Source organism: Undibacterium sp. KW1, from assembly GCF_009937955.1.
In the GTDB taxonomy this organism is placed as follows: domain Bacteria; phylum Pseudomonadota; class Gammaproteobacteria; order Burkholderiales; family Burkholderiaceae_D; genus Undibacterium.
Genome location: NZ_AP018439.1, coordinates 980,418 through 1,036,505 on the forward strand (window position 1 = coordinate 980,418; position 56,088 = coordinate 1,036,505).

The 56,088-nt window shown below is 51.7% G+C and carries 57 protein-coding genes and 3 pseudogenes (2 of these 60 running past the window's edge); 41 read left to right on the top strand and 19 right to left on the bottom strand.

The features are described 5' to 3' along the window. Both recN and UNDKW_RS04395 read right to left on the bottom strand, forming a co-directional pair. Positions 1-948: the 5' portion of a DNA repair protein RecN gene (gene recN / locus UNDKW_RS04390; RefSeq protein ID WP_162057730.1), read on the bottom strand. 699 nt of this gene lie to the left of the window's left edge; only the first 948 of its 1,647 coding nucleotides appear in the window; the start codon lies at positions 946-948; its stop codon lies beyond the left edge, outside the window. 121 nt (positions 949-1,069) lie between these two features. Continuing rightward, positions 1,070-1,963, bottom strand: a complete 894-nt coding sequence (locus tag UNDKW_RS04395; RefSeq protein WP_162057731.1) for an NAD kinase — start codon at positions 1,961-1,963, stop codon at positions 1,070-1,072. A 75-nt stretch (positions 1,964-2,038) separates the two neighbouring features. Here UNDKW_RS04395 and UNDKW_RS04400 point away from each other — a divergent pair, with 75 nt between their 5' ends. Genes UNDKW_RS04400 through UNDKW_RS04410 form a run of 3 tightly spaced genes read left to right on the top strand, consistent with a single transcriptional unit; the run spans position 2,039 to position 4,242 of the window. Beyond that, positions 2,039-2,725, top strand: coding sequence for an HAD family hydrolase (locus UNDKW_RS04400; protein ID WP_162057732.1), 687 nt, complete (start codon positions 2,039-2,041; stop codon positions 2,723-2,725). A gap of 44 nt (positions 2,726-2,769) precedes the next feature. Beyond that, positions 2,770-3,801, top strand: a complete 1,032-nt coding sequence (gene hrcA / locus UNDKW_RS04405; protein WP_162057733.1) for a heat-inducible transcriptional repressor HrcA — start codon at positions 2,770-2,772, stop codon at positions 3,799-3,801. 57 nt (positions 3,802-3,858) lie between these two features. Beyond that, positions 3,859-4,242, top strand: a complete 384-nt coding sequence (locus tag UNDKW_RS04410) for a response regulator transcription factor (protein ID WP_162057734.1) — start codon at positions 3,859-3,861, stop codon at positions 4,240-4,242. Positions 4,243-4,309: 67 nt separating this feature from the next. Here the strand turns inward: UNDKW_RS04410 and fur are convergent, their stop codons facing one another. Beyond that, positions 4,310-4,738 (bottom strand): ferric iron uptake transcriptional regulator, encoded by a 429-nt coding sequence (fur, locus tag UNDKW_RS04415; protein WP_162057735.1) that lies wholly within the window; start codon positions 4,736-4,738, stop codon positions 4,310-4,312. 75 nt (positions 4,739-4,813) lie between these two features. Between fur and UNDKW_RS04420 the strand changes: the two genes are divergently transcribed. The 16 genes from UNDKW_RS04420 (at position 4,814) to UNDKW_RS04495 (ending at position 21,709) form a co-directional block, all read left to right on the top strand. Then, entirely contained in the window at positions 4,814-5,380 is a 567-nt protein-coding gene (locus tag UNDKW_RS04420) for an outer membrane protein assembly factor BamE (protein ID WP_162057736.1), read from the top strand. 6 nt (positions 5,381-5,386) lie between these two features. Continuing rightward, positions 5,387-6,193 carry a 4-hydroxy-tetrahydrodipicolinate reductase gene (dapB, locus tag UNDKW_RS04425; RefSeq protein ID WP_162057737.1) on the top strand — a complete coding sequence of 269 codons (807 nt, stop codon included), beginning with the start codon at positions 5,387-5,389 and terminating at the stop codon, positions 6,191-6,193. Between the two features lie 30 nt (positions 6,194-6,223). After that, positions 6,224-6,880: a MotA/TolQ/ExbB proton channel family protein gene (locus UNDKW_RS04430; RefSeq protein ID WP_162057738.1), complete on the top strand. Its 657-nt coding sequence runs from the start codon at positions 6,224-6,226 to the stop codon at positions 6,878-6,880. A 50-nt stretch (positions 6,881-6,930) separates the two neighbouring features. Next, a complete protein-coding gene (locus UNDKW_RS04435; protein ID WP_162057739.1) occupies positions 6,931-7,374 on the top strand; it encodes a biopolymer transporter ExbD in 444 nt (147 codons plus the stop codon). Between the two features lie 148 nt (positions 7,375-7,522). Next, positions 7,523-10,150, top strand: coding sequence for a leucine--tRNA ligase (gene leuS, locus UNDKW_RS04440; protein WP_162057740.1), 2,628 nt, complete (start codon positions 7,523-7,525; stop codon positions 10,148-10,150). A 36-nt stretch (positions 10,151-10,186) separates the two neighbouring features. Beyond that, entirely contained in the window at positions 10,187-10,696 is a 510-nt protein-coding gene (gene lptE, locus UNDKW_RS04445; protein WP_162057741.1) for an LPS assembly lipoprotein LptE, read from the top strand. 1 nt (position 10,697) lies between these two features. Next, positions 10,698-11,717 (top strand): DNA polymerase III subunit delta, encoded by a 1,020-nt coding sequence (holA, locus tag UNDKW_RS04450; RefSeq protein ID WP_162057742.1) that lies wholly within the window; start codon positions 10,698-10,700, stop codon positions 11,715-11,717. A gap of 129 nt (positions 11,718-11,846) precedes the next feature. Beyond that, complete coding sequence (locus UNDKW_RS04455; RefSeq protein ID WP_162061758.1) at positions 11,847-13,112, top strand: glutamate-5-semialdehyde dehydrogenase; 1,266 nt, start codon at positions 11,847-11,849, stop codon at positions 13,110-13,112. Between the two features lie 29 nt (positions 13,113-13,141). Beyond that, positions 13,142-13,564, top strand: coding sequence for a CopD family protein (locus UNDKW_RS04460; protein WP_162057743.1), 423 nt, complete (start codon positions 13,142-13,144; stop codon positions 13,562-13,564). Positions 13,565-13,671: 107 nt separating this feature from the next. Continuing rightward, complete coding sequence (locus tag UNDKW_RS04465; RefSeq protein ID WP_232063234.1) at positions 13,672-14,886, top strand: class I SAM-dependent RNA methyltransferase; 1,215 nt, start codon at positions 13,672-13,674, stop codon at positions 14,884-14,886. A 111-nt stretch (positions 14,887-14,997) separates the two neighbouring features. After that, positions 14,998-16,479 carry an NAD-dependent succinate-semialdehyde dehydrogenase gene (locus UNDKW_RS04470; protein WP_162057744.1) on the top strand — a complete coding sequence of 494 codons (1,482 nt, stop codon included), beginning with the start codon at positions 14,998-15,000 and terminating at the stop codon, positions 16,477-16,479. A 97-nt stretch (positions 16,480-16,576) separates the two neighbouring features. Next, complete coding sequence (locus UNDKW_RS04475) at positions 16,577-17,812, top strand: multidrug effflux MFS transporter (protein WP_162057745.1); 1,236 nt, start codon at positions 16,577-16,579, stop codon at positions 17,810-17,812. A 393-nt stretch (positions 17,813-18,205) separates the two neighbouring features. Next, positions 18,206-19,264, top strand: a complete 1,059-nt coding sequence (locus UNDKW_RS04480; RefSeq protein ID WP_162057746.1) for a porin — start codon at positions 18,206-18,208, stop codon at positions 19,262-19,264. Between the two features lie 217 nt (positions 19,265-19,481). Then, positions 19,482-19,925, top strand: a complete 444-nt coding sequence (locus tag UNDKW_RS04485) for a hypothetical protein (protein WP_197893093.1) — start codon at positions 19,482-19,484, stop codon at positions 19,923-19,925. 42 nt (positions 19,926-19,967) lie between these two features. Further along, positions 19,968-20,933, top strand: coding sequence for a homoserine kinase (locus UNDKW_RS04490; protein WP_162057747.1), 966 nt, complete (start codon positions 19,968-19,970; stop codon positions 20,931-20,933). Beyond that, a complete protein-coding gene (locus UNDKW_RS04495; RefSeq protein ID WP_162057748.1) occupies positions 20,930-21,709 on the top strand; it encodes a BPSS1780 family membrane protein in 780 nt (259 codons plus the stop codon). The genes UNDKW_RS04490 and UNDKW_RS04495 overlap by 4 nt, the downstream gene beginning before the upstream one ends. Here the strand turns inward: UNDKW_RS04495 and UNDKW_RS04500 are convergent. Next, on the bottom strand, positions 21,694-22,149 hold the full coding sequence (locus tag UNDKW_RS04500) for an OsmC family protein (protein WP_162057749.1): 456 nt from the start codon (positions 22,147-22,149) through the stop codon (positions 21,694-21,696). The genes UNDKW_RS04495 and UNDKW_RS04500 overlap by 16 nt on opposite strands. Positions 22,150-22,592: 443 nt before the next feature. On the opposite strand from UNDKW_RS04500, the gene rplM reads away from it, so the two are divergent. From rplM to UNDKW_RS04555, 11 genes are all read left to right on the top strand, one after another. Continuing rightward, positions 22,593-23,021, top strand: coding sequence for a 50S ribosomal protein L13 (rplM, locus tag UNDKW_RS04505; RefSeq protein ID WP_110255178.1), 429 nt, complete (start codon positions 22,593-22,595; stop codon positions 23,019-23,021). A 9-nt stretch (positions 23,022-23,030) separates the two neighbouring features. Further along, a complete protein-coding gene (gene rpsI / locus UNDKW_RS04510; protein ID WP_162039944.1) occupies positions 23,031-23,423 on the top strand; it encodes a 30S ribosomal protein S9 in 393 nt (130 codons plus the stop codon). A gap of 168 nt (positions 23,424-23,591) precedes the next feature. After that, positions 23,592-24,629 carry an N-acetyl-gamma-glutamyl-phosphate reductase gene (gene argC, locus UNDKW_RS04515; protein WP_162057750.1) on the top strand — a complete coding sequence of 346 codons (1,038 nt, stop codon included), beginning with the start codon at positions 23,592-23,594 and terminating at the stop codon, positions 24,627-24,629. Positions 24,630-24,639: 10 nt separating this feature from the next. Continuing rightward, on the top strand, positions 24,640-25,365 hold the full coding sequence (locus UNDKW_RS04520; RefSeq protein WP_162039946.1) for a DUF6776 family protein: 726 nt from the start codon (positions 24,640-24,642) through the stop codon (positions 25,363-25,365). Positions 25,366-25,466: 101 nt separating this feature from the next. Beyond that, complete coding sequence (locus UNDKW_RS04525) at positions 25,467-25,856, top strand: polymer-forming cytoskeletal protein (RefSeq protein ID WP_162057751.1); 390 nt, start codon at positions 25,467-25,469, stop codon at positions 25,854-25,856. Positions 25,857-25,904: 48 nt separating this feature from the next. Beyond that, on the top strand, positions 25,905-26,255 hold the full coding sequence (gene erpA / locus UNDKW_RS04530) for an iron-sulfur cluster insertion protein ErpA (RefSeq protein WP_110255173.1): 351 nt from the start codon (positions 25,905-25,907) through the stop codon (positions 26,253-26,255). Positions 26,256-26,415: 160 nt separating this feature from the next. Further along, positions 26,416-26,904, top strand: coding sequence for an ankyrin repeat domain-containing protein (locus UNDKW_RS04535; protein WP_162057752.1), 489 nt, complete (start codon positions 26,416-26,418; stop codon positions 26,902-26,904). Between the two features lie 192 nt (positions 26,905-27,096). Then, positions 27,097-28,575 carry an FAD-linked oxidase C-terminal domain-containing protein gene (locus tag UNDKW_RS04540; protein ID WP_162057753.1) on the top strand — a complete coding sequence of 493 codons (1,479 nt, stop codon included), beginning with the start codon at positions 27,097-27,099 and terminating at the stop codon, positions 28,573-28,575. A gap of 31 nt (positions 28,576-28,606) precedes the next feature. Then, positions 28,607-29,671 carry a glycolate oxidase subunit GlcE gene (gene glcE / locus UNDKW_RS04545; RefSeq protein WP_162057754.1) on the top strand — a complete coding sequence of 355 codons (1,065 nt, stop codon included), beginning with the start codon at positions 28,607-28,609 and terminating at the stop codon, positions 29,669-29,671. A gap of 3 nt (positions 29,672-29,674) precedes the next feature. Next, the gene (glcF, locus tag UNDKW_RS04550) at positions 29,675-30,973 is read left to right on the top strand and encodes a glycolate oxidase subunit GlcF (protein ID WP_162057755.1); all 1,299 of its coding nucleotides are present in this window, start codon (positions 29,675-29,677) and stop codon (positions 30,971-30,973) included. A gap of 3 nt (positions 30,974-30,976) precedes the next feature. After that, entirely contained in the window at positions 30,977-31,267 is a 291-nt protein-coding gene (locus UNDKW_RS04555; protein WP_162057756.1) for a DUF2867 domain-containing protein, read from the top strand. A 14-nt stretch (positions 31,268-31,281) separates the two neighbouring features. On the opposite strand, the pseudogene UNDKW_RS04560 reads toward UNDKW_RS04555, so the two are convergent. Continuing rightward, positions 31,282-32,415, bottom strand: a pseudogene (locus tag UNDKW_RS04560) (IS4 family transposase). A gap of 175 nt (positions 32,416-32,590) precedes the next feature. Here UNDKW_RS04560 and UNDKW_RS04565 point away from each other — a divergent pair. After that, positions 32,591-32,848 (top strand): DUF2867 domain-containing protein, encoded by a 258-nt coding sequence (locus UNDKW_RS04565; RefSeq protein WP_162057757.1) that lies wholly within the window; start codon positions 32,591-32,593, stop codon positions 32,846-32,848. Between the two features lie 28 nt (positions 32,849-32,876). Here the strand turns inward: UNDKW_RS04565 and UNDKW_RS04570 are convergent, their stop codons facing one another. From UNDKW_RS04570 to UNDKW_RS04580, 3 genes are read right to left on the bottom strand one after another with little or no spacing between them, the layout of a single operon-like run. Next, positions 32,877-33,359, bottom strand: a complete 483-nt coding sequence (locus UNDKW_RS04570; RefSeq protein ID WP_162057758.1) for a glutathione peroxidase — start codon at positions 33,357-33,359, stop codon at positions 32,877-32,879. Next, the gene (locus UNDKW_RS04575; RefSeq protein WP_162057759.1) at positions 33,356-34,492 is read right to left on the bottom strand and encodes a PilT/PilU family type 4a pilus ATPase; all 1,137 of its coding nucleotides are present in this window, start codon (positions 34,490-34,492) and stop codon (positions 33,356-33,358) included. The genes UNDKW_RS04570 and UNDKW_RS04575 overlap by 4 nt, the downstream gene beginning before the upstream one ends. A 19-nt stretch (positions 34,493-34,511) precedes the next feature. Further along, positions 34,512-35,555: a type IV pilus twitching motility protein PilT gene (locus tag UNDKW_RS04580; RefSeq protein WP_162057760.1), complete on the bottom strand. Its 1,044-nt coding sequence runs from the start codon at positions 35,553-35,555 to the stop codon at positions 34,512-34,514. A 134-nt stretch (positions 35,556-35,689) separates the two neighbouring features. On the opposite strand from UNDKW_RS04580, the gene UNDKW_RS04585 reads away from it, so the two are divergent. Both UNDKW_RS04585 and proC read left to right on the top strand, forming a co-directional pair. Continuing rightward, positions 35,690-36,394 carry a YggS family pyridoxal phosphate-dependent enzyme gene (locus tag UNDKW_RS04585; RefSeq protein ID WP_162057761.1) on the top strand — a complete coding sequence of 235 codons (705 nt, stop codon included), beginning with the start codon at positions 35,690-35,692 and terminating at the stop codon, positions 36,392-36,394. After that, positions 36,384-37,208 carry a pyrroline-5-carboxylate reductase gene (gene proC, locus UNDKW_RS04590; RefSeq protein ID WP_232063235.1) on the top strand — a complete coding sequence of 275 codons (825 nt, stop codon included), beginning with the start codon at positions 36,384-36,386 and terminating at the stop codon, positions 37,206-37,208. The genes UNDKW_RS04585 and proC overlap by 11 nt, the downstream gene beginning before the upstream one ends. Positions 37,209-37,228: 20 nt before the next feature. Here proC and UNDKW_RS04595 read toward each other — a convergent pair whose 3' ends face one another. The 4 genes from UNDKW_RS04595 to ubiA form a co-directional block, all read right to left on the bottom strand. After that, entirely contained in the window at positions 37,229-37,564 is a 336-nt protein-coding gene (locus UNDKW_RS04595) for a YqjK family protein (protein ID WP_162057762.1), read from the bottom strand. Between the two features lie 3 nt (positions 37,565-37,567). Beyond that, positions 37,568-37,957, bottom strand: a complete 390-nt coding sequence (locus UNDKW_RS04600) for a phage holin family protein (RefSeq protein WP_162039957.1) — start codon at positions 37,955-37,957, stop codon at positions 37,568-37,570. Positions 37,958-37,972: 15 nt separating this feature from the next. Next, positions 37,973-38,284, bottom strand: a complete 312-nt coding sequence (locus tag UNDKW_RS04605) for a YqjD family protein (RefSeq protein WP_162039958.1) — start codon at positions 38,282-38,284, stop codon at positions 37,973-37,975. 130 nt (positions 38,285-38,414) lie between these two features. Next, positions 38,415-39,269 (bottom strand): 4-hydroxybenzoate octaprenyltransferase, encoded by an 855-nt coding sequence (gene ubiA / locus UNDKW_RS04610; protein WP_370529123.1) that lies wholly within the window; start codon positions 39,267-39,269, stop codon positions 38,415-38,417. Positions 39,270-39,476: 207 nt separating this feature from the next. On the opposite strand from ubiA, the pseudogene ugpB reads away from it, so the two are divergent. From ugpB to UNDKW_RS04630, 4 genes and pseudogenes are all read left to right on the top strand, one after another. Then, positions 39,477-40,789, top strand: a pseudogene (gene ugpB, locus UNDKW_RS04615) (sn-glycerol-3-phosphate ABC transporter substrate-binding protein UgpB). 249 nt (positions 40,790-41,038) lie between these two features. Beyond that, the gene (ugpA, locus tag UNDKW_RS04620) at positions 41,039-41,920 is read left to right on the top strand and encodes a sn-glycerol-3-phosphate ABC transporter permease UgpA (RefSeq protein WP_162057764.1); all 882 of its coding nucleotides are present in this window, start codon (positions 41,039-41,041) and stop codon (positions 41,918-41,920) included. 2 nt (positions 41,921-41,922) lie between these two features. Further along, positions 41,923-42,774, top strand: a complete 852-nt coding sequence (gene ugpE / locus UNDKW_RS04625; protein ID WP_162039960.1) for a sn-glycerol-3-phosphate ABC transporter permease UgpE — start codon at positions 41,923-41,925, stop codon at positions 42,772-42,774. Positions 42,775-42,787: 13 nt separating this feature from the next. Next, a complete protein-coding gene (locus tag UNDKW_RS04630; protein ID WP_162057765.1) occupies positions 42,788-43,864 on the top strand; it encodes a sn-glycerol-3-phosphate import ATP-binding protein UgpC in 1,077 nt (358 codons plus the stop codon). 45 nt (positions 43,865-43,909) lie between these two features. On the opposite strand, the gene UNDKW_RS04635 is transcribed toward UNDKW_RS04630, so the two are convergent. Next, the gene (locus tag UNDKW_RS04635; protein ID WP_162039962.1) at positions 43,910-44,128 is read right to left on the bottom strand and encodes a hypothetical protein; all 219 of its coding nucleotides are present in this window, start codon (positions 44,126-44,128) and stop codon (positions 43,910-43,912) included. Between the two features lie 241 nt (positions 44,129-44,369). Here UNDKW_RS04635 and UNDKW_RS04640 point away from each other — a divergent pair, with 241 nt between their 5' ends. Next, positions 44,370-45,167 (top strand): helix-turn-helix transcriptional regulator, encoded by a 798-nt coding sequence (locus UNDKW_RS04640; protein ID WP_162057767.1) that lies wholly within the window; start codon positions 44,370-44,372, stop codon positions 45,165-45,167. Here the strand turns inward: UNDKW_RS04640 and UNDKW_RS04645 are convergent. The 6 genes and pseudogenes from UNDKW_RS04645 to recG all read right to left on the bottom strand — a co-directional run bounded on the left by UNDKW_RS04645 (position 45,140) and on the right by recG (position 53,069). After that, complete coding sequence (locus tag UNDKW_RS04645; protein ID WP_162057768.1) at positions 45,140-47,395, bottom strand: patatin-like phospholipase family protein; 2,256 nt, start codon at positions 47,393-47,395, stop codon at positions 45,140-45,142. The genes UNDKW_RS04640 and UNDKW_RS04645 overlap by 28 nt on opposite strands. Positions 47,396-47,574: 179 nt before the next feature. Continuing rightward, the gene (gene rimJ, locus UNDKW_RS04650; RefSeq protein WP_162057769.1) at positions 47,575-48,120 is read right to left on the bottom strand and encodes a ribosomal protein S5-alanine N-acetyltransferase; all 546 of its coding nucleotides are present in this window, start codon (positions 48,118-48,120) and stop codon (positions 47,575-47,577) included. Between the two features lie 16 nt (positions 48,121-48,136). Further along, positions 48,137-49,081 carry a hydrogen peroxide-inducible genes activator gene (locus tag UNDKW_RS04655; RefSeq protein WP_162039967.1) on the bottom strand — a complete coding sequence of 315 codons (945 nt, stop codon included), beginning with the start codon at positions 49,079-49,081 and terminating at the stop codon, positions 48,137-48,139. Positions 49,082-49,386: 305 nt separating this feature from the next. Continuing rightward, positions 49,387-50,297, bottom strand: a pseudogene (locus UNDKW_RS04660) (SDR family NAD(P)-dependent oxidoreductase). 114 nt (positions 50,298-50,411) lie between these two features. Then, positions 50,412-50,906 carry a GNAT family N-acetyltransferase gene (locus tag UNDKW_RS04665; RefSeq protein WP_162057770.1) on the bottom strand — a complete coding sequence of 165 codons (495 nt, stop codon included), beginning with the start codon at positions 50,904-50,906 and terminating at the stop codon, positions 50,412-50,414. 6 nt (positions 50,907-50,912) lie between these two features. After that, on the bottom strand, positions 50,913-53,069 hold the full coding sequence (gene recG / locus UNDKW_RS04670; protein WP_370529084.1) for an ATP-dependent DNA helicase RecG: 2,157 nt from the start codon (positions 53,067-53,069) through the stop codon (positions 50,913-50,915). Between the two features lie 194 nt (positions 53,070-53,263). Here recG and queA point away from each other — a divergent pair, with 194 nt between their 5' ends. The 3 genes from queA to UNDKW_RS04685 form a co-directional block, all read left to right on the top strand. Further along, positions 53,264-54,313 (top strand): tRNA preQ1(34) S-adenosylmethionine ribosyltransferase-isomerase QueA, encoded by a 1,050-nt coding sequence (gene queA, locus UNDKW_RS04675; RefSeq protein ID WP_162057771.1) that lies wholly within the window; start codon positions 53,264-53,266, stop codon positions 54,311-54,313. Next, a complete protein-coding gene (tgt, locus tag UNDKW_RS04680) occupies positions 54,306-55,439 on the top strand; it encodes a tRNA guanosine(34) transglycosylase Tgt (RefSeq protein WP_162057772.1) in 1,134 nt (377 codons plus the stop codon). Before queA ends, tgt begins: the two co-directional genes overlap by 8 nt. 136 nt (positions 55,440-55,575) lie before the next feature. Then, a protein-coding gene (locus tag UNDKW_RS04685) for an FAD-dependent oxidoreductase (protein ID WP_162057773.1) crosses the window boundary here: on the top strand, positions 55,576-56,088 show its beginning. It continues 1,011 nt past the right edge of the window; the window shows 513 of its 1,524 coding nt (coding positions 1-513); it begins with the start codon at positions 55,576-55,578; the stop codon falls past the right edge of the window.

Here is a 56,088-nt window from a genome sequence, read left to right on the forward strand (position 1 = left end):
GGCAACGTGAAAGCGTCTTGCTGTAGTGTGTATCGCTTCCACGCGGTTTTCGACTTCGCGCAGACGGGCCGGGTCGAGTTCTGTGCGGCTCAGGTAGTCGTTGATTGCGTAGGTGGTTTCCTGCAAATTGATGCAGGCAGATTCCAGCGCATCGGTGACGGGCTTGAGTGCGGCATCATAATCGAGCAGTTTCAAGAGTTTTTGCTGAATGGCACTCAACTGTGACAGGACCGGATGTTCGGATTCCGATATCAATGCTGCTGCTTCCTGCGCACCTTCGAGCAGGCTGGCGGCGTGAGCCAGGCGGCTGTGCTCCTGGCTGATGCTTTCCCATTCACCGGGTTTGATCTGCAATTTATCGAGTTCGCCGACCTGCCATTCCAGACGCTCGCGTTCTTGCAAGACACTCTTGGCATTTGTTTCAAATTCTTCGCGTTGCTTGCTGATATTGCGCCAGGCACGGTAGCGCAAACCAACTTCTGCAACTTGCTCTTGCAAGCCACCTTGCATGTCCAGCAAGTCGCGCTGTGCTTCGGTTTTCAACAATGATTGGTGCGCATGCTGCCCGTGGATATCCACCAGCATGTCGCCTATCTCGCGCAATTGCCCTGCAGTGGCGGTGATGCCATTGATCCAGGCCTTGGAACGGCCTGCATTATCGATGGTACGACGCAAGATCAGCGGCTGATCCTGGTCAAAGAATTCATGTTCTTTGAGCCAGGCGGCGAGTGTTTCATTGACGGCAAATTCTGCGCTGATATCAGTCTTGCTGGCAGACTCGCGCACCATGCTGGCGTCACCCCGGCCACCCAGGGCCAGTGTCAGGGCATCAATCAGAATGGACTTACCCGCACCGGTTTCACCGGTCAGTACACTGAAGCCTGAAGAAAATTCCAGCTCCAGCGTATCAACAATGACAAAATCTCGTATGGCAAGCGTGCGCAACATAATGGGCAGACATGAAGGAATTTGTTAAGAAAATGGTGCCGGAAAGTACCAGCCAGCATAGCGAAATCGCTATTCTAGCAACAGCCTGTGACTTCTGTGTTCGTAAGAGTGGGCGAAAAAATTAATTCAGCGCACCCTCTACCGATGGATATTCATTCCAGTGCAGTTTCTCACGCAAGGTGTTGTAATAATTCCAGCCAGGAGGATGCAGGAAGGTCACCGTATGGGCAGAACGGTTGACGATAATCCTGTCCTGATGCTGCAGGCTGGCAAAATTTTGCATATCAAAATTCAGGCTGATATCGCGGCCAGCCACGATGGTGATGACGATTTCGCTACTGTCTGGCAAGACAATGGGCCGGTTCGACAACGCATGCGGCGCAATCGGAACCATTGCAATGCCTGACAGGCTTGGGTGTAGCAGCGGGCCACCGGCAGAAAGGGCATAGGCAGTGGAGCCAGTCGGCGTCGAGACGATGAGACCGTCCGAGCGCTGGTTGTACATGAAGTGTCCATCTACCTCTACCCGCAATTCCACCATGCCTGAGCCTGCACCGCGCGAGACCACGATATCATTGAAAGCCACGCCACTGAAAATCTGGTTGCCATCGCGGGTCACGATGGCCTGCAACAGGCTGCGGCGCTCAGACACATATTTGCCATCCAGCATTTCGGTGATGACAGGGATCATACGGCCAAGCGCAATATCGGTGATGAAACCCAGCCTGCCCTGGTTGATGCCAATCAGAGGAATATTGTAGGGTGCCAGTTGCCGTGCTATGCCCAGCATGGTGCCATCGCCACCCACTACGATGGCGACATCGGCCAGCTTGCCTATCTCAGGCACAGGCATGCTGCTGAATTCGCTCAACTGCAGGTATTGCGCTGTTTCTGCCTCGATGACGACGCGGTGTCCCGCACTCGCGAGAAAATTGGCCAGTTCTTTAATCGAGTCAGCAATGCCTGTCGCATTCGATTTTCCAACAAGTGCAATGGTTTTGGCCTGTATTGTCATAAACAAAGGTAGGGTGACATGATGCCTGAGATTAGAACATAATTAGGGCATCTATGAATGGAATGAGTGCTCTTTATGGCAATTAAAGCAGTTTTGCTGGACCTCGATGATACTTTGTGGCCGGTTGCACCGGTTATTCGTCATGCTGAATCAGTCTTGCAGCAATGGTTGCATGAACATGCACCCGTGGTTGCGCAAAATTACAATGTAGAAAAATTGCGTGAACGCAGGAATGTGCTGGTAGCCAGCGACCAGCGTTTTCAATATGATTTATGGGCCTTGCGCCATACCTTGCTGAAACAGGTGTTTGATGAACATGGGGTCGCTGCCGAAAAAGCCGATCAGGCCATGGCCGTTTTTGCCGACGCCCGTAACAAAGTCGATTTGTACAGCGATGTCAAGCCCGCCTTGCAGGCTTTGCAAGAAAAACTGCTCCTGGGCACTGTCTCGAATGGTTTTGCCGATTTGCAGGCGATAGGCCTGGCGCATCATTTCAAGGTGTCTATCGCGGCCTATCGTTTTGGCTGTGCCAAACCTGATTCAAGGATATTTCTGGCCGCTTGCCAGGAGTTGGGGCTGAAACCTGGAGAAGTATTATATGTAGGCGATGATTTATTGCTGGATGTGCAAGGTGCGCAACAGGCAGGATTAAAAGGCGGCTGGATGAACCGTCAGGGTTTAAAAATTGAAGATGAGCGCCATCTGCATATCAAGCCGGATGCAGAATTTGCCAATCTGCATGACCTGACTCTATGGCTATGAATTTTTCTATGTTCATGTCAGTCATGAACGCATAAAATGAAACCATGCAACTAGATATCCGCGCACAAACTTTATTAAAAGCCCTGGTCGAGCGTTATATCGCTGATGGCCAGCCTGTAGGTTCCCGCGCCTTGTCCAAAATATCCGGCCTGGAATTATCCCCGGCGACGATACGTAACGTCATGGCTGACCTGGAAGAAATGGGCTTTGTAGCGAGCCCGCATACTTCTGCTGGTCGTATCCCTACCCCCAGAGGCTACCGCGTTTTTGTCGATAAATTGCTTACTGTGCAAGACATCAATGCTACGGGCATGGATACACGCCTGCAATCCAGCTTGCAATCGAATATGAACGCGCAGTCGCCGCAAAAGCTGATTACCAATGCGGCACAAATCTTGTCGTCTCTGTCACAATTTGCCGGTGTCGTCATGACACCACGTACAGAGTCGATTTTTCAGCAGGTTGAATTTTTGCGTTTGTCTGAAAAACGCATCTTGCTTGTGGTCGTCACACCGGGTGGAGAAGTCCATAACCGCCTTTTGTTGACGGATGTCGATTACACACCGACACAATTGGTGCAGGCCGCCAATTACTTGAACCAGAATTTTGGCGGTTTGAGTTTTACCGATGCGCGTTCCCGCATCAATAATGAGTTGCGGCAACTGCAGAATGATATGACCAGGCTTATGCAGGCCGCTGTTGAAGCAGGTAGTAGTGCCATGGATGAAGATAATGACGAAGTTGTTATCTCTGGTGAGCGCAATCTGCTGAATGTGCAAGACCTGTCATCAAATATGGGTTCATTGCGCAAATTGTTTGACATGTTTGAACAAAAAAACAGTCTCATGCAGCTACTGGATGTATCCAGCAAGGCAACAGGTGTGCAGATTTTTATCGGTGGCGATTCGCAACTGGTACCTATGGAGGAAATGAGCATAGTCACTGCCCCTTATGAGGTGAATGGCAAGATAGTTGGAACCCTAGGCGTAATTGGGCCTACACGTATGGCGTATGAGAGAGTGATACCGATCGTGGACATCACGTCAAAATTATTATCTAATGCCTTAAGTCAATAAGACTGGGTATGAACTGGCGAAGCAGGGTGGCACACATTCATCCGGAGCAGGGTTGCTATGGAAAAGAAAAACGCAAAGATTTTGTTAATTGATGACAATGACGTAACCCGCGAGGTGCTCAGGGTCATCCTGAGGAGCGAGGGGTATCATGTTGTTGGAGAAGCAACTGACGGCGGCAGTGGTTTGGAACTTGCTTTGAAGTTGAAGCCAGATTTGATCTTGCTGGATATCGTCATGCCCAAGATCAGTGGCACTGAAATTTTGCCACGTATCAGGGAACTGCTGCCAGAGACAAGGGTGCTCATGGTGACAGCCAATAAGGATCAGGATACGATTACCGAGGTGGTTAAAACTGGCATACACGGCTATATCCTCAAGCCATTCAATGCACAGAAGATCATAGACACAGTGGAAGCAGTGGTAGCAAAGATCAATAGGTAGGCGGTATGGCGCACGGTGCAGGTAGGCCCGTGCGCTTGCAAGGGGGATTTGGGACTATTTCCCTGGGTTAAGCCTTATGTTCACAATCGGTTTTGGTGCAATTGCCATAAATCGCCAGTGCATGTTCAGCAATCTTGAAGCCACGTTCAAGAGCAATAGTATGCTGGCGTTTTTCAATTTCCTCATCATAGAATTCTTCTACCCGCCCACAGTCCAGGCACACCAGGTGATCATGATGGGAACCTTCATTCAATTCAAAAATGGCTTTGCCAGTCTCGAAATGATTGCGACTTAACAGTCCGGCCTGTTCAAACTGGGTCAGGACGCGATATACAGTTGCCAGACCGACATCCATATTTTCATTGAGCAGGATCTTATACACATCTTCTGCTGTCAGATGACGAACCGGGCTGTTCTGGAAGATCTCCAGGATTTTCAGTCGGGGCAGGGTGGCTTTCAGACCGCTGGCTTTGAGGTTGGAGGTGCTGTTTGTCATGTTTTCGATCAAAAAATTGCTATCTGCTTTATGATATCGGGTTTTAGGGCTTGTTGCTCAATTAAGAGGTTATCTATGCAACTGTTGTTTTCAGGTTTAACGCGGAATAAGATGAGCCGTGTAGCGGGTCTGGTAGTGCTGGCTTCTTTGACAGCATGTTCATCACCTATTCCCCTGCTGTCTTCGGCTGACAGGACTTCAGTATATGCAACATCCGGCACTCCAAGTGATGCAAATGGTGCGCAAGTGGTGGAACCGACCGGTTTTGGCAAGGTACTGGCCTTTATTTCGCCTTACCGCGTTCCCATACAGCAAGGTAACTTCGTTTCCCAGGAAATGGTGGCACAGTTAAAAGAAGGTATGACACGTGAGCAGGTGCGTTTTATCCTTGGTACAGCCTTGCTGACCGATATGTTCCATGAAGACCGCTGGGATTACCCTTTCCGCCTGACCAAGCCAAATGGAGAACGTATCACCAGCCGCGTGTCGGTGTTTTTCAAGGATGGTACGGTAGCAAAATTTGAAGGCGGCAATTTGCCGACTGAAAAAGAATACCTGGCACGTATTACAGAATCCGCTTTGGGCCTGAACCGCGTTCAATCGGTGATAGAAACTGATGCGCCGAAGAAAAAAGAGAAATAAGCTGTTATGACTGCACTTAAAATTGCCGTGGCCGGGGCTTCTGGCCGTATGGGAAAAATGCTGGTCGAAGCAATCAGTAATGCCGGTGATATGGTCCTGGTTGGCGCGCTGGACGTGCCTGCCTCACCAGCCCTGGGTACGGATGCTGCGGCCAGTCTGGGCAAGCCTTGCGGCGTGAACATTACTGCTGACCTGGAAGCTGGCCTCGCAAATGCCGACTACCTGATCGATTTTACCCGCCCTGAAGGTACGCTCAAGCATCTTGAATATTGCGCTGCTCATGGCATCAAGATGATTATCGGCACCACGGGCTTTGATGATGCTGGCAAGGCAGCGATTGCCGCTGCCGCAGAGAAAACCGCCATCATGTTTGCACCGAACATGAGTGTAGGCGTGAATGTCACCATGAAGTTGCTGGAAATGGCAGCCAAGAGCTTTGCTGAAGGTTATGACATCGAAATCGTCGAAGCCCATCACCGCTTCAAGGTGGATGCTCCTTCAGGCACAGCCCTCAAAATGGGCGAAGTCATCGCCGATGCACTGGGCCGTGACCTCAATGAAGTGGGCGTGTTTGCCCGCGAAGGCGTGACAGGTGAGCGCGACCCGTCTTCCATCGGTTTTGCCACTATTCGTGGTGGCGACATCGTTGGTGATCATACGGTCTTGTTCGCTGGCATAGGTGAGCGCGTGGAAATCAGCCACAAGTCTTCCAGCCGTGTGACTTATGCCCATGGCAGCCTGCGTGCAGCACGTTTCCTGCAAGGCAAATCTACAGGCTTGTACGATATGTACGATGTCCTGGGTTTTCGTTAATCAGTCTGTAATAGCACGTGTGACTTCTACATGAATTCTGCAATCGCACATTATTGGGAACAGGCTGACGCACTGGGTCATCTGGTTGGCTGGTTATTGTTGTTGATGTCGGTACTGAGCTGGACATTGATACTGATGAAGGGCTGGAGTTTCTGGCGTATCCGTAAAGCAGCCCCAGGCTTGCGCGCCTTCTGGCGTGCGCCCAGCCTGGCCGATGCCTTGTCGTCGCTGCGCCAAACTGATCAGTCCAAAATATTCATCACCCTGGCAGATGCTGCGCATGCCGCCAGTGACACGGCGCAACGCAGCGCCACCTTGTCTGCCAATGCCGGTCTTGGCGAAATACTGACGCGCAGCCTGCGCCAGGAATTGCAAGGCCTGACCGTCAGGCTTGAAACTGGTTTGAGCTTTCTCGCCTCGGTCGGCGCAACTGCTCCTTTTGTTGGCTTGCTGGGCACAGTCTGGGGTATTTATCGCGCCTTGACGGCCATTTCATCCAACGGCGTGGTGCAAATCGACCAGTTGGCAGGGCCAGTAGGCGAAGCCCTGATCATGACAGCGTTGGGTTTGCTGGTAGCGATACCTGCCGTACTGGCTTATAACGCCTTCAACCGGATTAACCGTATTACCCTGGCTGAACTGGATGGTTTTGCATTTGACTTGCATGCCCACATGAACAAGTCTTGAACGGGGTAAGTTAAAGTAAAGCATCAATAAAGCATCAATAAAATCATAAGATGACATTTGGTCAATTTCATACGCCGCGTGAACCCTCATCCCGTCCCCTGACTTCCATGGCGGACATCAATGTCACGCCCATGGTCGATGTGATGCTGGTTTTGCTGGTCATCTTTATCATCGCCGCCCCTTTCATGACGCATGCCATCAAGCTGGATTTGCCGCAGGCGCAATCAGCGCCGGTGGCCGAGCAGGCTGAGTCTGTACGTATTGCCTTTGATGCTGACGGCATCCTTTACTGGGATAAACAAGTCCTGGCCATGGCTGACCTGGAATCCAGACTGGCACTGCTGGCGAAAAAAAACAAGCAGACAGAAATCCAGTTGCGGGCCGATAAGGCTACCCGCTATGAAATTATCGCCCAGGTCATGGCGGCAGCCCAGACGCAAGGGCTGGTCAGGATTTCTTTCGTGACCGACAGCAAACAAGCCAAAAAACCGTAATTGTCACGGTTCAGTCATTACAAAACCGCGCTACACTCTGTAAAACGGCTCCAGGAGCCTTTGCCCATCAGGCTTTCCTCAATAATGTGCCTGAACCAGTTATAATCAAAGGTTCTGAGTCATTTTCGCATCTACTTCTGCTTACGCCATGCAAGAAAAATACACGCCCTCTGACGTCGAACAATCGGCGCAATCCCATTGGAAAAAGATCGATGCCTATAAGGCAGTAGAAAACAATCCACGTTTCCCTAAAGGCAAGTACTACGCTTGCTCCATGCTGCCTTATCCATCGGGCAAGCTGCACATGGGCCACGTGCGCAATTACACGATCAATGACATGCTGGCACGCCAGTTGCGCATGAAGGGCTATAACGTTCTCATGCCTATGGGTTGGGATGCCTTTGGCCTGCCAGCAGAAAATGCGGCGATAGCGTATAAGAAGTCGCCAGCAGAATGGACTTACGCGAATATCGAAGACATGAAGTCACAAATGCAGCCCCTGGGCCTGGCATTTGACTGGACGCGTGAAGTCGCGACTTGCGACCCGGATTACTATCGCTGGAACCAGTGGCTGTTCCTGAAGATGCTGGAAAAAGGCGTCGCCTACAAAAAAACCCAGGTTGTGAACTGGGACCCTATCGATCAAACCGTGCTGGCGAATGAGCAGGTTATCGATGGCCGTGGCTGGCGCTCTGGCGCCCTGGTAGAAAAACGCGAAATCCCTGGCTACTACTTCGGTATCACCCAGTACGCAGACGAACTGCTGAACAGCATCGATGATCTTGATGGCTGGCCTGAGCAGGTGCGTACCATGCAGCGTAACTGGATAGGCAAGAGCGAAGGCGTGCGCTTTGCTTTCCCACACCAGATTGCTGACGAAACCGGCGCACTGGTACAAGACGGCAAGCTGTATGTATTTACTACCCGCGCTGACACCATCATGGGCGTGACTTTCTGTGCAGTAGCGGCAGAGCATCCTATCGCCACGCTGGCAGCAAAGAACAATGCCGCACTGGCTGCCTTCATCGAAGTATGTAAAGCTGGTGGCACCACTGAAGCCGAAATGGCGACCAAGGAAAAAGAGGGCATGCCTACTGGCCTCTTCGTTACTCATCCTCTGACTGGTGAGCAGGTCGAAGTCTGGGTTGGTAATTATGTCTTGATGACGTATGGTGATGGCGCTGTCATGGGCGTGCCTGCGCATGATGAACGCGATTTCGCTTTCGCGAAAAAATACAATATCGCTATCAAGCAAGTCGTGGCGATTGAAGGTGAAAGCTTCACGACAGACGCCTGGGCAGAATCCTATGGCGACAAGCAGCGCGGCGTTACTGTCAATTCTGGCAAATATGATGGCCTGAGCTTCAAGGCTACTGTCGATGCAGTGGCTGCCGACCTGATTGCCAAAGAACTCGGCGAAAAGAAAACCACCTGGCGCTTGCGTGACTGGGGTATTTCTCGTCAGCGTTATTGGGGCACGCCTATCCCTATCATCCACTGCGACAGTTGTGGTGATGTGCCTGTGCCTTACGAAGATTTGCCAGTGGTATTGCCTACCGACTGCATCCCTGATGGTTCTGGCAATCCATTGAAACACCGTGAAGATTTCCTGAATGTGCCTTGCCCTAAATGCGGCAGCCCTGCACACCGTGAAACCGACACCATGGACACCTTCGTTGATTCCAGCTGGTACTTCATGCGTTATACCTGCCCGGATGCGACTACCATGGTCGACGAGCGCAATGATTACTGGATGGCGATGGACCAGTACATAGGCGGTGTCGAACATGCAGTTTTGCATTTGCTGTACGCACGTTTCTGGACCAAGGCCATGCGTGACCTGGGTCTGATCAAGATAGACGAGCCTTTCAAGAACCTGTTCACCCAGGGCATGTTGCTCAATGAATCCTTCTACCGTGAAGATGAGAGTGGCAAGAAGATCTGGTTCTATCCGAATGAAATCGAAGTCCAGCATGATGACAAGGGACGCCCCATTTCTGCTTCGCTGAAGAGCGATGGACAGCCTGTGCAAATGGGCGGCATAGAAAAAATGTCCAAGTCCAAGAACAATGTGGTGGAACCGAAAGACATTATCGAGCAGTTCGGTGCTGATACGGCACGCCTGTTCACCATGTTTGCTGGTCCTCCAGATCAAAGTGCTGCCTGGAGTAACAGTGGTGTAGAAGGTGCATCACGTTACCTGCGTCGTCTGTGGGCTTCTGCATTGAAACTGTCCGGCACGATTGCTGCCGGTACTGTGGCACCAGCTGCTTATGCAAATGATGTTAAAGCCCTGCGCCGCGAAGTACATCTGACGCTGAAGCAGATTGATGCAGATTACGATAGACTGCAATACAACACCGTTGTTTCTGGTGCGATGAAATTGCTCAATACCATAGAGTCCTTCAAGTCAGAAGCCGAAGGCAGCGCTTCAGCTTTGCGCGAAGCCTTCAGCATCTTGCTGCGTGGCCTGTATCCGGTATGCCCGCATATTACCCACGTACTGTGGCAAGAACTGGGTCTGGCGACAGAACTCGGTGAAATCATTGATGCACCGTGGCCACTGGTCGATGAGGCTGCATTGGTGCAGGATGAAATCGAGCTCATGGTGCAAGTCAACGGCAAACTGCGTGGCAGCATCAAGGTCGCCAAGGATGCCGACAAAACCACCATAGAAGCAACTGCTCTGGCCAATGAAAGCGTACAGAAGTTCATGGAAGGTGCGGCCAAGAAAATCATCATCGTGCCTGGCAAGTTAGTGAATATCGTCGCCTGATTGTTTAACAGATATACCAGTAACAGGGAAAACCGCATGCAAGCAAACTATGTAAAGCGTCTGCAATGGCTGGCAGTCATCATGTCCATCATGTTGTTGTCGGCCTGCGGTTTCGCCCTGCGCGGCCCGGTTGCCTTGCCGTTTAAAAGTATTTATATCGGCATGCCAGAAAGCTCGGCCCTGGGTGGTGAATTGCGCCGCCATATCCGTGCCAATGGCCAGACCCAGATCATGTCTGAGGCCAAGGACGCGCAAGTGGTACTCGAAGTATTGAGTGAAACCCGCGAAAAACAAATCCTGTCACTGAACAGCCAGGGTCGCGTGCGTGAATATAATTTGATTTATAACTTCCGTTTCCGTGTCCGCAATAATGTAGGCAAGGAATATCTGGAACCAGTAGATCTGCAGTTGAAGCGCAATATCACCTTTAATGAATCACAGGTACTGGCGAAAGAGGCAGAAGAAGTCTTGCTGTACCGTGATATGCAAAGTGACCTGGTGCAGCAAATCATGCGCAGGCTGGCTGTTGTAAAGATGGACGACTGATATGCAATTACGCTTCGATGCCCTTGATGGCCATCTGGCGAAAACACTGGCGCCACTGTATGTGATCACCAGTGATGAGCATTTGCTGGCGCTGGAAGCCGCAGACAAGATACGTCGTGCCGCAAAATCGCAAGGTTTTTACGAGCGCGAAATCCTGACGGTGGAACGCAGTTTCAAATGGGGTGCCTTGCTGGCCGCGAATCAGTCGCAATCCCTGTTTGGTGATAAAAAACTCATCGATTTGCGCATTCCTACCGGCAAGCCCGGCAAGGATGGTGGCCAGGCTCTGCAGGATTGTGTAGCGAATCTGTCGCCCGATAACCTGACCCTGATCACCTTGCCCAAGCTGGACTGGGCCACGCAAAAAGCCGCTTGGGTAGGCAGCTTGCAGCAAGCCGCGGTGTATATCGATATCCCGCTGGTAGAGCGCAATCAATTGCCAGGCTGGATCAGCATGCGTCTGTCCTTGCAACAGCAAAGTGCAGACCGGCAAAGCCTGGATTTCATTGCCGACAGGGTAGAGGGCAACTTGCTGGCAGCCCATCAGGAAATTCAGAAACTGGCCTTGCTTCATCCAGCTGGCAAACTGAGTTTTGAACAAATCCATGATGCCGTGCTCAATGTGGCGCGCTATGATGTCTTCAAGCTCAACGAAGCCATGCTGGCCGGTGATGTCGCCAGACTAGTGCGCATGTTGAATGGTTTGAAAGGTGAGGGCGAAGCCCTGCCGCTGGTTTTGTGGGCCATGGCAGAAGAGATACGTACCTTGCTGAAACTAAAGTCGGGCATGGCACAGGGCAGGCCCTTGTCAGCCTTGCTGAAAGAATACCGCATCTGGGGCCCACGGGAAAAACTCATGGACCCCGCCTTGCGCCGCGTCAGCCTGGCAAATTTGCGGGCTGCACTGCAAGAGGCATCGCAAGTCGATAAGATGGTAAAAGGTTTACGAGCGAAGGCATTTGCAGGTGACCCCTGGGATGCCTTGTTGCAATTGGGTTTGAGAGTGGCCAGGACAGCATAAAAGCTGCTCATCAGATAATCTGGCCTGCACCCGATTAAGCGGTTTATCAAACCGGAAATTGAATTCCCTCACCACCTTGCTGGTGGCTGATCAACGACTATGAGGACCAGACGTTCTCTGAATGACGATATGGATATCAAGCACTACATGAACGACCTCGGCATCCGTGCCCGCGCAGCATCGCGCGCCATGGCCAAAGCCGATACCGCCGCCAAGAACAAGGCCCTGTCCCTGATCGCTGCTGCCATCAGGCGTGAAGCTGCTGCCTTGCGCGCTGCCAATGAACTTGACCTGGCGGCAGCAAAGGCAGCAGGCATGGAAGCCGCCATGCTTGACAGGCTGACCCTGTCTGACAAGGCGATTGCCACCATGGCAGAGGGCCTGGAGCAGATCGTCAGCCTGGCTGACCCCATAGGTGAAATCTCGAACATGAAATACCGCCCCACCGGCATACAGGTAGGGCAAATGCGCGTGCCGCTGGGCGTCATCGGCATCATTTACGAAGCACGCCCGAATGTGACGGTGGATGCCGCCGGCCTGTGCATCAAGAGTGGCAATGCCACCATTTTGCGTGGTGGCTCAGAAGCTATCCATTGCAACCAGGCGCTGGCTAAACTGGTCAAGGAAGGCCTGGCCGGTGCTGGTTTGCCTGCCGATGCTGTACAGATCGTCGAGACCACAGACCGCGCCGCTGTTGGTGAACTGATTACCATGCCGCAGTATGTCGATGTCATCGTCCCGCGTGGCGGCAAGGGCTTGATCGCACGCTTGATGCAAGAAGCCACCGTGCCCATGATCAAACATCTTGATGGCATCTGCCATGTGTATATCGATGACAAGGCTGACCTCAAAAAAGCCGTGGATGTCGCATTCAATGCCAAGTGCCACCGCTATGGTACCTGCAACACCATGGAAACCTTGCTGGTCGCGCAAGGTATTGCAGCCCAGGTCTTGCCAGCACTGGCTGAACTGTATGCAGGCAAGCAGGTGGAATTGCGTTGCGATGAAGCCGCCGCTGCAATACTGGCAGGCTACCCGCATCTGGCCAAAGCAACAGAAGAAGACTGGAGCACTGAATACCTGGCGCCTGTCCTGGCCATCAAAGTAGTGGCTGATCTGGATGAAGCCATCACGCACATCAATGATTATTCATCCAAACATACAGAATCCATCATCACAGAAGACTATAGCCACGCCCTGTGTTTCTTGCGCGAAGTTGATTCAGCCTCGGTGATGGTGAATGCTTCCACGCGTTTTGCTGACGGTTTTGAGTATGGCCTGGGTGCTGAGATAGGTATCTCGAATGACAAGCTGCATGCCCGTGGCCCGGTAGGACTGGAAGGTCTGACCTCCATGAAGTATGTAGTCTTTGGTCACGGCGAAATACGTCAGTAGCAATGAAACACCAATAAAGAAAGTAAGCCATGCTCTGGGTAAAAGCTTTTCACATCCTGTTCGTCACGTCCTGGTTCGCAGGCCTGTTTTATATGCCCCGTATCCTTGTCAACCTGGCGATGGAAAATCATCCGCCGACGACAGAGCGTCTGTTGCTGATGGCGCGCAAGCTGTACCGTTTCATGACGATATTGGCGGTACTGGCACTGATCTTCGGCCTGTGGTTGTGGCTAGGCTATGGCATATGGAAGGGCCCGGGTAATGGCTGGCTGCATGCCAAGCTGACTTTGGTGATCTTGCTGATAGGTTATCACCACGCCTGTGGCAGTTTGCTGAAAAAGTTTGAGAAGGGCGTTAACAAGCGCAGCCATGTCTGGTTCCGCTGGTTTAATGAAGTGCCGGTGATTTTGTTGCTGGCGATATTGATTTTGGTAGTCGTCAAACCTTTTTAGGTTTGACGAGGTTTCCAAGTACGGTTGACCTGGAGTGCAGAACTCCAGGCCAACAATTGGCGGTGAATATTCACCATCGTTTTTTTTAACGGATAAAGGGTACTCCTATGACGCGTTATTCTTATTTTTGCCCATGCCCACGTGGCCTGGAAATAGCCCTGGCTGAAGAGCTCGGAGAAATTGCAGCCCTGGATAAAACCATGACTGTCCATAATCAGGTGCCGGGCGGTGTGCATTGCTCAGGCAGCCTGCATGATGGCTGGCGTATCAACCTGCATTCACGCATAGCCTCGCGCGTGTTGATGCGTATGGCGCATTCTGGCTATACCAATGAAAATGATATTTACGACCTGGTGCTGGCCCAGCCCTGGGAAGACTGGTTTGGCTATCACCATACCATCCGTGTTGATGTCACGGCAGTCAAATCACCGTTGAAGAGCCTGGACTTTGCCACGCTCAAAATCAAGGATGCGATCTGCGACCGTTTCCGCGACCAATTCACCCAGCGCCCCTCAGTCAATACCAAGAACCCTGACATGCGCATCGTCGGTTTCATGGATGCACGCAATTTTACGGTGTATCTGGATATCTCTGGCGAACCTTTGTTCAAGCGCGGCTGGCGTCTGGAAACCGGTGACGCGCCCTTGCGTGAAAACCTGGCAGCAGGCTTGCTGCGCACCGCAGGCTGGAAGCCGGGCACACCTTTGTTTGATCCCATGTGCGGTTCTGGCACCATCCTCATCGAAGCTGCACAAATCCTGGCGGGCATACCACCAGGCCTGAAGCGTGAATTCGCTTTCGAGAAAATGCATCAGTTCGATGCCGATGCTTGGGCACAGATCAAGGCCAGCGCCAAGCCACATCCTTTGCCGGCTGAGCCAACGATTTTCGGTAGCGACATTTCTGGCGACATGATAGTCATGACACGCAATAACCTGAACAAGGCGGGCATACGTTTTGACGTGCCGCTGAAACAGATAGAAGCGCAGGAAATCAAGGCACCAACGACAGAGCCAGGCATCTTGCTGACCAACCCGCCTTACGGTGAACGTATCGGTGTGCGCGGTGACAGCACGATGGAAGAAGATGATATGGCCAAGGATTTCTTCAGTGCCTTCAGTACCACACTCAAACAGCGCTTTGCTGGCTGGAGTGTGTTCCTGTTCACTGCGGATCTGGGTTTGCCCAAGATGTTGCGTTTGAAAGAATCGCGCAAGACCCCATTCTTCAATGGCGCACTGGAATGCCGTTTGTTCCGCTTTGACATGGTGGCAGGTTTTAACCGCAGGGAAGAAGCCAAACCCAAAGATATAGCTGAATAATTTTCATGCTATGGCAATAAGCTACTGAAAAAGCGGCCAGGTCTCAGCAGACCTGGCCGTTTTGCTTTAGGCTTGAGGCTTCACTTCAAGATTCTGCAAGGAGATGTAGTCATGGCACTGGAATCAACCGCCAAACAACTGAATTTGAAAGACCCGTCCTTATTACGCAACCAGGCCTACATCAATGGCGAGTGGGTCACAGGCACAGCCAGTTTTGAAGTGAATAATCCTTCCACGCTGGCAATACTGGGTACAGTCCCTAATCTGGACGCCAGCCATACCGAGGCGGCCATCAAGGCCGCGCAAGTGGCCTTCCCGCTCTGGGCCGCAAAAACCGGCAAAGAACGCGCGACGCTCATGCGCAAATGGTTTGACCTTATGATAGAGAATGCCGACGATCTGGCCGCCATCATGACGGCAGAGCAGGGCAAGCCGCTGGCAGAAGCCAAGGGTGAAGTCATCTACGGTGCCAGTTTCATAGAATGGTTTGCTGAAGAAGCCAAACGCGTGTCTGGCGATGTCATGGCCTCAACCTGGAGCGACAAGCGCATGGTGGTCTTGAAGCAACCTATTGGCGTCTGCGCCTCGATCACACCATGGAACTTTCCTATCGCCATGATCACGCGCAAGGTGGCGCCTGCGGTAGCCGCTGGTTGCTCTATCGTTATCAAACCTGCCGAGCAGACGCCTTTGTCTGCCCTGGCCATGGCAGAGCTGGCGCACAGGGCGGGCATACCGGCAGGTATCATCAATATCGTCACGGCTGACTCTGAGCAATCCATCGCTGTCGGCAAGGTCTTGTGCGACAGCCCGGTTGTACGGCACTTGTCTTTCACGGGTTCAACGCCGGTGGGCCGTATCCTCATGCGGCAATCTGCCCAGACAGTCAAAAAGCTGGCGCTGGAACTGGGCGGCCATGCTCCGTTCATCGTGTTTGAAGATGCTGACCTGGATGCTGCGGTGGAAGGGGCCTTGCAGTCGAAATTCCGCAACTCAGGCCAGACCTGTGTCTGTACCAACCGTTTTTATGCGCACGAATCGATTTACGATGCCTTTGTTGAAAAACTCTCAGCCGGTGCTAAAAAGATCAAGGTGGGCGATGGTTTTGCCACTGGTATCAACCAGGGGCCGATGATCGATGCGCAGGCAGTCGCCAAGGTAGAAGAGCATGTGGCCGATGCCCTCAAGCAAGGTGCAAGCTTACAGGCTGGCGGCAAATTGCTGGAAGCTGGCAAACTTTTTTATGAACCAACCGTGCTGTCGAATGTCACATCTGGCATGTTGATCATGAATGAAGAAACCTTTGGCCCGGTGGCCGCAGTCGTCAAGTTCAAGACTGAAGAAGAAGCCATTGCCGCAGCGAATAACACTGACTTTGGCCTGGCTTCGTATTTTTATTCTCGCGACATAGGCCGTGTCTGGCGGGTTGCTGAAAAACTGGAATATGGCATGGTGGGTATCAACACCGGCCTGATCTCAAATGAAGTAGCACCGTTTGGCGGCGTCAAACAATCCGGCCTGGGGCGTGAAGGCTCCAAATACGGCATGGATGAATACCTGGAAATGAAATACCTTTGCATGGGTGGCATCTGAACTTCAGCCTTGTAATCGCTGCAGGCTCTTAGCCCCCAATTTGTAGTCCCATGCCTGATAGCTGTCCTGGCTATCAGGCGCAACACTGAATTTGCCCATGTCCTCTGCAACCAAGATCAGTAATGCTGGCCTGGCGACCTTACTGGCTGCCCTGGCCATGCTTGGTCCGTTCTCGATTGATACTTATCTCCCTGCCTTCCCCAATATCCAGCAGACCCTGCATGCGAGTGCACTGGAAGTGCAGCAGACCCTGACAGCTTATATGCTGTCCTTTGCCGTCATGACCTTATGGCATGGCGCTTTGTCGGACGCATTTGGCAGGCGTAATGTGATTTTGGTGGCGCTGGCGGTGTTTGCCGTTGCCAGCTTTGGTTGTGCTTCTGTGCACAGCATTCATTACCTGTGGGGCTTCCGTATCCTGCAAGGCGTGTCTGCCGGGGCTGGCATGGTGGTGGGGCGTGCCATTATCCGTGACTTGTATGCTGGCGCACCGGCTGAACGTCTGTTGTCTTTGGTTACCATGATTTTCTCTATCGCGCCGGCGATTGCGCCCATATTGGGGGGCTGGATAGTCAGCTTTATTGGCTGGCGGGCAATTTTTCTGTTGTTGTTTGGCTATACAGTGGTTCTGTGGTGGGCTTGCTATAAGCGTTTGCCAGAATCCCTGCCTATGGATAAGCGCCAGCCCTTCAGTGCTGAATTTTTATGGGTCAGTTATAAAAAAGTATTTAAGTCACCGTTGTTTCACTTGAAGGCTGGCACTATTGCTTTTAATTTTGCCGGCCTGTTCCTGTATGTTTCCGCTGCCCCGGCTTTTGTCACTCAGCATTTGCATCTGGGGCCAGATCAGTTTGGCTGGCAATTTGTGCCTTCAGTCGGTGGTATCTTTTTAGGTGCCCTTGCCGCCAATCGCCTGGCGGGCAAAATGACAGTCTGGAAACAGGTCAGCATAGGCTTTTGCTTTTTGATAGGCGCATCCTTGTTCAATGTCATCTTTCATTATTTTTCTCCACCTATTCTCCTGTGGTCGGTGACTCCACTGTTTTTCTATACCTTTGGTATGTCACTGGTGGCTCCTGGGGCGACTCTGCTGGTACTGGACTTGTTCCCGAATATACGTGGCATCGTTGCTTCCTGCCAGTCGGCCACGGTAACACTATTGGGTGCAGTGATTGCCGGTATTGTTGCGCCAGCTCTTGATCATTCTGTTCTGACGCTGGCATTAGGTCAATTTGCGTGTGCCGGCATAGGTGCCATCATGTGGTTCACGGGCCGGGCTTATTGGCGTGCCATGACAGCGCAACAACAAAATGCCTGGGAAACTATTGACTGATTGATTTGCGAATAGTCAAACAAAATTTAGATACTTTTTAAGAAGTAAATAAATTTTGAGTCAGTTACTTGAAATGCATTTTGCTGCCCCTATATAATTGATGCTTTGCAACAATGGTACAAAATCAAGCGTGTCAGCAGCTTTTCTGGATTTTGTGTACTATTCGTTCCGCATATGCAAATAAGATATCCATCGTGTCTTTATTTTGCGAACTTAATTAAAGTGTAGCTTTCTAAACACATTGAATTCATCAAGTTGTCACTTTTCACAGGTATCGTGCCGCTTGTCATTGGATCTCTTGCTGATTCAAGGCTGTAAAACACCTGTGCTTCTGTTTTTACCGTACTTGATGATGTTGGTAAAAACTTAACATTCATTTTTGGATACATGATAATGAAAAAATCAATCTTCGCACTCGCTCTGATGAGTGCTTTCTCTGGCGCGGCTTTCGCACAATCTACAGTGACTATCTACGGTGTTGTAGACGTTGGCTTCCAAAGCCTGGACAACGGTACTCCAGCTGGTCGCTTCAACAAGATCCAAAGTGGTCAAGAAGCAGGTTCCCGTATCGGCTTCAAAGGCGTTGAAGATCTGGGCGGCGGTTTGAAAGCAAACTTCGTTCTGGAGCAAGGCGTTCAGGTTGATACAGGCGAATCCGATCAAGGCCGTACTTTTGGTCGTCGTTCTACAGTTGGTCTGTCTGGCGATTTCGGTGCAGTTGATTTTGGCCGTGATAAGTCTCCAACTCTGAAATACTTCGACAACTTCGATCCGTTCGGTTCCGCTCTGATCAACAATGGTAATGGCGTTCGCGCACTGTACTTCGTTGGTGGCTCTGCAACTGTTGCTGGCGTTAATGCTAACTCCACAGGCCGCGTAAGCAATTCCGTTTTCTACTACACACCAGGTAACCTGAGTGGTTTCTCTGCTGCTGCACAATACGGTTTCGGCGAAGCTGCTGGTGATAACTCTGCAGGCCGTTCCCTGGGCTTGACCCTGGGTTACAAAGTTGACGCTCTGGAAGTTGGCTTCAACTACCTGAAAGACAATGCACAAGACGCAAAACTGTTCACAAACGCCAAAAAAGGTGTTTCTGTTGCAGCTTCTTACGATTTCGGCGTTGCCAAGCCAGTATTCATCTATCAAAAAACGACAGACGACCTGACTCTGGAAAAGAAAGCATACACTCTGGCAGTGACAGTTCCAGTTGCCGCAAACAGCAAAGTATTTGCTGGTTTTACACAATTGAAAAATGACACACCTGTTAGCGTAGGCAAAGTTGTTGGCGATGCAAAACAATTCGCTATTGCTTACAACTACAACCTGTCCAAGCGCACTGACTTGTACGCTGCATTTGCACGTTTGACACAAGATTCAACTTCCAAAGAGTTGGCAGCTGTGAACGGCGCAACTGTAAAAGAATTGACTGCTGGCGTACGTCACCAGTTCTAATTCGACAGAAGGGCTAGTCCCTTCCTGACGATGTATAAAAGAGTGCCCTTTATGGGCACTCTTTTTTTATCTGCAGTACCTGCCGCAGTCTGAGCTACGTTGTAATTCAGGGTGCAGGCGAACGCTGACAGTCGCTTTGTATGGGGTCTGAAGGGATATTCCTGTCAGACACGGCTGGGTTTGTTACAATGCCTATATATCTTTTCCGGGCTTCATCATGAAAATCACGAAAAAATCCGCAGTATTACTGACGTTTATGCTGGCTTCTACTGCAGGACAGGCCGTTTTCGCACAAGCTCCTTCCAAGGCCGATGTGCCACCTCCACCGAAGATGGAGAAACTGGAAGAAGTCCCTGATCCCAAAGGTGTATCAGTGAGTAAGCCAGAACCCAGGACCAAAGTGACGGAAAAGCGCGTCATTGGCGGCAAGGGGACTGAAGTACAGGTCAAGTCTGGCAAAAGCAATTACACAGTCAAGACAGATACCGATGTAGGTAATGCCCCAAAAGGCACGGTACAGGGCGATGCCAACCGTGCAGCCCAATGGACCATCCTTGAATTCGGTGGCAAAAAAGAAGTGAAAGAGGGAAATCCTCCTGATGTACTGGCTCCTGCACCAGCTAAATCAGCCGCTTCCGCCAGTGCTGCAGCATCGAAGTAAGCATTTAAGTAAGCATTCACTTAGCCCTCATTTTTAATCGACATGGCAGTTTTTACACCGGTAAGTCTGGAAGACCTTGGCCCCTGGATGCAGCAATTCCCTTTGGGTAAGGCTTTAAGTATCAAGGGCATCGCCTCAGGCATAGAAAACAGTAATTTCTTTATCAATACAGAGGCAGGTGAGTTTGTATTGACGATATTTGAAAACCTGAGTTTTGAGCAACTGCCTTTCTATCTGAAACTCATGCGTCACCTGGCGGATCATGGTGTACTGGTGCCCGCACCTATTGCCAATGATCAGGGTGAGTTAGTAGTTGCTTTGCATGGCAAGCCTGCTGCCATTGTCAGCAAGCTTGAAGGCAGTTCACAAATGGAGCCACAGGCAGTGCATTGTGCAGAAGTCGGCGCGATGCTGGCACGCATGCATATTGCAGGTAAGGATTTCAGCATACAGCAACCTAATTTGCGTTCGCTGGACTGGTGGCATGAGACCACACCCAAGGTTTTGCCTTTCCTGTCAGATGAGTTGCAGCACTTGTTGCGTGCCGAAGTCCATTTCCAGGATGCTTTTGACAGTACGCCAATTTACCGCGCCTTGCCGCGTGGCCCTGTGCATGCCGACCTGTTTCGCAATAATGTGATGTTCGACGGCGAGCGCCTGACCGGTTTCTTTGATTTTTATTTCGCCGGTTGTGATACCTGGATTTTTGATGTGGCCGTAACCGTCAATGACTGGTGTATTGACGTCGCCACTGGCGTGCTGGATGAGGCGCGCGTGCTGGCCTTGCTGAAAGCTTACCATGCAGTACGCCCTTTCACCAAAGAAGAGGGCATTGCCTGGCAACCCATGTTGCGTGCAGCGGCTTTGCGTTTCTGGTTGTCGCGCCTGTATGATTTTTACCAGCCCAGGGATGCAGAGATGCTGACCCCGCATGATCCTACGCATTTTGAGCGCATTTTGCGCCTGCGTGAATCGGGTCGTGTGCCAGCATTGCCTGTCAATACATGAAAACAGTAGATGCAAGGTCAGGCTGGACCTGGGTGGCCCGGGGTTTTGCGCTATTCCGTCAACGGCCCGCAGAGTTGATCAGCTTGTTTTTCTTATGGATGATGCTGACTCAATTGCTGAAGTTCATTCCTGTCGCAGGGCAATTCCTGAGCCTGTTTTTGTTCCCGGTATTTTCAGTCGGGCTTATGCAAGCCTGTTTGCTGGTAGAAAACGAGCAGAGAATAACGCCCAGCTTGCTTTTTATCGGTTTTAAATCTCAGCACAGGATGGCTTTGCTGGGGTCAGGTGTCTTCCGTATATTGGCCATATTTGTAACGGGCTTACTGTCTGATGCACTGGCTGACGGAGATATCGAGGCCTTCGTAAAAATTATGCAAACGGCCGGACCTATGGATGCGAACGCGCTGCAGCAAGCTTTTCCTTTCAAGGGTATTTTCTTTTCGGTCCTGTTTTATATTCCATTTGCGATGGCATTTTGGTACAGCGTTCCGTTGATGGTATGGCAGCGAATGTCGCTGATGAAATCCATGTTCTATAGTTTCTTTGCCGTGCTGCATTCCTGGAAAGCCTTCATTGTCTATGTCCTTGCCTTGTATGGTGTGATGATACTGGTCAGCCCGTTTGCACTTATTTTTGCAGGAATAGATATTTATGTTGCAGCACTTATGCTTGCAGCATTGTCATTTCTTATTTTTGTTATCGCTTATTGCTCTTCTTATCCGACTTACACAGATGTTTTTGGTAAGCCGGATGCAGGAGATCAGCCTGCTACCTGATGTTCTGAGGGTAGATCCAGGTCTTCGATGATCTCATAGCTATGCGTCATTTCTGCTGTCTTTTCCAGCATGATTGATGCAGAGCAGTATTTTTCATGTGACAGCTTGATAGCGCGTTCAACCAGGTTGGCTTTCAACTGACGGCCACGCACGACGAAGTGAAAATTGATCTTGGTGAATACCTTGGGCTCGGTTTCCGCACGTTCGGCTGTCAGCTTGACGTCACAGCCACGGATATCCTGCTTGCCCTTGCGCAAAATCAGCACCACATCATAAGCCGAGCAGCCACCTGTGCCCAGCAATACCATTTCCATAGGGCGGGGCGCAAGATTACGGCCGCCGCCATCAGGTGCGCCATCCATTAATACAGCATGACCGGAACCGGTTTCTGCCAGAAAAGACATGCCGGACGACCCTGTCCAGCGTACTGTTGCTTCCATTCTTTGCTCCCCTCCGTTGAAATAGAAAATACCGTGCTCAGATTGTAGCCTATTGCTCAAAATCGTGAACTTTTGCGCAAAAAACTGTAAATTACCTTGCACTGCACAATTTCTTGTCCTATTATTGACTCATCGGTTAGTTAGTGGCAAGTCTGTCAACTAACCTTGCAATTGTCTCCTCCACCTACTCCTTTGGTGGATTCAACCCGAAGCCAGTCTTCGGGTTTTTTTTTGCCCTATTTCTGCAAAATTTCCACATAGTGCCTGCAAAGACTGCACAAAAATTAAACAGTTCTTGCACTAAGTCTTTGAAAATACTATAATTTCCGACTCCCTGATCGCCCAAGGGAGAAGTGATAAGGACGAGTCTGCTGAAATGAATGGCAGAACCACCAAAAACACAGCATATTTGAGGGCGTTTTTAACTTTTATTAGGATTCAACATGAAAACCTTTTCCGCTAAGGGCCATGAGGTTCAGCGCGACTGGTTCGTGATTGACGCGACAGATAAAGTACTCGGACGTGTTGCCAGCGAAGTGGCACTCCGTTTACGCGGCAAACATAAACCAGAATTTACACCACACGTAGACACAGGCGATTTTATCGTTGTTGTTAACGCAGGCAAACTGCGCGTGACTGGTACTAAAGCTCTGAACAAAACATACTACCGTCACACTGGTTATCCAGGCGGTATCTATGAAACAAATTTCCAGAAAATGCAAGAGCGTTTTCCAGGTCGTGCACTCGAGAAAGCTGTTAAAGGCATGTTGCCTAAAGGCCCACTCGGCTATGCAATGATCAAGAAGCTGAAAGTCTATGCAGATGCAACACATCCGCATGCAGCTCAGCAACCACAAGTACTCGACATCTAAGGATTAGCCATGATCGGTAATTACAACTACGGAACTGGCCGTCGCAAGAGCGCAGTTGCTCGCGTATTCCTGAAATCCGGCAGCGGCAAGATCGTTGTCAACGGCAAACCGGCTAACGAGTATTTCTCTCGTGAAACTGGCCTGATGGTCATCCGTCAACCTCTGGAACTGACTAATAATCTCGAAACATTCGACATTATGGTTAACGTTCACGGTGGCGGCGAATCCGGCCAATCCGGTGCTGTTCGTCACGGTATCACTCGCGCCCTGATCGACTACGATGCAACTTTGAAATCTGAATTGTCCAAAGCTGGCTTCGTTACTCGTGATGCTCGCGAAGTTGAACGTAAAAAAGTTGGTCTGCGCAAAGCACGTCGCGCAAAACAATTCTCCAAGCGTTAATTTTTTATCGCTGGAAGCAATTACTACAATTGCTGCAATTGTTACAAGAGAAAGCCGCCTGCAAGGGCGGCTTTTTTGCTTTGAAGCATGTAACGAGTTTTTTCAGTCTCGACGGCATGGACTCTTATGCTGCTAGAATAGCGTCAAAATTTCTTGCAAGGAAAGCATATGATTAAAATTGGCATCGTAGGTGGCACGGGATATACCGGGGTAGAATTATTGCGCATATTGGCCACCCATCCTGAAGCGCAAATCACGGCAATCACTTCCCGCAAGGAAGATGGCTTGCCGGTTTCTGAAATGTATCCTTCCCTGCGTGGCCGCGTGGATATCGCTTTTTCTGCGCCAGATAAAGCCAACCTCAAGGAATGTGACGTCGTCTTCTTCGCCACCCCGCATGGCGTCGCCATGGCACAGGCACCTGAATTGCTGGCCGCTGGCGTCAAGGTCATCGACCTGGCAGCAGATTTCCGCATGAAGAATGTGGCCGAGTTTGAAAAATGGTACGGCATTCCGCACACTTGTACCGATGTGCTGGAAGAAGCTGTTTATGGCTTGCCAGAGCTGAACCGGGCCGCGATCAAGACCGCCAGGGTAGTTGGTAATCCTGGTTGCTACCCAACCACCATGCAACTGGGTTTTGCACCGCTGCTGAAGGCAGGCATCATTGATGCCGGTAACCTCATCGCTGACTGCAAATCCGGCGTCTCCGGCGCAGGCCGCAAGGCTGAGCTTGGTCTCTTGTTCTCTGAGACCAGTGACACCTTCAAAGCCTATGGCGTATCCGGCCACAGGCATACCCCTGAGACCATAGAACAATTGCAGCGCATCAGCAAAGAGCAGATCGGCCTGCTGTTCACGCCGCACCTGGTGCCTATGATACGCGGCATGCATTCCACTCTGTATGCGCGCCTGACTACAGAAATCAGCAACGAAGACTTGCAGGCCCTGTTTGAAAATGCCTACAAGGATGAAGTCTTTGTTGATGTCCTGCCATTCGGCTCGCATCCTGAGACACGTTCCACCCGCGCTTCCAACATGTTGCGCTTGGCTTTGCACAGACCAAACAATGGCAATACCGTCGTCATACTGGTCGTGCAGGATAACCTGGTCAAAGGTGCATCCGGCCAGGCGGTACAGTGTATGAATCTGATGTTTGGCCTGGCCGAAAATACCGGCCTGATGCACGTACCAGTGCTGCCGTAATCACGCAGCCATGGCAAAGTCACGTCTGACTCCCAAGCGCTTCCTGGCGCCAAAAATGACGATTACGCATGAAAAGCCATGGACATTTAAAGTGGCCATGGCTGGCATCGTCATTGGCATTGCTGCCGGCGTTGCCTGGTGGACTTATGACCTCGGCAAGAGCTTTGCCTTTGGTTCCAGGATCAGTGCTGACCAGGTCGAAGAACTCAAAGAAAAAATCAAGGAATTGACTGCCGAACGTGACAAGCTGTCACTGGCAGCCAATACCATAGAGAGCACTGTCAATATTGACAAATCTACCCAGAAGCAATTGACCGACCAGGTCAAGGCACTGACGACAGAAAACCTCAAGCTCAAGGATGACCTGGCTTTTTTTGAAAGCCTGACGCCCTCAGCCGTAGGCGCAGAAGGGATTTCCCTGCAAAATTTCAAGGTGGAAATGCTAAGCCCTGGCCAGTTGCGCTACAGGGCGCTGGTCATGCAAGGTGGCAAGACGGGGCGGGATTTCACTGGGGAAATGCAATTTAGCTTGAACTTGGTACAAGTTGGTAAACCTGCTACGATGCTGTTTCCCGATCCTAAATCGGGCGATGCCGGGAAGTTGAAGTTATCATTCCGGCATTATCAAAGGCTGGAAGGTACGATCACCTTGCCAGAGGGAGCTACGGTTAAAGCTGTACAGGCCAAGGTGTTAGCAAATGGCCAGACCCGGGCTCAGCAAATGGTCAATTTATAGCGGTCAATTTATAAACCACGCAAAGAAACTGCTGCAATTGCTAAAAATAGCATTTCTCATCTGCTGCGGGTTCTGGCTTATTTCCTCAAAAGGGAGCAAGAATGTTTAACCGAAAAACAAAAAACACCATAGATAGCTTGATCGGTGCAACCACGGTCATACAAGGTGATTTGCATTTCAAGGGCGGTTTGCGCATTGATGGTCATATTCGCGGCAATGTTGTCGCTGATCTCGAAGCATCCAGCATGCTGGTGATCTCTGAGCAGGCAAAAATTGATGGTGAAGTCCGTGCAGCCCATATCGTTGTCAATGGCGTCATCAATGGCCCGGTATTTTCGTCAGAATTGCTTGAATTACAGCCAAAAGCACAAATATTTGGCGACGTACACTATAAAACACTGGAAATGCTGAGTGGTGCCGTGGTTTCTGGCAAGCTCAGCCATGACCAGGCGCAAGAACCTGTCCTGAAACTCGCAGCGAGCAATGCATAGATTTCAGTGCGGGTCTATAATGATGGTAAATAGTCTGAAGGAGTAATTATGAACGCTGTTGCCGAAATGCCCGCACCCATTGTTTTCACTGAAAGCGCCGCTGCCAAAGTAGCCCAGCTGATTGAAGAAGAGGGTAATCCTGACCTGAAACTGCGCGTCTTTGTACAAGGCGGCGGTTGCTCAGGCTTCCAGTATGGTTTCACATTTGATGAAATCACCAATGAAGATGATACGACCATGACCAAGAATGGCGTCCATTTGCTGATCGATTCCATGAGCTACCAGTACCTGGTTGGCGCAGAAATCGATTACAAGGACGACCTCGAAGGCGCACAGTTTGTTATCAAGAACCCAAATGCAACAACCACTTGTGGTTGCGGCTCTTCGTTCTCAGCATAATCCTTGTTGATTTGCCTGAAAAAGGACGCTTAGGCGTCCTTTTTGCTTTTTTTCATGCCAATTTGTTACATTTTACTGACTCTGGATAAATTGAATACAGGATGATTTCCTGTAAGATTCCGCCCTTTAAGCTTTTGGCAATCTAAAGAGGTGGTTCAACATGAAAAATAAACTGGCATTTGCCCTGATCTCCCTTTCACTCGCGATAGCAGTACCAGCGCACGCTGCTCAAGGAGAGCTAGGCAAAGCAGAGCACCGCCAGTATCTTGCCATGCTCAAGGCAATTAATGACAATGATGCCCCTGCCGTAGAGAAACTCATCAAGAACAAGATCAGGCTGGACTTGCAGGAAGACAGCCGGGCGGCACCCACCTTCATGACTCAGGCTGCATTGAAGGGTAACAACGACATTATCCTGGCCTTGCTCAAGGCAGGCGCCAGCATAGAATCTACCAATGGTGACGGACATACCCCCTTATTCTGTGCCGTGATGGCGGATAAGCTGGAAACAGTGCAACTGCTGATCAGTAAAAAAGCTGATGTGAATGCCACCGCACCTAACGGGGATACACCTTTGTCCACTGCAAAAGATGCAGCAAAAGCCAACAAGAAAATGATAGAAGTTCCGGTGAGAGCCGGAGCTAAATAAGTAAGCCTTCCAAGTGATTCTTATTATCGACTTGGCAGGCAATATCTCGCCCTGCGAAGCAGCCTGTCTGACAGACTGTTGCATACTGCACTTCCGCAAGGAATAATGAAAAGTATTTGCGGCAATTTCTCAGAACAATTCATCACAAGAGCATTAAAGCTGATTACACTCCTTGAATAAACAGGAGCCAGCATGGAAGCATCCCTAGTCATATCTTCACGCCAGCAAGACCTTGTGCGCGCACTGCGTCAGCAATTGCCTGCGCATTGCATTTTGTATGATGAAGAAGATACCCGTCCTTATGAATGCGACGGTCTGGCTGCCTACCGCCAGTTGCCGATGGTGGTGACCCTGCCAGAGAATGAAAGCCAGGTCATCAGCATTATCAATATCTGCCGTGAAAAGCAGATTGCCATCGTGCCGCGTGGTGCCGGCACCGGTTTGTCTGGCGGAGCCATGCCGATTGCTGATGGCCTGGTGCTGTCAACAGCCAAGCTCAATAAGATCATCAAGGTCGATGCTTATGCCCGCACTGCCGTGGTACAGCCAGGCGTGCGTAACCTGGCGATTTCTGAAGCGGTATCTGCACATGGCTTGTATTACGCACCCGACCCATCTTCACAAATCGCCTGCACCATAGGCGGCAATGTGGCAGAAAATTCTGGTGGTGTACATTGCCTCAAATATGGCCTTACCGTACACAATGTCATGGCCGTGCGCGCCATCACCATGGAAGGCGAAGTCATCGAGCTGGGTGGTGGAGCGCTGGATGCGCCTGGTCTGGATTTGCTGGCGGTGTTCATAGGTTCAGAAGGCATGCTCGGTGTCGTCACTGAAGTGACCGTCAAACTGATACCCAAGCCGCAAACTGCGCGCGTCATCATGGCGTCGTTTGATGATGTCGTCAAAGGCGGTAATGCGGTTGCCAGCGTGATTGCGGCAGGTATCATTCCTGCCGGGCTGGAGATGATGGACAAGACCTCTTCACGCATGGTGGAACCCTTTGTGCAGGCGGGTTATGACACCGATGCCGAGGCTATTTTGCTCTGTGAATCAGACGGTACCATAGAAGAAGTCGAAGAAGAAATCGCCCGCATGAGCGCCGTGCTGGAGCAGGCAGGCGCCACCGCACTGGCAGTGTCGACTACTGAAGCAGAACGCCTGCGTTTCTGGTCTGGCCGCAAGAATGCTTTTCCCGCTGCGGGCCGTATTTCTCCCGATTATTACTGCATGGATGGCACGATACCGCGCAAGCATCTGGCGCAAGTCCTGATCGGCATCGCCGCCATGGAAGAAAAATATGGCCTGCGTTGCGCCAATGTCTTTCATGCAGGCGATGGTAACCTGCATCCACTGATTTTATTTGATGCAAATAAAGAAGGTGAGTTTCACAGGGCCGAGGAATTTGGTGCCGAGATACTGGAGTTGTGTGTCAAGGTCGGCGGCACGATTACCGGTGAACATGGCGTAGGCATTGAAAAAATTAATTCCATGTGCGTACAGTTTTCCAGTGAAGAGATTACCGCCTTCCTCGCCCTGAAACGGGCTTTTGATCCTGCGGCCTTGCTGAATCCGGATAAAGCCATACCTACCTTGCACCGCTGCGCTGAATACGGCCGCATGCATGTGAAAAGAGGCGTAGTGAAGTTCCCTGATTTGCCGCGTTTTTAAAGACAGAGGCTAGACTTAATTGGACGATGGCATGCAAACGACGCTAGACAATTTTCGTGAACGCATAGTGGCAGCAAGTGCCAGTGGCACCGCGCTGCAGATACAGGGCAGTGGCAGCAAGCACTGGTATGGGCAGGAAGTGCAGGGTGAGGTACTGGATACCAGCGCCTACAGCGGCATCCTGGCCTATGACCCGACCGAACTGGTACTGACAGCCCGCAGCGGTACGCCGCTGACAGAAATAGAAACCGCCCTGGCAGCACAAAACCAGATGCTGGCATTCGAGCCACCGCACTTTGGTGCTACCGCCACCATAGGCGGTGTCGTCGCAGCAGGCTTGTCTGGCCCACGGCGGCCTGCCGTCGGTACTGTGCGTGATTTTGTGCTGGGCGCCAGCCTCATGAATGGCCAAGGGCAAATACTGGAATTTGGTGGTCAGGTCATGAAGAATGTCGCTGGCTATGATGTCTCTCGTCTGCTCACTGGTTCCATGGGTTGCCTGGGTTTGCTGCTGGATATTTCCGTCAAGGTTTTGCCCAAGCCATTTGCAGAAACCACCCTGGTGTTTGCCTTGTCAGAAGCAGATGCGCTGACGCGTTTGAATCAGTGGGCAGGGCAGGCCTTGCCTATCTCGGCCAGTTGCTGGCATGTAGGCCGTCTGATGCTGCGTCTGTCTGGCGCAGAGGCTGCAGTGCGTGCTGCCAAGGCCAGGCTGGGTGGTGAAGAAATGCAGGATGCCACGGTTTTTTGGACGGCTTTGCGCGAACAGACCCTGGATTTTTTCCAGCAGGAAGAAGAACACGGCTTATGGCGTTTGTCGCTACCATCTACCAGCCCAGCCTTGAAGCTGACCGGCAAATCCATGATTGAATGGGGTGGAGCGCAGCGCTGGCTCTACAGCACAGAAAAACCAGAGCTGATACGCCTGGCGGCATTGGCAGCCGGTGGTCATGCGAGTTTATTCCGTGGTGGTGACAAGAGCACAGGCGTGTTCGCCCCCTTGTCTGCATCCATAGAAAAAATACACAGACGCCTGAAGAATACTTTTGATCCCGCCGGTATATTCAACCCCGGTCGCATGTACAAAGGCTGGTAAACAATGCAAACCAATCTCGCTGATTTCATCAAAGACACACGCGAAGGCAAAGAGGCTGAAGATATCTTGCGCAAGTGTGTGCATTGCGGATTCTGTACCGCCACTTGCCCGACTTATCAATTGCTCGGCGATGAGCTTGATGGCCCGCGTGGCCGCATCTACCTCATCAAGCAGGTACTGGAAGGCAAACCTGCTACAGTCAAAACCCAGCAACACCTGGACCGCTGCCTGACTTGTCGCAATTGCGAAACCACCTGCCCATCCGGTGTGCAATATGGTCGCCTGGTGGATATAGGCCGTCAGGTAGTCGAAAAACAGGTAGGCCGCCCGCTATTCCAAAAACTGAATCGCGCCGCTCTCAAAGCCGTGCTGCCACGCAAATGGATATTCAATCCAGCGATGAAGCTGGGGCAAAGCCTGCGCGCAGTCTTGCCCAAGGCTTTGCAAAATAAAGTGCCGGTCGCGCAATATACAGGACTATGGCCGCAAGCTGAACACGCCCGCAAGATGCTCTTGCTCGATGGCTGCGTACAGCCCGCGATGTCACCAAATATCAATGCTGCCACTGCCAGGGTGCTGGATGCCATGGGCGTACAATTGCAGATTGCTCCCAAGGCTGGCTGTTGCGGCGCCATACGCTATCACCTGAATGAGCATGAAGATGGCCTCAATGATATGCGCCAGAATATCGATGCCTGGTGGCCCTATGTAGAGGCCGGTGCAGAAGCCATCGTCATGACAGCCTCCGGCTGCGGTGCCACGGTAAAAGAGTATGGGCATTTGCTGGCACATGATGAGGCCTATGCAGGCAAGGCTGGAAAAATATCCATGCTGACCCGTGACCTTAGTGAAATTTTGCCAGAATTCCAGCCGCAATTGGTGCAGCGCCTGCAAGGCAATATCAACACACTCAGCAAGCGCATCGCCTGGCACCCGCCTTGTACGCTGCAACATGGTCAACAAATACGCGGCAAGGTTGAGGGCCTGTTGACGGCGATAGGTGTCGATGTGAAGCTGTGTGCCGACAGCCATCTATGCTGCGGTTCAGCCGGTACTTATTCTGTCCTGCAACCCAAGCTCTCGTATCAATTGCGGGATAATAAGCTACGCAATCTGGAGGCGACAGATGCAGAGATGATCTTGTCGGCGAATATAGGATGCCTCACGCATTTGCAATCAGGCACAGAATTGTCGGTGCAACACTGGATAGAACTCATAGACAGGGCCTTGCAGGACTCTGTGATAAGTCAGGATTTACCTGAAGCTGTCAGTGCGCCATCCGCTGTAAATAAACCCGAGTGACACATGCCCGGCCAGCGCACACGCCTCAGCGAATGCGGGCATCCAGAGCAAAGTGTGCTGATGCCCGAGCTAGTGCATGCAGCCTATTATCGCGATTCGTACAGGGTTGAGCTTGGTCGTGGCGAACTGACAGTCAGTGATGCATTTCACGCGATTTTCATGCACAGGCCAGCATGGATGAAATTCATCATGCTCAGCCGTAATTACCTGATGTCACTATTTGGTGTTGCCGTACCAGACAAGGCAGAAATCATGCATCCACGCATGAGATCAGATTATAAAGTGGATCACTAGTGTCCCAACGTTTCTCATAGTAGAGACATCTGTTTTGGTTGATTTTCGTCATTGAGATTTCCCGATGGCGGCGTAAGTAGTTGATTTATTGGTGTTGTTTCAAACATGGTGAGACTCAGGATTTGTAGAATTTCGTAAAGACTGTGAGGCAAATGCAGACGTTTTTTGACGATAGCGATGAGTACATAAGTACAGACCGCGATCCATATTTGCGTCTTCACGGCGTTCTCGCTGGTTCCCAGAAAGGTCTTGATACGCAAATGTTGCTTGATCCACTTGAAGAACAATTCGACCTGCCAACGCTGCTTGTAAAGCGCTGCGATCATCTCCGGTTTGAGAGTGAAATTGTTGGTCAAAAAAATGATGCGTTCCCCAGTGTCGTCCTTGACGACGACACGACGCAAAGTTGCCGGGTAGTCCTTGCTTGCGTAGAAGAGCGGGAGTACGCCCGTTTGATCGCAGATAACGCTGCTCGTCGCCCGATCGACTGGCTGCGAATACCGACGCTTGAACTTGGTATTGCTTTTTGCTCTCGTGACAAAGAAGGCGCCCGCCGCATGCAGCCTGTGCAATCGGGCGAAATCCAGGTAGCCGCGATCCATCAGGTAATACGCTCCTGGCTCGATGAGCAGATCGTCGAGAATATTGACCTCGTGGGTCTTGCCGTCGGTGATATGAATGAAGCTGGGAATAGAGCCGCGCAGGTCCAGCAGTGTATGCAATTTGATGGCCGCCTTGGCGGATCGAAAAGGTGCCCACGGATACACCGATAAACACAGATCGATGGTAGTGGCATCGAACGCATAGACCGTTGCATCGAGGTCCACGCCAAATGGTTCGCTGGCATACAACGGGCGCGCCATTGCAATCAGATGTTGCACCAGATCGGCGTAAATTTGCCAGGGGCGCGTGGCGTTTGCATTGGCCAACGTATTGCGGGAAATCGTCGCGCAGCGAAATCCCATGTGGTACAGCCGATGGGGCTGGGCGCGCAAATTGACTTCGATATCGCGCAACGATTCCCGATAGGTCAACTGCGCAAAGGCCATGGCGAAGAATTGATCCAGACAGGAAAAATCCTTGACCTTGTGATCGCCCCTGTGGGCTGCGACGCATCATCGAAAAGTGGTCAGTGGCAAATACGTCATGACCTGCGAGAAAACGAGTTTGCCCTGATGCGTAGGAGCCTTTGGCGGATATCCGCAAAAAGCTCCAATTCTGCGCCTCGACGTTCAAATCGAGACCAGATAAAAACATCATTTTATGCAAACAAATCATTGACTTACAAACCCCTGATGTGAAAACGTTGGGACACTAGTGAAAGTGGATGAAAAAATAGGAGCATGGCCTATTTTTTATTTGAGTTCAGAAGAACTGGTTGCCGGACGCGACAATCGCCATCTGGATTTCCGGCTTTCGATTATGCGTGTGGAACAAGGGCAGACCGTCGCTATTGTCATATCAACGGTCTGCATCACTCACAACTGGTTTGGGCGTGCCTATATGCAACTGATACGCCCTTTTCATCGCTGGGGCTTAAAACTTCTGATACGCCAGGCAATACTGGCGGGGCGCCTGTGACTTCAGAGTTTATCTCGCGATACCTGTGTCACTCCGCCAGTAGCTTTTCTATATCATCGAGCAAGTCTTTAGGTGCAGTCTGTGGCGCATAGCGTTTGAATACTGTGCCATCTTTCTTGACCAGGAACTTGGTGAAGTTCCATTTGATGGACTGGCTGCCCAATAAGCCAGGCGCCTGGCTTTTCAGGTGCCGGAACAAAGGGTGAGCCTTGTCGCCGTTGACGTCTATCTTGTCGAATAGGGGAAAAGTCACGCCATAATTTTTTTCGCAAAAGGAACCAATTTCACCAGCCGACCCCGGTTCCTGATGACCAAACTGGTTACAGGGAAAGCCCAGTACTTCAACACCCCTGTCCTTGAACTGCTGGTAGATCGCTTCCAGTCCCTTGTACTGTGGCGTAAAGCCGCAATTGCTGGCGGTATTCACGATCAGCAATACCTTGCCTGCATATTGCTTCAGATCGACAGGTGCACCTTGTATATTATTGGCTTGGAAATCCAGCGTGCTCATACGATACCCAAATGTTTAGTACCTGCAGTCAGGTCGCGGTCTTTAGCGTCTTTGCCCTTTAACATGATGGCCAGACGCAGTTCATTGACAGAGTCGGCATTGCGCAGTGCATCTTCATACGTGATCTGGTCTGCTTCATGTAAATCAAACAAAGATTGATCGAAGGTCTGCATGCCCAGCTCACGGGACTTCTTCATGATCTCTTTGATTTCATGTACCGCACCTTTGAAGATCAGGTCAGACACCAGAGGTGTATTGAGCATGATCTCTACAGCAGCAGCACGACCCTTGCGACCTTTCAGTGGTACCAGGCGCTGAGAAATAACGGCTTTCAAGTTCAGTGACAAATCCATCAGCAATTGCTGGCGACGTTCTTCCGGGAAGAAGTTGATGATACGGTCCAGCGCCTGGTTGGAACTATTCGCATGCAGGGTAGCCAGGCAAAGATGGCCGGTTTCTGCAAAGGCAACGGCAAAGTCCATGGTTTCGCGGTCACGGATCTCACCGATCTGGATAACGTCTGGCGCCTGACGCAGGGAGTTTTTCAATGCCGCGCCCCAGTCATCAGTATCAATGCCGATCTCACGCTGGGTGATGATGCAATTCATGTGCGGGTGCACATATTCTATAGGGTCTTCGATCGTGATGATGTGACCGTAGCTGTTTGCGTTTCTGTACCCCAGCATGGCCGCCAGCGAGGTGGATTTACCTGAACCGGTAGCACCTACCATGATGACCAGACCGCGCTTGGTCATGGCAATTTCCTTGAGATTTTCTGGCAAGCCCAGGTCTTCAAGTTTGGGAATGGCCGTGGTGATTGTCCGCAAGACCAGGCCAACGCGGCCTTGCTGCATGAAGGCCGAGACGCGGAAGCGCCCGAGCCCAGCAGGACTGATCGCGAAATTACATTCCTTGGTCGATTCAAATTCTGAAGACTGTTTATCGTTCATGATAGAACGGGCCAGATCGACAGTATGTGCAGGGGACAAAGGTTGGTTCGACACTGGCGTTACCCGCCCGTCTATCTTGAAGGCAGGCGGGAAGTCTGCAGTAATAAACAAGTCTGAACCGTTTTTGCTGAGCATGAGTCTCAGCAAATCATTCATGAATTTGGTGGCCTGATCGCGTTCCATGTTCTTATCCTTTGATCTCTTAGCCTGGGAAGTTGTCTGGTGTTTTGGCTGCACCACGTGCAGTCGCCACCGAGATGACATTGCGGCGCACCAGATCAGTCAGATTTTGATCCAGTGTCTGCATGCCCAGGTTACTACCGGTTTGTATCGACGAATACATCTGCGCAATCTTGGCTTCGCGGATCAGGTTGCGTATCGCTGGTGTACCCAGCATGATTTCATGCGCTGCCACACGGCCAGAGCCATCCTTGGTTTTCAGCAGGGTTTGCGAGATGACCGCTTGCAGGGATTCTGACAACATCGAACGCACCATTTCTTTTTCTTCCGCCGGGAATACGTCAACAATACGGTCAATGGTCTTGGCAGCAGATGAGGTATGCAGGGTGCCGAATACCAAGTGACCGGTTTCAGCAGCAGTCAGTGCCAGACGTATGGTTTCCAGATCACGCAACTCACCGACCAGGATGGCATCGGGATCTTCACGCAGGGCAGAGCGCAGCGCGTTGTTGAAAGACATCGTATGCGGGCCGACTTCACGTTGGTTGATCAGGCATTTTTTGGATTCATGAACAAATTCTATCGGGTCTTCAACCGTCAGGATGTGGCCATACTCATTTTCATTGAGGTGATTCACCATGCCTGCCAGTGTCGTGGATTTGCCCGAACCGGTAGGGCCGGTCACCAGGACCAGACCACGCGGTTTTAGTGACAAATCAGCAAAGATTTTGGGCGCATTCAACTGTTCCAGCGACAAAATCTTGGACGGAATGGTACGCATGACGGCTGCGGCACCACGTTCCTGGTTAAACGCATTCACGCGGAAACGTGCCAGACCAGGGATGGAGAACGAGAAGTCGCACTCCAGCGTGTCTTCATAAGCTTTGCGCTGCGAGTCATTCATGATGTCATAGATCAACTCATGGACATCTTTATGCTCCAGAGGTGGCAAATTAATGCGCCTGACATCGCCATGTACCCGTATCATGGGCGGCAAGCCGGAGGATAAGTGTAAGTCGGAGGCATTGTTCTTGACGGAGAACGCCAGCAGTTCTGAAATGTCCATTTATAATTCCGGTAATGAAATCGTTGCTGATTGTGGGTAAGCTGCTCTAAAGCAAGATAAAAGCAATATTAAGCTGTGGAGGGGAGTTTTACCAGAAGTCCACAACGAATTAGATAGATTTTTGGTTACTGATTATGTCCTCAATTTCTGACAACTTGCAAGCCGTAAGTGCGGATATCCGCGCTGCTGCCCTCGCCAGCGGGCGCGATCCGCAACAACTACGCCTGCTGGCCGTGTCCAAGACCTTTCCTGCTGATGCCGTCATAGATGCGGCTGAGGCTGGGCAGCATAGTTTTGGTGAAAATTACCTGCAGGAAGCTTTGGAGAAGATGCAGGAAGTAAAGGCAAAAAAGCCGCAACTTCAGCTCGAATGGCATTTTATCGGCCCCATACAAAGTAATAAGACCCGCCCCATTGCCGAGCATTTTGCCTGGGTACATTCAGTCGACAGGGAAAAAATCGCCCAGCGGCTGTCGGAACAAAGGCCGGCAGAGATGCCAGCACTGAATATTTGTCTGCAAGTTAATATTAGTGGTGAGGCAAGCAAAAGTGGTGTTTTGCCAGATGAAGCTTTGGCCCTGGCGCAAAAAATCGTGTTGCTGCCAGGCTTGCGCTTGCGTGGCTTGATGGCCGTGCCAGAAGCCAGCGATGATGAACAGGTGCAAAGGCAGGCATTTCGCCAGTTGAAACAGTTGAGTGACAATATACAAGCCGCAGGCATTGCCCTGGATACCTTGTCCATGGGTATGAGTGGCGACATGCACGCAGCCATCGCAGAAGGCAGCACCATGCTCAGGATAGGAACAGCTATTTTTGGAAACCGGAACTATGCAAAATAAGATGAAAATCGCCTTCATGGGCGGTGGCAACATGGCAAATGCCCTGATAGGCGGCTTGCTCAAGAATTTGACGACGGCTGAACATATTCATGTCATAGACCTCAATCAGTCTTCCCTCGATAACTTGAGCAGCGATTTTGGTGTCAGCACAGCACTGGCTGCCGATGCCAGGCTGGCACAGATGGATGCGATTATCCTGGCTGTCAAACCGCAGCAATTGCGTGAAGTGGTGCAAGGCTTGGCACCATATATTGATAAGCAATTACTGATCTCCATCGCCGCTGGCATACGTGCAACCGATATCGCACGCTGGCTGGGTGGCTATGGAAAAATTGTGCGTACCATGCCCAATACCCCGGCACTCATAGGGCAGGGCATGACTGGACTGTTCGCCCTGGCTGCTGTCAGTGCAGAGCAAAAACAAATGGCCGAGCACATCATGCAAGCGGTCGGTGCAACAACCTGGCTGGACGATGAAAGTTTGCTGGATGCTGTTACCGCAGTATCCGGCAGTGGCCCGGCCTATGTGTTTTATTTTATTGAAGCCATGCAGCAGGCGGCAACGGAGCTTGGCCTGAGTCCTGAGCAGGGCCTGCAACTGGCAATGACGACTTTTACTGGCGCTGCGCAACTTGCCTTGCAAGCGACAGAACCTGTCAGTGTTTTACGTGAGCGCGTGACATCCAAGGGAGGTACTACCTATGCCGCCCTGACCAGTATGGAAAACGCTGGAGTCAAACAGGCTATCGTCAATGCAGTCAAGGCTGCGGCAGCCAGGGGTAAAGAATTGGGGGATGAATTCGGGCTAGTGTAATGAGGAAGGGAGAGGGTGCGCTAAGATGATTTCCCAGAGGTACTGACATCTGCGCGCACGCGTTGCAGTATATTGGCAACGCCGCGCCAGGTTTCCCAGCCCAGTATCGCTGATCTGGCAAAAGAAAATATACGCCTGGGTTTGAATATCAGTATGGCTGCAACAGCCAGACCACCGAGCAGCGGGCGCTGGCGGACGATTTGACCAGCTTTGCCAAGCAAGCCTGTGGCTACTCCTGCCATTCCCATGGATTCTTTTAACTCCTGGCAATGCATTGTCATCAGACCACGTTCTGCCTGTATCTTCAATAATAAAGCCTGACGCCGTAAGGCCAGTCTTTCCTGACGCTTGCCCATGGTCTAGCCCTGATCCTTTTGATTATCATTACTACGATTGAAGACAGAGGCATCTTTTTTCAGTTCAGCCAGGCTATGGAATAACAAGCCGGGTTTGTCACGGAACTGTTTGCGCAAGTGTAAGGCGATTCCCACAGCCAGCAGACCAAATACAGTGATTAAAGCCAGCAATACCGTATAGCGGTAAGTCGTATCCCAAAACACGGCTACCACGGTCAGTATTGCCAGCATGATGGCAATGCAGGCAAAAAACAATGCTGTCAATGACCATATCAGGCTGGAAGAAAAATGCGCAAGCTCTTCTTCCAGCTCAACCGCAGCCAGTTCCAGGCGGGTACGAACCATACTGCTCAGTGTCGCAGCAAGTTGTCCCAGCGAATCGCTGATAGCCATTGATTTTTGCTGCGCTTATCTGCTACGGCCAATCAGCAAGCCAACCAGCAAGCCTACACCGGCTGCAATACCTGCAGATTGCCATGGGTTTTCCTTGACATAGACGTCAGTGGCTTTGGCGGCTTCTTTTGTGCGTGTGACGACGATATCTTCAATGCGCTCAACTTCAGCCTTGGCATTTCTCAGGGTTTTTTCAAATTTGGCCTTGGCAGACTTGAAGCCTTCGCTGCCTTGCTGCTCGGTATTTTTCAAGAGTTCTTCTGCATCGCGGATAACCAGATGCAAGTCATTCATCAATTGTTCTTTATGTTCATCTACTGTGCTCATGGTTCATCCCTTCAGGTTGGTGAAATAATTTACAGCTTATGCTGATTATGTATGGCTACTTTGCGATATAACAAGACCACGCTTAAATCTGGTTCAGGGCAGCTAATTAAGAAATTGGCAATCTGTCAGCTTACTTTACTGCATAGTCAATGGCAATACCAGCAAAGATTGCAGCACCCAGCCAGTTGTTATTGATAAAAGCCGCAAAGCAGGCCATGCGTTCACGTTCACGTATGAGGGTGTAGTGGTAGAGCGAAAATCCGACAGCCACCCCCATGCCCGCCAGGAACCAGGTGCGCAGGCCAAATTGCCAGCCTGTCAGTGCTATCAGCATGAAGCTGAGGGCATAGCACAGCATGACGGCAAACACATCATAGCTGCCAAAGGTGATGGCAGAGGTCTTGATACCTATCTTCAAGTCGTCATCCCTGTCTACCATCGCATATTCGGTGTCATAGGCAACTGCCCAGAATACATTCGCCAGCAATAAAATCCAGGCTGCCACAGGCACGGTATTTTGCACGGCAGCAAAGGCCATGGGGATGCCAAAACCAAAGGCGATGCCCAGATAAGCCTGGGGAATGGCAAAGAAGCGCTTGAAATAAGGGTAGCTGCCTGCCACGACGACCGCCACGACAGACAATTGTTTGGTCAGTGTATTCAGGGACAGGATCAGGCAAAAAGAAATCAGCGCCAGCACTACGGCAACGCCGACGGCTTCTTTGCCAGATATCTTGCCACTGGTCAGTGGCCGCTCTGCCGTGCGTTTGACATGGAGGTCAAAGTCGCGGTCTGCATAATCATTGATTGCGCAGCCAGCAGAGCGCATCAAAGCCGTGCCCAGGCTGAAAATCACGACCAGTTGCCAGTCGGGCTTGCCATCCGAAGCTATCCACAGCGCCGCCAGCGTAGGCCAGAGTAATAAGAGTATGCCTATGGGTTTGTGCAGCCTGACCAGTTTGATATACCAGCCCAGGCGAGTCAGCAAGAAATTCATGATTCAGCTTTGTTGTTGCGCATGGCAGAATTATAAGTGTTATCTATACACGGAGTGGTGCAGAGTGATATCTTAACGATTTGCCACATTCAGCGCTTGCCTGAAAGCCTGAGTACATCATGTCATTTGCACGTCATGATATTGCAGCAAATTTACATAATCACTATAAATTACTATAGGTTTTCCGGGACTAATATGAAACTGCAAACCAAGCTGGCCTGGGCCAGTGCTGCTGTATTGATGAACCTGGCTGGCTCTGCCCATGCGGTGACCGAAATAAGCTGGTGGCATTCGATGACAGGGGCACTGGGGGACCGCGTCACCGCGCTGGCTGAGCAATTCAATAAAAGCCAGAATGAATACAAGGTCACGGCTGTCTATAAAGGCAGTTACGACGAAGCCCTGGCCGCAGGTATTGCGGCCTTCCGCGCCGGTAATGCGCCGCATATCTTGCAAGTGTTTGAAGTCGGCACGGCGACCATGATGTATGCGAAGGGTGCAGTCAAGCCGGTATCTGAAGTCATGAAAGTCGCAGGCGAGAAATTTGATGCCTCCGGCTATGTGCCTGCCGTAGCGGGTTACTACACCTCACCCAAGGGGAAATGCTGTCCTTTCCTTTCAATAGTTCAACCACGGTGTTTTACTATAACAAGGATATGTTCGCCAGAGCAGGCATGGACCCCAACAAGGCGCCATCAACCTGGCAAGAAGTCGTTGCCGCCGCTGCCCGCCTCAAAGCCAGCGGCGAAAAATGTGCCTACACCACAGGCTGGCAAACCTGGGTTCATCTGGAAAGTTTTTCAGCCTGGCACAATGTGGAGTTCGCTTCCAAAGGCAATGGTTTTGGTGGTCTCGATGCGCGCCTGACATTCAATAGTCCGCTGCATGTGCGTCATATAGAAAACCTGGAAAATTGGGCCAAGCAAGGTTACTTCACCTATGCAGGTCGCAAGAATGAGCCAGAAGCCAAATTCTATTCCGGTGAATGCGGCATGCTGACTTCGTCGAGTTCTGCCTATGGCAATGTGGCCAAGAATGCCAAGTTCAAATTTGCCGTTGCACCATTGCCTTATTATTCCGACGTCAAAGGCGCGCCGCAAAACACCATCATCGGCGGTGCTTCGCTATGGAGCATGAATGGCAAGAAGCCCGAAGAATACAAGGGCGTCGCCAAGTTTTATAAATTCCTCTCGCAACCGGAAGTGCAGGCCAAATGGCATCAGGAAACCGGCTACCTGCCGATCACCAACGCCGCCTATGAGATGACCAAGAAGTCTGGCTTCTATGAAAAAACACCAGGCCCTGGCGTCGCCGTCCAGCAAATGATTGTCAAGACCACAGACAAATCCCGTGGCATACGCCTGGGCAGTTTTGTCCAGATACGTACCATCATGGATGAAGAGCTGGAGGCTGTCTGGAGCGGCAAAAAAACAGCCAAGGCTGCACTGGATAATGCTGTTTTGCGGGGAAATGAATTACTGGATCGTTTCGAAAAAGCGAATAAGTAAAAATCTTAGGACCTCTCAACACAGAGGCACGGAGACACAGAGGGGCACAGAGAAAGTCAAAAGCTTAATTTTGAGGCTTACTTCTCTTGGGCTTACACAGATTTCCTCTTGATTTTCTCTGTGGTGCAGCAGGGGTTTCATGTGGCATGCCACATGCCTGCGTAACGAGCAGCTCTTGCAAGAGATGCTTCCCTCCTCTGTGCCTCTGTGTTGAGCCTTTTGGTCTGTCTCTAAACAATCGAGGTTTTTTTGGAAAAGCGTGCGCGGTTTTGTTCGGCCTGGTTGCCTTATCTGCTGCTCTTGCCGCAGTTGCTGGTAACTGTGCTGTTTTTTTTCTGGCCTGCAGTCCAGGCCCTGTATCAATCCGTCTTGTTGCAGGATGCCTTTGGCATGTCCATGCAGTTTGTCTGGTTTGATAATTTCAAGACACTGTTTGCCGATGAAACTTATCTGGCCGCCTTCAAGACCACGGCGCTGTTTTCCAGCCTGGTGGCTGTGCTGGGGCTTAGCCTGTCTTTGCTGATGGCGGTATTTGCTGACAGGGTGGTCAGGGGTAGTTCCATCTACAAGACCATGCTGATCTGGCCGTATGCAGTGTCGCCTGTGGTAGTGGGCGTGTTGTGGATGTTCTTGCTCAATCCTACGCTCGGTATCGTTGCCCATGCTCTGCGCCATGTTGGCATTGAATGGAATAATCTCTTGAATGGCCGCCACGCCATGATATTGATTGTCCTGGCGGCGGTCTGGAAGCAGATCAGCTATAACTTTTTATTCTTCCTCGCGGGTTTGCAATCCATACCCAAGTCGCTGATAGAAGCGGCAGCGATAGATGGTGCCGGGCCGTGGAAACGCTTCTTTACCATTGTTTTCCCGCTGTTGACGCCGACTACTTTTTTCTTGCTGGTGGTGAATATCGTCTATGCCTTTTTTGACACTTTTGCGATCGTTGAGGCGACCACCCAGGGCGGCCCTGGCAAGGATACCGAGATCCTGGTGTTCAAAGTTTTCAATGATGGTTTCAAGGGTGGCGATCTTGGCAGTGCCGCTGCGCAGTCCGTCATATTGATGAGCATCGTCATCGTCCTGACTGTGCTGCAGTTCAAATACATAGAAAAGAAAGTGCAGTATTAAGCATGATAGAGCGTCGGCCTTTTCTGGGCATGTTCAGCCACTTTATCCTGATACTTGGTGTCAGCCTGGTGGCATTTCCCATCTATGTCGCTTTTGTTGCCGCTACCCAGACGGCAGAACAATCAGCAATGGCACCTATGTCCCTGATCCCGGGTGATCAGCTCTGGGTCAACCTGCAGGCAGTGCTGGGCAGTGGTACATCGGGTAACGTCGCTACCAACCCGGTAGGGCGCATGATGTGGGTCAGCCTGGTGTCTGCACTGATGATCGCTATCGGCAAGATTTCGATTTCCATGTTGTCTGCCTTTGCGCTGGTGTATTTTCGCTTTCCTGGCCGCACACTGTTTTTCTGGATGATTTTTGTGACTCTGATGCTGCCTGTCGAAGTGCGTATCAGCCCGACTTATAAAGTGGTATCTGACTTGTCCATGCTCAACAGCTACGCCGGGTTGACGGTGCCACTGATCGCCTCGGCGACTGCGACCTTTCTATTCAGGCAGTTTTTTTTGACAGTTCCAGATGAACTGGCAGAAGCTGCCCGCATAGACGGTGCAGGCCCCTTGCGCTTCTTCAAGGACATACTGTGGCCGCTGTCGCGCACCAATGTGATTGCCCTGTTTGTCATCATGTTCATCTATGGCTGGAACCAGTACTTGTGGCCTTTGCTGGTCTCAACAGAACAGAATATGTACCCGATAGGCGTAGGCATCAAGCGCATGATTGCTGGCGGTGATGCCGCAGTCGAATGGAATATGGTGATGGCGACTCTGCTGCTGGCGATGCTGCCACCTGGGCTGGTGGTGGTCGTTATGCAGAAGTGGTTTGTTAAGGGTTTAGTGGATTCAGAAAAATAAATAAAAATAACTTATGGCACAACTACATTTTAAAAACGTCACCAAAACTTACGGCAAGGGCGATAAGGCCGTTGCTGTCATCCATGGTATTTCCATGGATATCAATCATGGTGAATTCATTGTCATGGTGGGCCCTTCTGGCTGCGGTAAATCGACGCTGTTGCGCATGGTCGCAGGGCTGGAAGAAATTACTTCTGGCGATATCGTCATTGGCGACAGGGTGGTCAATAATCTGGAACCCAAGGACAGGGATATCGCCATGGTGTTCCAGAACTATGCGCTGTACCCGCACATGAGCGTGTATCAGAACATGGCCTATGGTTTGAAGATACGCGGCTTTTCCAAAGCCGATATTGAAACCCGGGTACAAAAAGCGGCGCAGATACTGGAGCTGGGGGCATTACTGGACAGGACTCCGCGCCAACTCTCTGGCGGCCAGCGCCAGCGCGTAGCCATGGGCCGCGCCATCGTCCGTGAACCGGCAGTTTTTTTATTTGATGAACCGTTGTCAAACCTGGATGCCAAACTGCGGGTGCAGATGCGCCTGGAAATCCAGCGCCTGCACAAGGCACTGGGCACCACCAGTCTGTATGTCACGCATGACCAGGTCGAGGCCATGACCCTGGGCCAGCGCATGATAGTCATGAATGGTGGCGTGGCCGAACAGATAGGTACGCCGGCAGAAGTGTATGCGACACCGGCCACGACTTTCGTCGCCAGTTTCATCGGTTCACCACCAATGAATCTCTTGCGTGGCAAACTGACTGAGAGCGGCAGGCAGATGCAGATAGGCCAGACGCTGGTGTCACTGCCGCTGGTACAGAGCGAAGCAGAGCGCGTCGCCAACCGTGAGCTGGTACTGGGTGTGCGTCCAGAACATTTGTTCGTAGGCATGCCTGGCCTGCCACTGGAAGTACAACTGGTAGAGTCGCTGGGGGCAGATTTGCTGGTGCATGGTCTTTGCGGTGGTGAACCCGTGGTCATACGTACGCCTGCGGGCACGGTAGTAGAGGCAGGTCAGCGTACGACAGCAGGTTTTGCTGCAGATGTCGTGCACTGGTTTGATCCTGTTACCACCAAACGCATTTGAGCGTTTGAAACAGGGAGCAAACCAATTTCAGGATCAGGCAGTCGATCAGACAATCAGCGCCGCTTTGCGCTTTTGCTGTTGTTTTAAAAAATCTGAACGTACACTGGCGCGGCTGGGTGCGCTATTGAGCCCATTGGCTTTGCTGATGGCTGGCGTTTGCTGTTCGCTTTTTTGCCCGCAAATATAACCCAGCCCAAACACCGCGAACGTTAGCAGCGTGGCTATTGCATACCTGCGTATGGTTTCACGTCTGCTGCTGTTCATACTGGCATCACTTCCTGTTTGCATTCCTGACCCCTTTGGACTGAAGCTTGAATATTTGCATGGGCAGCGAATTTCAATCTTGAGACGCTTGCTATTGAACTTCATGCCGCTTTTGCAGGTCGAAGTGTCGCAATAATTAAAAAAACGTACCAGAAAATTGCAGGAAGAATAGTTAATTAATCTGTTTGGTACTGAATTGCGGTACTATTTGCGAAATTTTACATTTAGTCAGGAAGCCTTCATGAGTTCTCCCGAATTGGTCTTGAAAGTCTTGCGCTCAGAATTGCGCGCGGCAGGCGTGACTTACAAAATGCTGGCAGACCGTATAGGCATGAGTGAGTCCAGCATGAAGCGCATGTTCGGGCAAAGGGATATGAGCCTGTCGCGCCTGGCAGAAATCTGCAAGGCCTCAGGCATCGCCATGGAAGATGTATTGCGCCAGGCTGCCGATGTCACGCCGCATGCTGATACCCTGAGCCTGGCACAGGAACAATCGCTGATGGCCGACCCCAAATTATTGCTGGTAGCGATTTGTTGCCTCGGGCATTGGACGTTGGAACAAATCATAGAAACCTATCATTTGTCTGAGGCTGAATGTGTCCTGCACCTGATCGCACTCGATAAACTTGAAGTCATAGAATTGCGGCCCCTTAACCGGTATCGCCTGAAAGTGTCGCCAGCTTTCCACTGGCGTCCTGATGGCCCGGTACAGCAGTATTTCAGGGATGTCGTCGTCGGTGATTATTTTGATGGCAGCTTTGCCGGACAGGGGGAGACTTTGCTCTTTGTACCAGCCCGGGTGTCATCGCACAGCGCCATGGAGATGGTGCAAAAGATACAGCAACTGGCTGCCGAGCTGGCACGTCTGCATCAGGACGACCGCCGCCTGAGACCAGAAGAGCGCGATGGCTTTACCTTGCTGGTGGGCTTCCGTTCCTGGGAATTCTCTGCCTTTACGGCACTGCGCCGTCCTGAGACGGCAGCGCCAGTCAAAGGACTGACGCATCAGATTCACCAGATAGGCCCGAGGAAAAGATAAAGCGAAGAGCCATTGCCGCGCGTTGCCCCGGCACCAAAGAACAGCGGACCAAAACGCGTTTCAACAGAGACAAAGGCGCTGGCTGCCTGCTTGAGGGAACTAAGGCGTAGTGCCTGGCCATTGCCATAAGAATTGCCCGCTTCCAGCGAGAACCCTGTCCGTATCGCACCGCCTATGGTGGTTGGCAAAGAACCGATTTTACGCGCTATGACGAAGCGGCCAAAAGCTGTAGCGTCACCAGCAAGTGAGTTGTTCGCCGTGCCTGACAGACGCAAGAAACCGCCGAGCGGGTTAGGTGCGCCACCACGTTCTGAACGGTTCCATTCTCCATATAAATGCCCGGCCCAATCCCCAAGCCGGAAGGCTGACAAAGCATCGATTTGCGATTGTGCCTGTGAACGCTCACCGGGATTTTGCGCAGGTGTTTGTTCCCAGGAGGAGGTGACCAGATAACCCCGGCTGGGGTTGGCCAGCGAATCCAGGGTATCCAGACGGAAGCGCAAGAAGCGCGTGGTGCTGTAATAGCGCAGGCTATCCTGATTGGCAACCGCGGGCAATAAAATATCGACTTTGCCAAAACCACGGCTGACCCCCGCTTCTATGGTGCCCCAGTTATCCAGTTGTCGTCCAAAAACCAGGGTGCCCTGGGTGCCACGCACGCCTACGCGCAAGGCCTTGCGCCCCTCTTGATACAAATCCAGGCTACTGCCATTGTATTCAAGCGAAGGGGCCACATACCAGGGTGAGCCAGAAGCCAGCGGTTGCCAGAACTGCGAGCCCAACTGGCGCTGGCTGCCTATGCGGGCAAAGGTACGTAATTCTGCACCATAACTATTGAGTGAGGATGCGATATGCAAGACGCTCAGGCCAAAGCGGTTTTCATCTGCAAAATCACTGGTCAGCTCAAGACCTACCCGCAAGCGGTTGCGGCTGGAATTGGATTCTGATGGCTTGATCAGCACATTGCGTTTACCATCTTCATCGCTGATGACAGTTTCTATATTGTCGATATCACCGCGCCCGTACAGCTTGCCCGAGGCTTGCCTGATCTGCTCTTGCGACAAGATCTGACCCTCTTTCAAACCCGTTTGCGCGATCAAGGCCTGCGGGTTGATATAGCGCGGACCTTCGACCTCTATCTTTGCGAGTGGCAGTTTATCGGCAGTATTTCTGGCAGTTTGCCCCGCGTTAGAGCGCTGGTATTCAAAGACGGCATATTGCTCATCCGGCACGCGTAAGGCGCTTAACTGTGTGGCCATTTTATTGGTGGCGATTTCACCTGCCTTGATGGTCTGCTGATACAGTCCAAAATCAAGAAAGCTGGTGCCTGATAATTCCGGCGCAATCAGCACATCGGATTTGCGCAAGTCCTTGATAGAGCGCTGCACGTTTTGCTCAGTCAGGATTTGCAGCATCTGCTTGGTGACGTCGATGGCGCTGTTAAGCTCATGCTCCTTCGCCAGTGGCGTGCCCACATTCACGGCAATGATGATATCCGCCCCCATGGCGCGTGCCAGTTCCACTGGCAAATTGCTGACCAGGCCACCATCAACAACCAGCTTCTGCTTGATACGCACAGGTGCAAACACACCCGGCAGGGCCAGCGAGGCACGCATGGTCATCAGCAGGGGGGTGTCATTCAATTCCACCATCTCGCCAGTCAGCAAATCAGAGGCAACAGACAGAAAGGGCAGGGCCAGCTGGTTGACTGGCTGGTCACGCATGCCTTCAGGCATCAGGCGTGTCAGGGCATTTTCCAGGGCGGCATTGCCGGCAGCTGCCGGGGGCAAAAATACGCCAGACTTGGTCACCGCAAATTCTATGCGCGAAGGCAGCATCAAGTCTTCTTCCTTGCGGCGGAAATCCAGGTCATAACGGGCGGGACGGTCGGCCAGCACGCTGTCCCAGTCAGTTTCCTTGACGATTTGCTCCAGTTCATCGGCTGAGCGCCCGGCAGCATAGGCACCACCAACGACGGCACCTATGCTGGTGCCAACCACCATATCCACAGGCACACGCATTTTGCGCAAGGCGCGCAATACGCCTATATGGGCAAAGCCACGCGCACCGCCGCCTGACAGTACCAGGGCGACTTTGGGACGGCTGGGTTGGCCATTGGCAGCAGGGCTGGAGTTTGTAGCGTCGCCGACGACTTGCGCCTGGCTGTCAAAGGTAAACAAGCTGGCTGCCAGGCAGGCAATGACCAACAGAACTCGGGACAATGACATGAACTGAAGCTTTCTGTAGAAATGTGGTGTACGGGTCTGTTGTTACAGACCGCAATCACCAGCATGTTTCGCAAAAGACCGCAGTATATACGTATCGCCTTGTCCAATGATGAGCAGTTTGCTAATTCAGTGTTTCCGGTTTGATCGTCGGGTTTAATTGCCCAGCTTGGTTATCTCGTTCAGTTATCCTCATTAACCAGTGCGGTCAGGATATGGTCGCGCCAGACGCCATTGATCTTGAGATAAGACTTGGCATAGCCTTCTTTTTCAAAGCCCAGACGCTCCAGCAAAGCGCCGCTGCGCTGGTTTTCCGGTACATAGTTGGCCATGACGCGATGCAGCCCCTGCTCTTGGAACATATAGGCTATGCCAGCCCGTACGGCTTCCTGCATATAACCCTGGCCTTGCTGCTGTTCTGCAATGGCATAACCCATGTGGCAGGCATGAAAAGCGCCGCGGACAATATTGCTGAAATTGCAGATGCCTATCATGGTCTGGTCCTGGCACACAGCAAAATGCATGACCAGTCCAGCGTCCATGAGACGGGAACTGGCCAGCAGTCTTTCTTCACATTTTTCCAGTGAGAAAAAATCTTCATCGCGGGCCGGTTCCCATGGTGCCAGGTGGGCACGGTTGAGCAGCAAATATTGCTGCATCATGGGGGCATGTTCGGGCATCAATACCCGTAATTGCAGACGCGCAGTCGCGATTGCTTCTTTATTCATAGTGCGAGGGATAAGATTATTGAGTGCTTGCCGCTTCATCGAGCATGGTCACGCCAGGCAGGTCGCAAGCCAGCACAGCCTTGCGTATCGCTTCAATCGCCGCCTGACGGGTAAAACTCTTGCGCCAGGCAATCACGACGCGACGGTCTGGTGCCGGTGCAGTGAAAGGCAGGTAGCGCAACATGCCATCTTTGGCATCCATGTCAGGTACCGACGCCATCGGCAATACCGTGATGCCTATGCCGGACGCCACCATGTGGCGTATGGTTTCCAGTGATGAACCTTCAAAGGTCCTGGCAATGCCGTCACCCGTTGTCGAGAAGCGCGACATTTCCGGGCAAACCTCCAGCACCTGATCGCGGAAGCAATGGCCATTACCCAGCAAGAGCATGGTTTCTGACTTCAATTCTTCGGCTGACACTTCATCGCGGCCTGCCCAGGCATGGTCTTTTGGCATGGCAACCACAAAAGGTTCGTCATACAGCGGCTGTATCATCATGCCCTGATCAGGCAGGGGCAGGGCCATGATGGCAGCATCAAGCTCACCCTGGCGCAGTAGCTCCATGAGCTTCACAGTGAAATTCTCTTGCAGCACCAAAGGCATCTGCGGCACCTGCTGTATCATGGTTTTCACCAGGGTAGGCAGCAGGTAGGGGCCTATCGTATAAATGACGCCAAGGCGGAAAGGGCCAGCCAGCGGGTCTTTGTTTTGTTTGGCGATTTCCTTGATGGCGGCGGTTTGTTCCAGCACACGTTCAGCCTGGGCAACAATCTGTGCACCTAGCGGGGTGGTGGATACCTCGGTGCCGCCACGTTCAAAAATAGTGACGCCCAGTTCATCTTCGAGTTTTTTGATGGCGACAGACAGCGTAGGCTGGGCGACAAAACAGGCTTCTGCCGCATGGCCAAAATGTTTTTGCCGGGCTACGGCAACAATATATTTTAATTCTGTAAGTGTCATGACGTTAGTTTGGCACAGACTGAGAGCAGCGTCAGCAAGTGCTTTGTACAGGTAGCAAATTTTTTCCTGAATTTAACAATGACAGGGGGAGTATTTTTTAACAATCATACCGTATATACGATATTTGGCTGTTTTGGCGCATACTCTGCCAGAAACTAAATTGTGGATGTGATACTTGCTATTTTCAAAACGCTTGATCTGGCGCAGTATGTCCAGCTTCGCTTGTGCTAAGCGACCGGGGAGTGCGGGGAGTGGCTAGATGTGCCACTCCCTTTTAAATCTGCAGATGCTTCTCTGTATTCAGCTCAGCCTTTAGACTGGCTCATGGCCTTGGTTAGCTCCAGGTGACCTTGTGCCGCACCGCTTTCTGGCACAGCCTCTCCATCACGCTGGCGCACTTCCGCCAGACGCGCAGCCAGTTGCTCAGGTGCATCATCCCCACGACCCACCCAGACACCCTGGGTCAGCGTGATATTCGCGGCTTCAAAACTGCCTGCGCCTGCGCACAGGATGGCGCGGGAGGGGCTTGCTCAGACGCCAGCACCAGCATCGCAGGTACCACATCTGATGGTTGCAACGCCGCCAGGAACTCTGCCGGGAACAGGCTTTCAGTCATGCGGGTTGCCGCCGTCGGTGCCAGGCTATTCACGCGGATATCATACTTGGCCCCTTCCAATGCCAGCGTCTGCATCAGCCCGACCAGGGCCAGCTTGGCAGCACCATAGTTGGATTGGCCAAAATTGCCATACAGGCCGGACGAAGAAGTCGTCATCACGATGCGGCCATATTTTTGTTCTGTCATGATGGCCCAGACTGCCTTGCAGCAATGCACCGCACCCATCAGATGCACATCCAGCACCAGTTTAAAGTCGGCGATATCCATCTTGGCAAAGCTCTTGTCGCGCAAGATACCGGCGTTATTGACCAGGATATCAATCCGCCCCCATTGCGCCATGGTCTCTGCCACCATGGCTTGTACCGCTTCAAAATCGGTGACCGATGCGCCATTGGCTATCGCCTCGCCACCAGCCGCACGGATTTCTTCGACCACGGCAAGTGCTGCGGCAGATGAACCGCCGGAACCATCACGCGCACCACCCAGATCGTTCACGACCACTTTGGCACCTCGCGAAGCCAGCGCCAGCGCATGTTCACGCCCCAAACCACCACCTGCACCGGTCACGATGGCAACACGGCCTTTGAAGTCTATTGTCATTTTTTCTCCTGTTGTAATTTGAAGTCGTGGGCAGACTCAGCCCTGAGATGCCGAGTGTATGCTATTTTTTTGGAGATGTAGCGGCAGGCAGCTCAGTTTTTTAGACGCTGGCGACTAAACAGCCTTTGCGCCGATTTTCTTTTGCATGATGATCGCGCCACCAAATTCCGGGTTCAGCTCATACGGCGCAAAGCCTTCTGCGCGATACAGATTCTGTGCACGAGTATTGCCCTCCAATACTTCCAGCGTCATCTTGCAATAACCCAGTTGTTCGGACAATGCAGTCAGGTGCTGCATCATTTGATTGCCTATGCCCTGGCCGCGAAAATCAGGGTGCACGGCAAAGTCGTGGATGTTCAATAAAGACTTGCAGGCAAAGGTGGAGAAGCCTTCTATGCAAATCGCAAAACCGGCAACCTGCTCATTCACATAAGCGAGTATGGCGCGCACGGTATTGCGTTTCTTGAGTTCGCTAATGAGATTGGCTTGTGCATAATCAGACAGCGATTCGCCACCACCCATGGGATCAAGCGCATACATATTAAGCATGCTGACCAGGTCTTTGGCATGCTGTGGATTATTGACATCAACATTAACGATATTCAGCATAGGTTTTTATACTCGTAAAAATTCTTCTTTATATCCAAGCCAGCGCTCCAGATGAGCGGCAACGGTGACAGGGTCATTTTTTAATAATTCATCGGCCAGATTGCGTGCCTTATCGACCAGCCATTGATCGGTTTCGAGGTTGGCAAAGCGTAACATGGCTTCACCGGATTGGCGTGCACCGAGGAATTCACCGGGGCCGCGCAATTCCAGGTCCTTGCGCGCAATTTCAAAGCCATCATTACTTTCGCGCATGGTGGCCAGCCTTTGCTTGGCTGTGCCACCCAGCGGGCCCTGGTAAAGTAGCAGACAAACACTGGCCGCCGCACCACGGCCTACACGGCCACGTAACTGATGTAATTGCGACAGGCCAAAACGCTCGGCATGTTCTATCACCATCAGGCTGGCATTCGGCACATCAACGCCAACTTCAATCACGGTGGTAGCCACCAATACCTGACTGTCATTGCGGATGAAGGCCTCCATGGTGGCCTGTTTTTCTGCCGGTTTCAGGCGGCCATGTACCAGACCTACTTTCAATCCCGGCAAGGCTTCAGCAAGCATGGTGTGCGTGTCAGTTGCTGTTTGCAGTTGCAGGGTTTCTGATTCTTCTATCAGTGGGCATACCCAATAAACTTGTTTGCCTTCCTGCCCTGCAGCCTGCACGCGGGCAATGACTTCATCACGGCGGTTCTGGTCGATAACACGGGTGACGATAGGTGTGCGGCCTGGTGGCAGTTCATCAATGACCGACACTTCCAGATCAGCGTAATACGTCATCGCCAGTGTGCGCGGGATAGGCGTGGCCGACATCATCAGTTGATGTGGCACCTTACCCGCCTCGGTCTTGTTGGCCAGGTTCAGGCGCTGGCTGACGCCAAAGCGGTGTTGTTCATCAACGATGACCAAGCCCAACTTCTTGAATTGCACGCTGTCTTGTATCAGAGCGTGGGTGCCTATCACCAGTTGTGCTTCGCCAGAAGTGATCAATGCATTTGCCGCGTCTTTTTCTTTTTTCTTCAGGCTGCCGGTCAGCCAGGCTGTTTTTACACCCAGCGGTTCCAGCCAGGCGGCGATTTTCCTGAAGTGCTGTTCGGCCAGAATTTCTGTCGGCGCCATCAGCGCTGCCTGAAAACCATTGTCTATGGCTTGCGCTGCTGCCAGTGCCGCAACGATGGTTTTACCGCTGCCTACGTCGCCCTGCAACAGGCGTTGCATGGGGAAGGCTTCACGCAAGTCATCGCGTATCTCTGCCAGCACTTTCTCCTGAGCCTTGGTCAGTGAGAATGGCAGGTTAAGCAAAAAGGCATTGCTGAGTTCACCGACCAGTGGCAGGGCATTTGCGCCTTTGCTGCGACGGGTGATTTGCGCACGCTTTAGTGATAATTGCTGGGCCAGCAGTTCATCGAATTTCATGCGTTCCCATGCCGGGTGTTCGCGCTCGATAAGGCTATGCTGATCGACATCTGGCGGTGGATTGTGCAGGGTGCGTATGCTGCTTTCAAAATCCTGCAAATGCAGGGCGGCCAAGCGTGCAGGCGACAGGGTGTCGCGCCAGTTGACGCGTGTCATGGCATTGGCAATTGCCTTGCGCAATAAAGCTTGTGGCACGCCCTCGCCAGATGGATAAACAGGTGTCAATGCAGTCGGCAACGGTGCGCCTTCATTGACGATCTTGTAGTGGGGATGCACCATCTCTGCGCCAAAGAAGCCGTGGCGTAATTCACCACGCGCCCGTACCCGCACACCTACCGCCATCTGCTTGGTCTGGCTGCCATAAAAATTCAGGAAGCGCAGTACGACCTGGCCACTATCGTCAGCAATAGTCACGACCAGCTGGCGGCGCGGGCGATACTGGATATCGCATTCTGTGACCACGCCCTCGACCTGTACGCTGCTGCCACCACGGAAAGAGGCATCGCGCATGCTGACGATTTCAGTTTCATCTTCATAGCGCATGGGCAGGTGCAAGACAAAATCCATGTCCTTGCGCAAGCCCAGTTTGGCAAGTTTTTCACTTGCCTTGGCAGCGGTATTGGCCGGACTTTTGGCTTTCTTGACAGGCTTATTGGTGCCGGACTCCGGCTGTGCATGGCCGCCAGCCATGGCTGCATCAGCTTGTGTATTCTTTAACTCTACGCTAGCACTTTGGTCTTCAGCGGCCATGAGGTGTAAAATGGTGGGTTTTGCTGTCAGCTTACTTTTTCAGGAAATTCACAAAACCCTGGTTGCAGGCTGTTTGCCTGTGATCTTACCCGGGTTTGCTACGATAGTGTGCATTCTACTGGTATTTTATACAGTGTAAAGTAGCTTTATGTCTGTTTTTCCTGTTTTACCCCTGATTTTTGTAGATTTTTTGCATGCCTTACTCCCTAAGTGATTTTGATTTTGAACTGCCTGAAGCCCTGATCGCGCAAACACCTTTGCCTGATCGTACCGCTTCACGTCTCTTGCATGTAGATGGCGATAGCCTGGTTGACAGGCATTTTGCTGACATCATCAACCAGCTCAATGCCGGTGATTTGCTGGTGTTTAATGATACTCGTGTCTTGAAAGCCCGTTTCTTTGGTGTCAAGGAGAGCGGCGGCAAGATACAGATGCTGGTAGAGCGCGTACTGTCGAATAATGACAAGGAGCGCAGTGTGCTGGCACAGATGCGTGCTTCCAAGTCGCCACTGCCAGGTAGCAAAATCCGCCTGGCAGACAGTTTTGATGTCGTCGTCGGTGAGCGCGTCGGTGAGTTTTTCACCCTGTATTTCCCGTCAGATATCTTCACGCTGCTGGAAACATTCGGTCGCCTGCCCTTGCCGCCGTATATAGAACATGATGCTGATGACTTTGACGAGCAGCGTTACCAGACCGTGTATAACCGCGTGCCGGGTGCGGTAGCTGCTCCAACGGCTGGTCTGCATTTTGACGAGGCGCTGTTGCAGCGTTGCCAGGACAAGGGCATCAAACTCGCCTATGTAACCCTGCATGTGGGCGCAGGCACTTTCCAGCCCGTGCGTACCGAGAATCTGGCAGATCACCAGATGCACAGCGAATGGTATACCGTGCCGGATGAAACCGTGGCAGTTGTGCAGGCCACCAAAGCCGCAGGCGGCAAAGTGGTGGCTGTCGGTACCACCAGTATGCGCGCACTCGAGTCTGCTTCACAAACTGGTGCCTTGCAGGCAGGCAGCGATGATACCCGCCTGTTCATCACGCCAGGTTATGTATTCAAAACCGTGGACAGGCTTATCACCAATTTCCACTTACCAAAATCCACTTTGATGATGCTGGTATCGGCATTTGCCGGTTATGATCGCGTCCGCGCTGCCTATGCTCACGCTATCGCTCAACAATATCGTTTTTTCAGCTATGGCGATGCCATGCTGCTGACCAATTCCTCCGGGGAAGACCATGCTTGAATTTACACTGATTAAAAAAGATAAAACTACTGCCGCGCGTCGTGGCCGTGTCAAAGTCAACCATGGTGAAATCGAAACGCCTATCTTCATGCCGGTGGGTACTTATGGCTCGGTCAAGGCGATGTCGCCGCTGGAGCTGAAAGAGATCGATGCGCACATCATCCTTGGCAACACCTTTCACCTGTGGCTGCGCCCGGGCACTGAAGTACTGAACAAATTTGGTGGCCTGCATGGTTTCATGGGCTGGGATAAACCTATCCTGACTGACTCAGGCGGTTTCCAGGTATTTTCGCTGGGTGCGATGCGCAAGATCACCGAAGAGGGGGTCAAATTTTCTTCTCCTATCAGTGGTGAGCGCCTGTTTTTGTCTCCAGAAATTTCCATGCAAATCCAGCGTTCGTTGAACTCTGATATCGTCATGCAGTTCGATGAATGCACACCATACGAAATCGATGGTAGGCCAGCGACGACTGAGGAAGCAGGTAAATCCATGCGCATGTCTTTGCGCTGGGCCAAGCGTTCTATCGATGAATTCAACCAGGGCGAAAACCCGAATGCCTTGTTCGGCATCGTCCAGGGCGGCATGTTTGAACACCTGCGCGATGAATCCCTGGCTGGCTTGAATGAACTGAATTTCCACGGTATCGCCATCGGTGGCTTGTCTGTGGGTGAGCCCAAGGAAGACATGATGCGCGTACTGGCGCACGTTGGTCCCAAGTTACCAGAAAACAAACCGCATTACCTCATGGGCGTCGGTACACCTGAGGATCTGGTAGCCGGGGTTGCCAATGGCATAGACATGTTTGACTGTGTCATGCCCACCCGCAATGCGCGCAACGGCTGGATCTTCACCCGCTTTGGCGATATCAAGATCAAGAATGCGCGTTACAAGGAAGACAAAGAACCGCTGGATGCAACTTGCGAATGCTATGCCTGCAAGAATTTCTCACGCGCTTACCTGCATCATTTGCACCGTACCGGTGAAATCCTGGGTGCACGTTTGAACACTATCCATAATCTGCATTACTACCTGGATTTGATGAAAAACATTCGCAAGGCGCTCGACGATGAACGCTTCCCTGAGTTTGTCCAGCAGTTCCATGCAGATCGCGCGCGCGGCGTTTGACGTAGTGTCTTATTGATTGTCTTATTTAATACGGTAAATAATGACGGACTGATCAGTAATACGAATTATATTCAGGCCGCTTGCAGGCAAAATGACGCTCTCGTCCGAGTGGACAAATGAATACTAGAGGTCTGATATGAATTATCATCCCGTCATTATTGCCGGCGGCGGCATTTCTGGTCTGTATTGCGCCTGGCGTCTGGCCTTGTCCGGGCAAAAAGTCGTGGTGCTGGAAGCCTCATCTGACCGCTGGGGTGGCCGCATAGAGACTGAAGATCTCGATGGCTTCATCGCTGAATGGGGCCCTATGCGTTTCGAGCCCACCCTGCAGCCGCGCTTCGATAAATTGTGCCGTGACCTGGGTGTCAAACTGACCGAGTTCAGTGGCCCAGAAGGTGAAGAGGTCAATGCCCCCACCTATGATTTGCCCGCAGAAGAAATGGGGCTCAATTCCCTGCAACTATTGAAGCGTGGCATCATGCTGGTCATGGGGCAAGACCCAGAAGACCAGGCCTGGATAGATGCCCAGACTGAGGCTGACTACCAGCGCATGCGCAAACATGCGCAACTCAATGGCCAGCCGCTGTGGAGCATGGGCTTCTGGAACGCCATGTCTGCCGAAGGTGCGCTCAGCCACCTGGCGCTGACC

Bases quoted from the DNA above. Each gene is read 5' to 3' on its own strand.
- queA (WP_162057771.1), top strand. From the start codon at position 53,264: ATGCCTTACTCCCTAAGTGATTTTGATTTTGAACTGCCTGAAGCCCTG.
- UNDKW_RS04600 (WP_162039957.1), bottom strand. From the start codon at position 37,957: ATGGCTATCAGCGATTCGCTGGGACAACTTGCTGCGACACTGAGCAGT.
- recG (WP_370529084.1), bottom strand. From the start codon at position 53,069: ATGGCCGCTGAAGACCAAAGTGCTAGCGTAGAGTTAAAGAATACACAA.
- UNDKW_RS04400 (WP_162057732.1), top strand. From the start codon at position 2,039: ATGGCAATTAAAGCAGTTTTGCTGGACCTCGATGATACTTTGTGGCCG.
- leuS (WP_162057740.1), top strand. From the start codon at position 7,523: ATGCAAGAAAAATACACGCCCTCTGACGTCGAACAATCGGCGCAATCC.
- UNDKW_RS04535 (WP_162057752.1), top strand. From the start codon at position 26,416: ATGAAAAATAAACTGGCATTTGCCCTGATCTCCCTTTCACTCGCGATA.
- UNDKW_RS04475 (WP_162057745.1), top strand. From the start codon at position 16,577: ATGTCCTCTGCAACCAAGATCAGTAATGCTGGCCTGGCGACCTTACTG.
- UNDKW_RS04595 (WP_162057762.1), bottom strand. From the start codon at position 37,564: ATGGGCAAGCGTCAGGAAAGACTGGCCTTACGGCGTCAGGCTTTATTA.
- UNDKW_RS04630 (WP_162057765.1), top strand. From the start codon at position 42,788: ATGGCACAACTACATTTTAAAAACGTCACCAAAACTTACGGCAAGGGC.
- UNDKW_RS04655 (WP_162039967.1), bottom strand. From the start codon at position 49,081: ATGACACTTACAGAATTAAAATATATTGTTGCCGTAGCCCGGCAAAAA.
- UNDKW_RS04485 (WP_197893093.1), top strand. From the start codon at position 19,482: ATGAAAATCACGAAAAAATCCGCAGTATTACTGACGTTTATGCTGGCT.
- UNDKW_RS04555 (WP_162057756.1), top strand. From the start codon at position 30,977: ATGCCCGGCCAGCGCACACGCCTCAGCGAATGCGGGCATCCAGAGCAA.
- UNDKW_RS04520 (WP_162039946.1), top strand. From the start codon at position 24,640: ATGGCAAAGTCACGTCTGACTCCCAAGCGCTTCCTGGCGCCAAAAATG.
- UNDKW_RS04465 (WP_232063234.1), top strand. From the start codon at position 13,672: ATGACGCGTTATTCTTATTTTTGCCCATGCCCACGTGGCCTGGAAATA.
- proC (WP_232063235.1), top strand. From the start codon at position 36,384: ATGCAAAATAAGATGAAAATCGCCTTCATGGGCGGTGGCAACATGGCA.
- UNDKW_RS04540 (WP_162057753.1), top strand. From the start codon at position 27,097: ATGGAAGCATCCCTAGTCATATCTTCACGCCAGCAAGACCTTGTGCGC.
- argC (WP_162057750.1), top strand. From the start codon at position 23,592: ATGATTAAAATTGGCATCGTAGGTGGCACGGGATATACCGGGGTAGAA.
- UNDKW_RS04665 (WP_162057770.1), bottom strand. From the start codon at position 50,906: ATGCTGAATATCGTTAATGTTGATGTCAATAATCCACAGCATGCCAAA.
- UNDKW_RS04645 (WP_162057768.1), bottom strand. From the start codon at position 47,395: ATGTCATTGTCCCGAGTTCTGTTGGTCATTGCCTGCCTGGCAGCCAGC.
- glcE (WP_162057754.1), top strand. From the start codon at position 28,607: ATGCAAACGACGCTAGACAATTTTCGTGAACGCATAGTGGCAGCAAGT.
- UNDKW_RS04585 (WP_162057761.1), top strand. From the start codon at position 35,690: ATGTCCTCAATTTCTGACAACTTGCAAGCCGTAAGTGCGGATATCCGC.
- UNDKW_RS04640 (WP_162057767.1), top strand. From the start codon at position 44,370: ATGAGTTCTCCCGAATTGGTCTTGAAAGTCTTGCGCTCAGAATTGCGC.
- glcF (WP_162057755.1), top strand. From the start codon at position 29,675: ATGCAAACCAATCTCGCTGATTTCATCAAAGACACACGCGAAGGCAAA.
- UNDKW_RS04525 (WP_162057751.1), top strand. From the start codon at position 25,467: ATGTTTAACCGAAAAACAAAAAACACCATAGATAGCTTGATCGGTGCA.
- UNDKW_RS04500 (WP_162057749.1), bottom strand. From the start codon at position 22,149: ATGGAAGCAACAGTACGCTGGACAGGGTCGTCCGGCATGTCTTTTCTG.
- holA (WP_162057742.1), top strand. From the start codon at position 10,698: ATGCAATTACGCTTCGATGCCCTTGATGGCCATCTGGCGAAAACACTG.
- lptE (WP_162057741.1), top strand. From the start codon at position 10,187: ATGCAAGCAAACTATGTAAAGCGTCTGCAATGGCTGGCAGTCATCATG.
- UNDKW_RS04575 (WP_162057759.1), bottom strand. From the start codon at position 34,492: ATGGAACGCGATCAGGCCACCAAATTCATGAATGATTTGCTGAGACTC.
- fur (WP_162057735.1), bottom strand. From the start codon at position 4,738: ATGACAAACAGCACCTCCAACCTCAAAGCCAGCGGTCTGAAAGCCACC.
- rplM (WP_110255178.1), top strand. From the start codon at position 22,593: ATGAAAACCTTTTCCGCTAAGGGCCATGAGGTTCAGCGCGACTGGTTC.
- UNDKW_RS04495 (WP_162057748.1), top strand. From the start codon at position 20,930: ATGAAAACAGTAGATGCAAGGTCAGGCTGGACCTGGGTGGCCCGGGGT.
- UNDKW_RS04460 (WP_162057743.1), top strand. From the start codon at position 13,142: ATGCTCTGGGTAAAAGCTTTTCACATCCTGTTCGTCACGTCCTGGTTC.
- dapB (WP_162057737.1), top strand. From the start codon at position 5,387: ATGACTGCACTTAAAATTGCCGTGGCCGGGGCTTCTGGCCGTATGGGA.
- rpsI (WP_162039944.1), top strand. From the start codon at position 23,031: ATGATCGGTAATTACAACTACGGAACTGGCCGTCGCAAGAGCGCAGTT.
- hrcA (WP_162057733.1), top strand. From the start codon at position 2,770: ATGCAACTAGATATCCGCGCACAAACTTTATTAAAAGCCCTGGTCGAG.
- UNDKW_RS04570 (WP_162057758.1), bottom strand. From the start codon at position 33,359: ATGAGCACGCTGGATTTCCAAGCCAATAATATACAAGGTGCACCTGTC.
- UNDKW_RS04605 (WP_162039958.1), bottom strand. From the start codon at position 38,284: ATGAGCACAGTAGATGAACATAAAGAACAATTGATGAATGACTTGCAT.
- UNDKW_RS04580 (WP_162057760.1), bottom strand. From the start codon at position 35,555: ATGGACATTTCAGAACTGCTGGCGTTCTCCGTCAAGAACAATGCCTCC.
- UNDKW_RS04410 (WP_162057734.1), top strand. From the start codon at position 3,859: ATGGAAAAGAAAAACGCAAAGATTTTGTTAATTGATGACAATGACGTA.
- UNDKW_RS04395 (WP_162057731.1), bottom strand. From the start codon at position 1,963: ATGACAATACAGGCCAAAACCATTGCACTTGTTGGAAAATCGAATGCG.
- UNDKW_RS04420 (WP_162057736.1), top strand. From the start codon at position 4,814: ATGCAACTGTTGTTTTCAGGTTTAACGCGGAATAAGATGAGCCGTGTA.
- UNDKW_RS04635 (WP_162039962.1), bottom strand. From the start codon at position 44,128: ATGAACAGCAGCAGACGTGAAACCATACGCAGGTATGCAATAGCCACG.
- UNDKW_RS04430 (WP_162057738.1), top strand. From the start codon at position 6,224: ATGAATTCTGCAATCGCACATTATTGGGAACAGGCTGACGCACTGGGT.
- UNDKW_RS04435 (WP_162057739.1), top strand. From the start codon at position 6,931: ATGACATTTGGTCAATTTCATACGCCGCGTGAACCCTCATCCCGTCCC.
- UNDKW_RS04480 (WP_162057746.1), top strand. From the start codon at position 18,206: ATGAAAAAATCAATCTTCGCACTCGCTCTGATGAGTGCTTTCTCTGGC.
- UNDKW_RS04470 (WP_162057744.1), top strand. From the start codon at position 14,998: ATGGCACTGGAATCAACCGCCAAACAACTGAATTTGAAAGACCCGTCC.
- rimJ (WP_162057769.1), bottom strand. From the start codon at position 48,120: ATGAATAAAGAAGCAATCGCGACTGCGCGTCTGCAATTACGGGTATTG.
- erpA (WP_110255173.1), top strand. From the start codon at position 25,905: ATGAACGCTGTTGCCGAAATGCCCGCACCCATTGTTTTCACTGAAAGC.
- UNDKW_RS04490 (WP_162057747.1), top strand. From the start codon at position 19,968: ATGGCAGTTTTTACACCGGTAAGTCTGGAAGACCTTGGCCCCTGGATG.
- ugpE (WP_162039960.1), top strand. From the start codon at position 41,923: ATGATAGAGCGTCGGCCTTTTCTGGGCATGTTCAGCCACTTTATCCTG.
- UNDKW_RS04455 (WP_162061758.1), top strand. From the start codon at position 11,847: ATGGATATCAAGCACTACATGAACGACCTCGGCATCCGTGCCCGCGCA.
- tgt (WP_162057772.1), top strand. From the start codon at position 54,306: ATGCTTGAATTTACACTGATTAAAAAAGATAAAACTACTGCCGCGCGT.